General features: G+C 58.6%; 54 protein-coding genes and 7 tRNA genes (2 of these 61 running past the window's edge). 37 read left to right on the forward strand and 24 right to left on the reverse strand.

The annotated features are described in order from the left end of the window. Positions 1–3,044: the 5' portion of an ATP-dependent RNA helicase HrpA gene (hrpA, locus tag QP324_RS01615; protein WP_284814134.1), read on the reverse strand. The gene continues 844 nt to the left of window position 1, outside the view; 3,044 of the gene's 3,888 nt are visible here — the first part of the coding sequence; it begins with the start codon at positions 3,042–3,044; the stop codon falls past the left edge of the window. Positions 3,045–3,150: 106 nt separating this feature from the next. Between hrpA and QP324_RS01620 the strand changes: the two genes are divergently transcribed. Then, complete coding sequence (locus QP324_RS01620) at positions 3,151–4,059, forward strand: hypothetical protein (protein WP_239277547.1); 909 nt, start codon at positions 3,151–3,153, stop codon at positions 4,057–4,059. 86 nt (positions 4,060–4,145) lie between these two features. On the opposite strand, the gene QP324_RS01625 is transcribed toward QP324_RS01620, so the two are convergent. Continuing rightward, positions 4,146–5,090 carry a hydrogen peroxide-inducible genes activator gene (locus QP324_RS01625; RefSeq protein WP_284814136.1) on the reverse strand — a complete coding sequence of 315 codons (945 nt, stop codon included), beginning with the start codon at positions 5,088–5,090 and terminating at the stop codon, positions 4,146–4,148. 160 nt (positions 5,091–5,250) lie between these two features. On the opposite strand from QP324_RS01625, the gene QP324_RS01630 reads away from it, so the two are divergent. Together QP324_RS01630 and QP324_RS01635 are read left to right on the forward strand one after the other, a co-directional pair. Beyond that, positions 5,251–5,844, forward strand: coding sequence for a peroxiredoxin (locus QP324_RS01630; protein ID WP_023021385.1), 594 nt, complete (start codon positions 5,251–5,253; stop codon positions 5,842–5,844). 97 nt (positions 5,845–5,941) lie between these two features. Continuing rightward, a complete protein-coding gene (locus QP324_RS01635; RefSeq protein WP_284814138.1) occupies positions 5,942–6,466 on the forward strand; it encodes a carboxymuconolactone decarboxylase family protein in 525 nt (174 codons plus the stop codon). A gap of 91 nt (positions 6,467–6,557) precedes the next feature. On the opposite strand, the gene QP324_RS01640 is transcribed toward QP324_RS01635, so the two are convergent. Continuing rightward, entirely contained in the window at positions 6,558–9,101 is a 2,544-nt protein-coding gene (locus QP324_RS01640; RefSeq protein WP_284814141.1) for an RNA helicase, read from the reverse strand. Positions 9,102–9,135: 34 nt separating this feature from the next. Next, positions 9,136–10,200 carry a PAC2 family protein gene (locus tag QP324_RS01645; RefSeq protein ID WP_284814142.1) on the reverse strand — a complete coding sequence of 355 codons (1,065 nt, stop codon included), beginning with the start codon at positions 10,198–10,200 and terminating at the stop codon, positions 9,136–9,138. A gap of 224 nt (positions 10,201–10,424) precedes the next feature. Between QP324_RS01645 and QP324_RS01650 the strand changes: the two genes are divergently transcribed. Next, a complete protein-coding gene (locus tag QP324_RS01650; protein ID WP_284814144.1) occupies positions 10,425–11,528 on the forward strand; it encodes a DUF4192 domain-containing protein in 1,104 nt (367 codons plus the stop codon). Between the two features lie 12 nt (positions 11,529–11,540). Here the strand turns inward: QP324_RS01650 and galE are convergent, their stop codons facing one another. The 9 genes from galE to QP324_RS01695 all read right to left on the reverse strand — a co-directional run bounded on the left by galE (position 11,541) and on the right by QP324_RS01695 (position 21,204). Next, on the reverse strand, positions 11,541–12,527 hold the full coding sequence (galE, locus tag QP324_RS01655; RefSeq protein WP_284814145.1) for a UDP-glucose 4-epimerase GalE: 987 nt from the start codon (positions 12,525–12,527) through the stop codon (positions 11,541–11,543). A 3-nt stretch (positions 12,528–12,530) separates the two neighbouring features. Then, positions 12,531–13,208, reverse strand: coding sequence for a metal-dependent transcriptional regulator (locus tag QP324_RS01660; RefSeq protein ID WP_239277554.1), 678 nt, complete (start codon positions 13,206–13,208; stop codon positions 12,531–12,533). A gap of 222 nt (positions 13,209–13,430) precedes the next feature. Continuing rightward, positions 13,431–14,444 (reverse strand): sigma-70 family RNA polymerase sigma factor, encoded by a 1,014-nt coding sequence (locus tag QP324_RS01665; RefSeq protein ID WP_005325073.1) that lies wholly within the window; start codon positions 14,442–14,444, stop codon positions 13,431–13,433. 182 nt (positions 14,445–14,626) lie between these two features. Then, on the reverse strand, positions 14,627–15,406 hold the full coding sequence (locus QP324_RS01670) for a transcriptional regulator (protein ID WP_284814147.1): 780 nt from the start codon (positions 15,404–15,406) through the stop codon (positions 14,627–14,629). Positions 15,407–15,562: 156 nt separating this feature from the next. Then, on the reverse strand, positions 15,563–16,936 hold the full coding sequence (locus QP324_RS01675) for an L-serine ammonia-lyase (protein ID WP_239277557.1): 1,374 nt from the start codon (positions 16,934–16,936) through the stop codon (positions 15,563–15,565). A gap of 46 nt (positions 16,937–16,982) precedes the next feature. Further along, positions 16,983–18,398: an HAAAP family serine/threonine permease gene (locus QP324_RS01680; RefSeq protein ID WP_239277558.1), complete on the reverse strand. Its 1,416-nt coding sequence runs from the start codon at positions 18,396–18,398 to the stop codon at positions 16,983–16,985. 358 nt (positions 18,399–18,756) lie between these two features. Next, on the reverse strand, positions 18,757–19,200 hold the full coding sequence (gene dtd / locus QP324_RS01685; protein ID WP_284814148.1) for a D-aminoacyl-tRNA deacylase: 444 nt from the start codon (positions 19,198–19,200) through the stop codon (positions 18,757–18,759). Positions 19,201–19,242: 42 nt separating this feature from the next. Then, entirely contained in the window at positions 19,243–20,814 is a 1,572-nt protein-coding gene (locus QP324_RS01690) for a class I SAM-dependent methyltransferase (RefSeq protein ID WP_284814150.1), read from the reverse strand. A 15-nt stretch (positions 20,815–20,829) separates the two neighbouring features. Continuing rightward, a complete protein-coding gene (locus QP324_RS01695) occupies positions 20,830–21,204 on the reverse strand; it encodes a DUF3099 domain-containing protein (protein ID WP_284814152.1) in 375 nt (124 codons plus the stop codon). Between the two features lie 137 nt (positions 21,205–21,341). Here QP324_RS01695 and QP324_RS01700 point away from each other — a divergent pair, with 137 nt between their 5' ends. After that, complete coding sequence (locus QP324_RS01700) at positions 21,342–21,593, forward strand: DUF3039 domain-containing protein (protein ID WP_005325062.1); 252 nt, start codon at positions 21,342–21,344, stop codon at positions 21,591–21,593. After that, entirely contained in the window at positions 21,590–23,356 is a 1,767-nt protein-coding gene (locus QP324_RS01705; RefSeq protein ID WP_225746858.1) for a DEAD/DEAH box helicase, read from the forward strand. Before QP324_RS01700 ends, QP324_RS01705 begins: the two co-directional genes overlap by 4 nt. Positions 23,357–23,446: 90 nt before the next feature. On the opposite strand, the gene QP324_RS01710 is transcribed toward QP324_RS01705, so the two are convergent. Further along, positions 23,447–24,919: an RNA polymerase sigma factor gene (locus QP324_RS01710; protein ID WP_239277563.1), complete on the reverse strand. Its 1,473-nt coding sequence runs from the start codon at positions 24,917–24,919 to the stop codon at positions 23,447–23,449. A gap of 200 nt (positions 24,920–25,119) precedes the next feature. Then, a complete protein-coding gene (gene ppgK / locus QP324_RS01715; RefSeq protein WP_239277565.1) occupies positions 25,120–25,878 on the reverse strand; it encodes a polyphosphate--glucose phosphotransferase in 759 nt (252 codons plus the stop codon). Here ppgK and QP324_RS01720 point away from each other — a divergent pair. Further along, complete coding sequence (locus QP324_RS01720; protein ID WP_284814155.1) at positions 25,877–26,764, forward strand: inositol monophosphatase family protein; 888 nt, start codon at positions 25,877–25,879, stop codon at positions 26,762–26,764. The two genes, ppgK and QP324_RS01720, sit on opposite strands and share 2 nt — an antisense overlap. 112 nt (positions 26,765–26,876) lie before the next feature. After that, positions 26,877–27,167 (forward strand): DUF4193 domain-containing protein, encoded by a 291-nt coding sequence (locus tag QP324_RS01725; protein ID WP_005325023.1) that lies wholly within the window; start codon positions 26,877–26,879, stop codon positions 27,165–27,167. Positions 27,168–27,279: 112 nt separating this feature from the next. Here the strand turns inward: QP324_RS01725 and QP324_RS01730 are convergent, their stop codons facing one another. Beyond that, positions 27,280–27,738: a DUF3093 domain-containing protein gene (locus tag QP324_RS01730; protein WP_080970380.1), complete on the reverse strand. Its 459-nt coding sequence runs from the start codon at positions 27,736–27,738 to the stop codon at positions 27,280–27,282. Positions 27,739–27,880: 142 nt separating this feature from the next. Between QP324_RS01730 and dut the strand changes: the two genes are divergently transcribed. From dut to dxs, 5 genes are all read left to right on the forward strand, one after another. After that, the gene (gene dut, locus QP324_RS01735) at positions 27,881–28,354 is read left to right on the forward strand and encodes a dUTP diphosphatase (RefSeq protein WP_200435696.1); all 474 of its coding nucleotides are present in this window, start codon (positions 27,881–27,883) and stop codon (positions 28,352–28,354) included. Between the two features lie 48 nt (positions 28,355–28,402). Beyond that, positions 28,403–29,350, forward strand: coding sequence for a DUF3710 domain-containing protein (locus QP324_RS01740; protein ID WP_284814157.1), 948 nt, complete (start codon positions 28,403–28,405; stop codon positions 29,348–29,350). Between the two features lie 17 nt (positions 29,351–29,367). After that, positions 29,368–30,090, forward strand: a complete 723-nt coding sequence (locus QP324_RS01745; protein WP_284814158.1) for a DUF3159 domain-containing protein — start codon at positions 29,368–29,370, stop codon at positions 30,088–30,090. Further along, positions 30,083–31,306: a class I SAM-dependent RNA methyltransferase gene (locus QP324_RS01750; protein ID WP_284814160.1), complete on the forward strand. Its 1,224-nt coding sequence runs from the start codon at positions 30,083–30,085 to the stop codon at positions 31,304–31,306. The genes QP324_RS01745 and QP324_RS01750 overlap by 8 nt, the downstream gene beginning before the upstream one ends. Before the next feature lie 138 nt (positions 31,307–31,444). Next, entirely contained in the window at positions 31,445–33,370 is a 1,926-nt protein-coding gene (dxs, locus tag QP324_RS01755; RefSeq protein ID WP_284814162.1) for a 1-deoxy-D-xylulose-5-phosphate synthase, read from the forward strand. Between the two features lie 8 nt (positions 33,371–33,378). Here dxs and QP324_RS01760 read toward each other — a convergent pair whose 3' ends face one another. Together QP324_RS01760 and QP324_RS01765 are read right to left on the reverse strand one after the other, a co-directional pair. After that, positions 33,379–34,641, reverse strand: coding sequence for an HRDC domain-containing protein (locus tag QP324_RS01760; protein ID WP_284814163.1), 1,263 nt, complete (start codon positions 34,639–34,641; stop codon positions 33,379–33,381). Between the two features lies 1 nt (position 34,642). Continuing rightward, on the reverse strand, positions 34,643–35,236 hold the full coding sequence (locus tag QP324_RS01765; RefSeq protein ID WP_239277754.1) for a DUF3000 domain-containing protein: 594 nt from the start codon (positions 35,234–35,236) through the stop codon (positions 34,643–34,645). 212 nt (positions 35,237–35,448) lie between these two features. On the opposite strand from QP324_RS01765, the gene hemQ reads away from it, so the two are divergent. Beyond that, positions 35,449–36,150, forward strand: coding sequence for a hydrogen peroxide-dependent heme synthase (gene hemQ / locus QP324_RS01770; protein WP_204608795.1), 702 nt, complete (start codon positions 35,449–35,451; stop codon positions 36,148–36,150). Between the two features lie 113 nt (positions 36,151–36,263). Here the strand turns inward: hemQ and msrB are convergent, their stop codons facing one another. The 5 genes from msrB to QP324_RS01795 all read right to left on the reverse strand — a co-directional run bounded on the left by msrB (position 36,264) and on the right by QP324_RS01795 (position 39,672). Next, entirely contained in the window at positions 36,264–36,686 is a 423-nt protein-coding gene (gene msrB, locus QP324_RS01775; RefSeq protein ID WP_284814165.1) for a peptide-methionine (R)-S-oxide reductase MsrB, read from the reverse strand. A 9-nt stretch (positions 36,687–36,695) separates the two neighbouring features. Beyond that, positions 36,696–37,847, reverse strand: coding sequence for a glycosyltransferase family 87 protein (locus QP324_RS01780; RefSeq protein WP_284814167.1), 1,152 nt, complete (start codon positions 37,845–37,847; stop codon positions 36,696–36,698). 18 nt (positions 37,848–37,865) lie between these two features. Then, positions 37,866–38,552: a pyrimidine reductase family protein gene (locus QP324_RS01785; protein ID WP_284814169.1), complete on the reverse strand. Its 687-nt coding sequence runs from the start codon at positions 38,550–38,552 to the stop codon at positions 37,866–37,868. Between the two features lie 72 nt (positions 38,553–38,624). Next, positions 38,625–39,527 (reverse strand): DMT family transporter, encoded by a 903-nt coding sequence (locus QP324_RS01790; RefSeq protein WP_284814171.1) that lies wholly within the window; start codon positions 39,525–39,527, stop codon positions 38,625–38,627. A 73-nt stretch (positions 39,528–39,600) separates the two neighbouring features. Then, positions 39,601–39,672: transfer RNA gene (locus QP324_RS01795), tRNA-Val, on the reverse strand. 245 nt (positions 39,673–39,917) lie between these two features. On the opposite strand from QP324_RS01795, the gene QP324_RS01800 reads away from it, so the two are divergent. The 16 genes from QP324_RS01800 (at position 39,918) to QP324_RS01875 (ending at position 49,344) form a co-directional block, all read left to right on the forward strand. Continuing rightward, positions 39,918–39,993, forward strand: a tRNA-Gly gene (locus QP324_RS01800). 47 nt (positions 39,994–40,040) lie between these two features. Then, a tRNA-Val gene (locus QP324_RS01805) sits at positions 40,041–40,112 on the forward strand. 38 nt (positions 40,113–40,150) lie between these two features. Further along, positions 40,151–40,226 (forward strand) — tRNA-Gly (locus tag QP324_RS01810). Between the two features lie 30 nt (positions 40,227–40,256). Beyond that, positions 40,257–40,327: transfer RNA gene (locus QP324_RS01815), tRNA-Cys, on the forward strand. A gap of 27 nt (positions 40,328–40,354) precedes the next feature. Continuing rightward, positions 40,355–40,426, forward strand: a tRNA-Val gene (locus QP324_RS01820). A 44-nt stretch (positions 40,427–40,470) separates the two neighbouring features. After that, positions 40,471–40,546: transfer RNA gene (locus tag QP324_RS01825), tRNA-Gly, on the forward strand. Between the two features lie 103 nt (positions 40,547–40,649). Next, entirely contained in the window at positions 40,650–40,877 is a 228-nt protein-coding gene (locus QP324_RS01830; RefSeq protein WP_284814172.1) for a hypothetical protein, read from the forward strand. 199 nt (positions 40,878–41,076) lie between these two features. Next, the gene (locus tag QP324_RS01835; protein ID WP_284814174.1) at positions 41,077–41,640 is read left to right on the forward strand and encodes a copper resistance protein CopC; all 564 of its coding nucleotides are present in this window, start codon (positions 41,077–41,079) and stop codon (positions 41,638–41,640) included. Beyond that, positions 41,640–42,242, forward strand: a complete 603-nt coding sequence (locus tag QP324_RS01840; protein WP_284766580.1) for a copper chaperone PCu(A)C — start codon at positions 41,640–41,642, stop codon at positions 42,240–42,242. The genes QP324_RS01835 and QP324_RS01840 overlap by 1 nt, the downstream gene beginning before the upstream one ends. A gap of 2 nt (positions 42,243–42,244) precedes the next feature. Next, complete coding sequence (locus QP324_RS01845; RefSeq protein ID WP_284814176.1) at positions 42,245–43,471, forward strand: Dyp-type peroxidase; 1,227 nt, start codon at positions 42,245–42,247, stop codon at positions 43,469–43,471. Between the two features lie 77 nt (positions 43,472–43,548). Further along, the gene (gene thrS / locus QP324_RS01850; RefSeq protein ID WP_284814178.1) at positions 43,549–45,612 is read left to right on the forward strand and encodes a threonine--tRNA ligase; all 2,064 of its coding nucleotides are present in this window, start codon (positions 43,549–43,551) and stop codon (positions 45,610–45,612) included. A 49-nt stretch (positions 45,613–45,661) separates the two neighbouring features. Continuing rightward, a complete protein-coding gene (locus QP324_RS01855) occupies positions 45,662–46,198 on the forward strand; it encodes an HIT domain-containing protein (protein WP_284814218.1) in 537 nt (178 codons plus the stop codon). Then, positions 46,191–46,796 carry a phosphatidylinositol phosphate synthase gene (gene pgsA, locus QP324_RS01860; RefSeq protein WP_239277599.1) on the forward strand — a complete coding sequence of 202 codons (606 nt, stop codon included), beginning with the start codon at positions 46,191–46,193 and terminating at the stop codon, positions 46,794–46,796. The genes QP324_RS01855 and pgsA overlap by 8 nt, the downstream gene beginning before the upstream one ends. A 39-nt stretch (positions 46,797–46,835) precedes the next feature. After that, entirely contained in the window at positions 46,836–47,780 is a 945-nt protein-coding gene (locus QP324_RS01865; protein ID WP_284814179.1) for a phosphatidylinositol mannoside acyltransferase, read from the forward strand. Further along, positions 47,780–48,883, forward strand: coding sequence for a glycosyltransferase family 4 protein (locus QP324_RS01870; protein ID WP_284814182.1), 1,104 nt, complete (start codon positions 47,780–47,782; stop codon positions 48,881–48,883). Before QP324_RS01865 ends, QP324_RS01870 begins: the two co-directional genes overlap by 1 nt. Then, positions 48,883–49,344, forward strand: a complete 462-nt coding sequence (locus tag QP324_RS01875) for a hypothetical protein (RefSeq protein WP_284766574.1) — start codon at positions 48,883–48,885, stop codon at positions 49,342–49,344. The genes QP324_RS01870 and QP324_RS01875 overlap by 1 nt, the downstream gene beginning before the upstream one ends. Before the next feature lie 21 nt (positions 49,345–49,365). Here QP324_RS01875 and QP324_RS01880 read toward each other — a convergent pair whose 3' ends face one another. After that, the gene (locus tag QP324_RS01880) at positions 49,366–50,703 is read right to left on the reverse strand and encodes a DUF2029 domain-containing protein (protein WP_284814184.1); all 1,338 of its coding nucleotides are present in this window, start codon (positions 50,701–50,703) and stop codon (positions 49,366–49,368) included. A 181-nt stretch (positions 50,704–50,884) separates the two neighbouring features. On the opposite strand from QP324_RS01880, the gene QP324_RS01885 reads away from it, so the two are divergent. From QP324_RS01885 to secD, 7 genes are all read left to right on the forward strand, one after another. Then, on the forward strand, positions 50,885–51,757 hold the full coding sequence (locus tag QP324_RS01885) for an acyl-CoA thioesterase II (RefSeq protein ID WP_284814186.1): 873 nt from the start codon (positions 50,885–50,887) through the stop codon (positions 51,755–51,757). Between the two features lie 93 nt (positions 51,758–51,850). Next, complete coding sequence (locus tag QP324_RS01890) at positions 51,851–52,606, forward strand: YebC/PmpR family DNA-binding transcriptional regulator (RefSeq protein ID WP_150851185.1); 756 nt, start codon at positions 51,851–51,853, stop codon at positions 52,604–52,606. A 179-nt stretch (positions 52,607–52,785) separates the two neighbouring features. Then, positions 52,786–53,352 (forward strand): crossover junction endodeoxyribonuclease RuvC, encoded by a 567-nt coding sequence (gene ruvC / locus QP324_RS01895; protein ID WP_040425252.1) that lies wholly within the window; start codon positions 52,786–52,788, stop codon positions 53,350–53,352. Positions 53,353–53,386: 34 nt separating this feature from the next. Beyond that, entirely contained in the window at positions 53,387–54,004 is a 618-nt protein-coding gene (ruvA, locus tag QP324_RS01900) for a Holliday junction branch migration protein RuvA (protein WP_284814188.1), read from the forward strand. Between the two features lie 22 nt (positions 54,005–54,026). Further along, positions 54,027–55,106, forward strand: a complete 1,080-nt coding sequence (gene ruvB, locus QP324_RS01905) for a Holliday junction branch migration DNA helicase RuvB (protein WP_239277612.1) — start codon at positions 54,027–54,029, stop codon at positions 55,104–55,106. 75 nt (positions 55,107–55,181) lie between these two features. Then, entirely contained in the window at positions 55,182–55,541 is a 360-nt protein-coding gene (gene yajC, locus QP324_RS01910; protein WP_239277614.1) for a preprotein translocase subunit YajC, read from the forward strand. 238 nt (positions 55,542–55,779) lie between these two features. Further along, a protein-coding gene (gene secD, locus QP324_RS01915) for a protein translocase subunit SecD (RefSeq protein ID WP_239277616.1) crosses the window boundary here: on the forward strand, positions 55,780–57,671 show its 5' portion. The gene runs 1 nt beyond the window's last position; only the first 1,892 of its 1,893 coding nucleotides appear in the window; the start codon lies at positions 55,780–55,782; only part of the stop codon is in view: it crosses the right edge, with 2 bases visible at positions 57,670–57,671.

Below are 57,671 nucleotides of genomic sequence, written 5' to 3' on the forward strand. Positions count from 1 at the left end.
CTGACGGCGGTGGACTCGGAGGTGCGCGAGACGCGGGATACGGAGGACTTGATGTGTCCGGCCTGACGTCGGACGAGCGCCGCGAGGTCGCGGTCGGAGTCGACGATGTTGCCGCGCTTATCGATGGCCCCGTAGTTCATCCGCAGGTGGGCGGGTAGCTTGCTGGCCTGGAAGTCGGTGGCGTTGATTCCTTGACCGCCGAGTTCGCGGAGGACGTCGGCAAGCTGCTGCGTGATGGAGCCTTCATAAGGGATGAGGCGGTCGATGGCGCGCTCGGCAAATTCGGGCGCGGGTACGACAGTGCGGCGCAGGGCCTTGGGCAGGCTGCGGATGAGCTCGGTGACGAGCTCGAGACGCAGACCCGGAACGAGCCAATCGAAGCCTTCGGTATCCAAACCGGCGAGCATAGGAATGGGAACCATTACGGTAACGCCGTCGAGAGGATCGCCGGGCTCGAACTTGTAGGTCAGTTCGTAATCGATAGAACCCTTGCGCCAGTGGTCGGGGAAGGATTCCTCGGTGACCTCGTGGGAGTCATCGATGAGCTTAGCGGGATCGAAATCCAGCAGGTCCGGGGTGCGGCGGCGCTCCTTTTTCCACCACGAGTCAAAGTGGCGGCCGGTGGTTACCTTTGCCGGAATGCGCTGGTCATAGAAATCGAAGAGCGTGTCTTCGTCCACAATGAGGCCGCGGCGGCGGGCCTTTTCTTCGTATGCGGCGGCGTCGTCAAGCGCTTGGGCGTTGGCCTTGAAGAAGGCGTGGTGGGTGTTCCAGTCGCCGGCGATAAGGGCGTTGCGGATGAACATATCGCGGGCAGCGGCGGGATCGACGCGGTGGTAGGGCACGGTGCGGTCGGCCACGATGGGCACGCCGTAGAGCGTGGATTTTTGGTGCGCGATGGCGGCGGCGCGCTTGCGAGACCAGGTGGGCTCGGAGTAGTTGTGCTTGAGCAGGTCTGCACCGAGCTTTTCTACCCAGGCAGGATCGATGGCGGCGACATCGCGCGCCCAGAGGCGGGAAGTTTCCACCAGCTCGGCGGCCATGAGGAATTCCGGCGGCTTTTTGGCCAAAGCGGAGCCGGGGAATACCAGGAAGCGGGTGTTGCGCGCGCCTTGGAACTCCTTGGAATTGCCATCGCGGGCGCCGATATTGGATAGCAGGCCTGAAAGGAGGGACATGTGGATGTCATCGGAGCGGCGCTCGGTGCCTTCCTGGTAGGTCCAGCCCAGCTGCTTGGCGACGTCCTTGAGCTGGCGCACCAAGTCAAACCACTCCCGGATGCGCATGTAGTGCAGGAACTCCTGTTTCATGCGCTTGCGGAACTTATTGCCGGATTGTTCATTGCGGGTTTGCTTGATGTAATCCCACAGCTTGAGCATGGACAAGAAATCTGAGGTCTTGTCCTTGAAGCGGGCGTGGGCTTGGTCGGCCTGGGCTTGGAATTCGAGTGGGCGCTCGCGCACATCTTGGATGGTCATGGCGGCAACGATGACCATGACATCATCGAGGCAGCCGTTGGTATTGGCTTCAATGAGCATGCGAGCCATGCGCGGGTCCAGCGGGATGCGGGCAAGATCGCGGCCGATGGTGGTGAGCGAGGGCTTGTCCTGCTTGTCGTGGAGGGCGCCGAGCTCGTGGAGGAGTGTGAGACCATCGCGGATGGCCTTGTGCTCGGGAGGTTGGATGAAGGGGAATTTTTCGATATCACCGAGCTTGAGCGAAACCATCTGCAGGATGACACTCGCGAGGTTGGTGCGCAGGATTTCCGGATCGGTGAATTCAGGACGGCTTTCAAAATCCTGTTCGCTGTACAGGCGGATGGCGATGCCGTCGGCAACGCGGCCGCAGCGGCCGGAGCGCTGGTTGGCTGAAGCCTGCGAGATGGGCTCGATAGGCAACCGCTGGACCTTGGTGCGCGTGGAATACCGCGAGATACGGGCGGTGCCGGTATCGACGACATAGCGGATGCCGGGCACGGTAAGCGAGGTTTCGGCGATATTGGTGGCCAAGACGATGCGGCGGCCGCGGTGCTCGCTAAACACGCGGTGCTGCTCTTGGTTGGACAAGCGGCCAAAGAGGGGAGTGACCTCGACGTTTTTCCACTTCTTGCCTTCGATGGCCTCCATGGCATCGCGGATATCTCGCTCACCAGGGAAGAAGCAGAGGATATCGCCGTCGCCTTCACGCATGAGCTCTTCGATGGACTCGGTCAAGCCGTCGAGCGGATCTTGGTCCACTACTTTTCCGCCGGCCTCGAACTCGAGTGGCCGGTAGCGGATTTCTACGGGGTAGGTGCGTCCGGAGACCTCGATAATGGGGGCGGGGTTGCCGTCGGCGTCGGCAAAGTGGGCGGCAAAGCTTTCTGGGTCAATGGTTGCGGAGGTGATGATCACCTTGAGGTCTGGGCGCTTAGGTAATAGGCGCTTCAAGTAGCCCAAGAGGAAGTCGATATTGAGCGAGCGTTCGTGGGCCTCGTCGATGATGATGGTGTCGTACTTATTGAGAAAGCGGTCGCGCTGCATCTCGGCGAGCAGGATGCCGTCGGTCATCAGCTTGACGGCGGTGGTCTCAGACACGCGATCGTCAAAGCGGATGGCGTAGCCAACGGACTCCCCGATTTTCTGGTCCAATTCCGAGGCGATGCGTTCGGCCACGGTGCGCGCTGCAATACGGCGCGGCTGGGTATGGCCGATGAATCCGCGCCGGCCGCGGCCCAGCTCGAGGCAGATCTTTGGGATCTGGGTGGTCTTACCGGAACCGGTCTCACCAGCGATGATAACGACCTGGTTGTCCCGAATGGCCTCGGCGATATCGTCCTTGCGGGCGGTGACGGGGAGGGCGTCGGGGTAGGTGATGGTGGGAACGGCGGCGTCGGTAAGCGCGACGCGATCGGCCGCGGCATGGATTTCAGCGCCGATTTCTTGCAGCGCTTTAGGGGCGCGAGCCTTCTTGAGGCGGCGACGGAAGGAGCGGGCCTCGGCCAAAGAGACATTTTCGAGTGCGGCGAAGAGGTCCTCGCGAGAAGGGGATTCGTTCTTAGTCATGACTAGGCAACGAGTTTACCCGTCCACCTGAAATGAGGAAAAAGTTGTTAAAGTTAAAATACTTATCCATTTTTCTATGTGCATTCCTGAAGGAGGAGCACCGCCTATGACGAACCCGTATTCGGGTGGAAATGACGATTTTCCTCGCTATGAGCCGACCAACCATCCCGAGGATCGGCCGGACTACGGCCAGCTTCCATCGTATGGTGGCGCCCACGAAGGCAACGCCCAAGGCTATGCCGGCTACCACGCGGGCCAACCTCAGCACACCGGAAGGGTTTCGGCCATAGATGCCGTTTCTTGGGCTTTTCGGGCTATCTTTAGCAACTGGAAGCTGTGGATTTTGGGAACGTTGCTTGCAGGCTTCCTCGGCGTGGTCTTTTTCGCCATTTCTGGCGGAGTAGGCGCTGCGACGGCGAGTGCCGACGGTGATCTCACTGCTAGTTCCACGATCATGCAAATCATTTCCTGGGTGATTGGCATCGTGCTAACTCTGGCGCTTATGCGCCTGGCGCTTTTCCAGATTGATGATTCTCGCACCGGGTGGGGCTACCTGTTTAAGAATGTGCGCTGGTGGCAGCCACTAGTCATTATGGTCGTCATCGGTGTTGTGGCGGGACTGATTTCTTTCGTCGCTGTGCGCGGTTCTGCGGAGGGGCTGGCCGGCAATGCCGAGCAGCTTTCCGATGAAGAAGCGTTCGCCGCCGTCATGGGCATGCTCGGCGTCTTGGCCGTGATTTCGCTGATTAGCTTCTTTATCCAACCATTCTTCTCGCTGATGCAATGGTTCGCGGCCGATGGCGATAGCGTTGGTGAGGCCGTGAAGAAAGGCTTTCAGGCAGGTAAGAATAACTACGGCCAAATGTTGCTGCTGGCAATTTTGAACTTTTTCATCATTGTTGCCGGCTTTTTGCTTTTGGGCATCGGCCTCATCGTGGCTTATCCGGTTACGCTTCTGGCACAGGCGCATATGTTCCGCCAGTGCGCGGGGCGCAACACCTTCCCACAGGCCTAGCGCACCATAGTTAAAGGCCACCGTTCCTCTCAGGGGCGGTGGCCTTTGGCATGCTTGGCGACGCCCCGTGGGGCCGCCGGGTGAGACTACTGCCGGGAGCGCTCAATCGCCTTGTTATAGGCGGAGGTGATGAGCGTGCCGAATTCGCGGAATTCCTCGGCGCGGGCGGCAGAGGAACGGAACACGAGGCCGACCTCGCGTTCGGCGGTGACATCGGAGGCAAAGTGGGCGATCGCGACGTCCTTGCCATGGCACTCGGTGGCCAGTGCGGATTCGGGAACGAGGGTGCAGCCCAGGCTGCCCATGACCAGCTGCATGATGGTGGTCAGGGAAGAGGCGCGGGTGACGGAATTGGTGGCCTCGGCTGGGTTGATATTGGCATGGCGACAGAGGTCGACTACTTGGTCGCGCAAGCAGTGGCCGTCGTCAAGCAGTAGCAAATCTAGGTCCTTGAGTTCCGCAAGCTCGACATCCTCGCGGCCGGCGATGGGGTGATCGGGCGGGCAGACAATGGAGAATTTCTCCGTGTAGAGCGGGCTATCGACCATGCCGGTGGCCTCGGATGGAAGGGCCATGATGGCAAGATCCAAGTTGCCATTGCGCAGGCGAGTGATGAGGTGCTGGGTTTGCTCCTCGACGAAGCGTGGCTCGAGGTCCGGGTAGGCCTCTGCAAGCATGGAGAGCAGATCGGGAAGGATGTAGGGGGCAATGGTGGGGATAACGCCGATGGTCAGCGGGCCGGCAAGGGTGCCGTTGGCGCCGCGGGCATGGGCGAGGAAGGTATCGGCGGCCTCAAGAGTGGCCTTGGCATAGGGGAGGAGGGTCTCACCGGCCGAGGTGACGATGACCTTGCGGGTAGAGCGCTCGATGAGCTGCAAACCCAAGCCCTGTTCGAGAGCAACGAGGCCCTGGGAGAGGGAGGGCTGGGAAATTTCGAGTTTGGCGGCTGCGGTACCAAAGTGCTTGTTTTCCGCCACGGTGACAAAGGTACGCAGCTGAGCAAGTGTAGGGCGATACTCTTTATTATGCATGCCTATCACTCTAACACTTACCTATAGGATTTGCTATTGACGCGAACGGAAAAGATGGTATAACTGATCGTGTTGGGCCGGACACGGTCCGGCCCCGCTGCTTGTACACAAAGCGGCAGGAAACTTAGAGGAAAAGCCTTTGCTAAAGGAGTTGAAGACTATGCCTATTTTGACCGTCGGCGAAAAGTTCCCAGAGTTCAACCTCACCGCCCTGACCGGTGGCGACCTGCACGACGTCAACGCCAACCAGCCGGAGGACTACTTCGAGCAGGTATCCCTGGACAAGTACGAGGGCAAGTGGAAGGTCGTCTTCTTCTACCCGAAGGACTTCACCTTCGTCTGCCCGACCGAGATCGCTGCCTTTGGCAAGCTGGACGAGGAATTCCAGGACCGCGATACCCAGATCCTCGGCGGCTCCACCGATAACGAGTTCGCTCACTTCAACTGGCGTGCAACCCACCCAGAGCTGAAGGAAGTTCCTTTCCCGATGTTCTCCGACGTGCGCCACGACCTCATCCGTGCACTGGGCGTAGAGAACGCTGATGGTGTTGCTGACCGTGCCACCTTCATCATCGACCCGGATGGCGTTATCCAGTTCGTATCCGTCACCCCGGATGCTGTCGGCCGTAACGTAGACGAGGTTCTGCGCGTGCTCGACGCCCTGCAGTCCGAAGAGGTCTGCGCTTGTAACTGGGAGAAGAACGACCCAACCAAGAACATCAACAAGATGGACGTCGTTCAGTCCGCGCTCTAAATCTCACTGAGATGCAGGTTCACCCCGCTTTCGTGGCGGGGTTTCCTTTTAAATCCGACGCAGTAAATTCCTATCAAAACCTCAAAGGAGAAAAGCTATGTCTATTGATAATCTGAAGTCTTCCCTGCCGGAGTACGCCAAGGACCAGAAGCTCAACCTGGGCGCCCTGACTCGTTCCAAGGACCTCAATGAGGAGCAGCTTTGGGGCTGCCTGCTGGCATCGGCTGCTGCAACCCGCAATGACACCGTGCTGTCTGAGATTGCGGAAGAAGCAAAGGAGCACCTCTCCGAGGAAGCTATCGAGGCAGCCTACGGCGCAGCCACCGTTATGGCTATGAACAATGTTGCCTACCGTGCCAAGGGCTGGTTGGGCGATGACTACGCACAGGTTAAGTTCGGCCTGCGCATGAACATCATCTCCAAGCCGGGCGTGGACAAGGCCAACTTCGAGCTGTGGAATACCGCAGTTTCCGCCATCAATGGCTGCGAGCACTGCCTGGGTGCCCACGCGCACGAGCTCAACGAGGCTGGCCTGAGCAAGGAGCAGGTCTGGGAGGCCGTCAAGGTAGCGGCTGTTGTCCAGGCTGTGGCACAGGCTGTCCAGATCGAGGCCGCACGTTAAAATAGCCGGCCGATAGCCGCCCTCGCGCTTGCCGACGTCCCCCTCTTATTCCGGGGCGCGGCAACCAGGGCGGCTTTGTCGTTTTCGCTGGCTAGTACTCCACGTGCAGGTCCGACAGACGGACTTCGCCGGCTTCATCGGAGGCATCGAGATCTACCGTAGCGACGAACTGGTAGGCGTGGTCGCCGTCTGGGTCCTTGATGATCTGGCGCACGGACCACGCACGCGAGTCAGTATCGCCTAGGCGGAAAAACTCCGGGCCACGGGCCTCGGGGCCGGAATCGATGTCATCATATTCATCGAAGTAATCATCTAGGATAGCGCCGAAGTCTGGCACCTCGTCCAAGTAATCAAGCAGCTCTGCCAAGCGGTCTTCCTTTTCCAAAGCAAAGAGTTGTACCAAGCGGAACATGTAGTTGCGCACCATGATGGTAAAGGCGCGGCGGTTGGCCGTGAGCGCGGTGGGGTCCTTCACGCCAAAGGCCAGCTCGCGGTCCACCGTGTCTTGGTCGATGGGGGAGTCTTCGCCGGCCATTTGCGCCCATTCGTCGACAAGCGAGGAATCCACCTGGCGGATAAGCTCTCCCAGCCAGACAACGATGTCCTCGAGCTCCGGAGTGTTGTACTCATCGGGAATGGATTGCTTCAGGGTACGCCAGGCGTCGGTCAGGTAGCGCAAAATCACGCCCTCGGAGCGGGCCAAGCCGTAGGTTGCGACCAGGTCGGAGAAGGTCATGGCGTTCTCGAGCATGTCGCGCACCACGGACTTGGGCCGCAGCTCAAACTCCTTGACCCACGCATTGGTCTCAGCGAAAGTATCGTAGGCCTGCTCCAATAGCTCTTCGAGCGGCTTCGGCCAGGTGATGTCTTCTACGATATTCATGCGGTCGGTGTAGTCCACACCGTCCGCTTTCAGCGCGGCAATTTCTTCGCCGCGGCGCTGCTTCTGCTGGGCGATGAGCACCTGGCGCGGGTCATCCAGAATGGCCTCGAACACGGAAATGACGTCCAGGTTATAAGTCTCCGCCTCCGGATCCAGCAGCGAGAGCGCCGCCAGCGCGAATGGACCCAGTGGCTGGTTGAGCGCAAAGTCACGCGGCAGCTCTCGTACCAAATGGTAGGGACGGCCGTAGATATCCAATCCCTTGGTGGATTTTTGTACCACGCCGGAATCCACCAGCCCGCGGAAGAGATCGAGGGCGGTGAGGATGTCCTTATTCTGCTTGCTGCGGTTATCGTGATTGTCCCGCAGCAGGTGGCGCATGTGCTCATAGCCATTGCCATGGCGCGCTAAGACGTTGAGCAGCATGGAATTAGAAACGCGGAACTGAGAGGTAAGCTGTTCCGGTTCCGCCTCAGTAAGACGCGCGAAGGTCTTCTCGGACCAGGACACCTCGCCTTCGCGAGCGGACTTCTTCTTCAGCTTCTTCAAGCGCTTGGGGTCGTCGCCGATGCGGCGGCGCTCCTTAGCATTTTCAATCTCGTGCTCGGGGGCCTCGACCACCACAGTGCCCTCGGTGTCATAGCCGGCGCGGCCGGCGCGGCCGGCAATCTGGTGGAATTCGCGCGACTTGAGGATGCGTTGGCGCTGGCCGTCGAACTTGGCAAGCCCGGTCATCAGCACGGTGCGGATGGGTACGTTAATGCCCACACCCAAGGTATCGGTGCCGCAAATGACCTTAAGCAGGCCCTTTTGTGCCAAGCGCTCTACTAGACGGCGGTATTTGGGCAGCATTCCCGCGTGGTGGATGCCGATGCCCTTTCGCAAGAGCTTGGACAAATCCTTGCCAAAGGCAGTGGTGAAGCGGAAACCACCGATTTCCTGGGCAATGGCTTCCTTTTCATCCTTAGTGATGATCCCCGAAAGCGAGGTGAGCGCCTGGGCGCGCTCGGCCGCTTCACGCTGCGAGAAGTGCACCACGTAGATAGGCGCCTTCTTATCGGCCAAGAGCTCCTCGATGGTCTCGTGTACCGCGCTAAAGACATAGGAGAAATCCAGCGGGACGGGACGCGTGGTGCCGGCGACGAGGTTGGTGGCGCGGCCGGTGCGGCGGGTGAGATCCTCTTCTAGCCAGTGAGTATCGCCCAAAGTGGCGGACATGAGGAGGAACTGCGCCTTGGACAACTCCAGCAGCGGCACCTGCCAGGCCCAACCGCGGTCCGGCTCGGAGTAGTAGTGGAACTCGTCCATCACTACCTGGTCGATATTGGCCTCGGCGCCATCGCGCAGCGCAATATTGGCCACAATCTCGGCGGTGGCGGCGATGATGGGGGCATTGCCATTAACGGTGGCGTCGCCAGTCATCATGCCCACATTTTCGGCGCCGAAGATATCGCACAGGGCAAAGAACTTCTCGCTCACAAGGGCCTTAATCGGCGCGGTATAGAAACTGCGCTGGCCACGAGCTAGGGCGATGAAGTGTGCAGCATTAGCCACCATGGACTTACCCGAGCCCGTAGGGGTAGCGAGGATAACATTATCGCCGGCCAAAATGCCGAGCGAGGCTTCTTCTTGCGCTGGGTACAAATTGATACCCCGGCCGGTAGTCCACGAGGTAAAGGTATCCCAAATTGCCTCGTCTACGAGGGACTCGGGTACTTCCGTTAAATCTGGCAACAGCTGAGACAAGTTCACCCCCACCACCTTAGCGGCGATGGGGGCGGGTTAGTTAGATATCGTCGCCTAAGTCGCCCTCGCCCGAAGCAGAATCAGGGCCGTCCTTGCCATCATCGGACTGCGGGCCTTCCTCCTCGGCGGAATCTTCGCGGTCATCGATCTCTGTATTGATGATCTGCTGGCTTTCTTCTTCATCCAAGGAAGCCAAAAATGCCTGGAACTCCTCGCTGATTTCCTCACCGGTAGGCATGGGCTCCTCGCCAGGCATGATCGCCTGCGGATGCTCCTTGCGGTAGCGCTCCATATAAGCGTCATACTGCTGCTCGAGTTGTTGGACTACGCCTTCAATCTCATCCGAGCCACCAACTTGCTCCTCCAGCTGGTTTTCCACGCGAGAAATATCGGCCTCAATGCTGCCCAAAGGAATATTGAGGCGTGCCGCCCGAGCCACCGAATCTAGCAACTGGAACGTGGCCTGCGGATAAGGCGAAGCTGCCAGATAATGCGGCACGTGGACGGTATATCCAGCCACCGTGCGGTGCTTATCCGCCAGAGCCTTTTCCAGATACAGTGCGGCGGAGCCTGGCACCATCATGGTGGAATCCATCGAGAGCATGTGCTCAGTCAAGCGGGAGGAGGTGCCATGGGCCGTGACCACCGTGGGGCGGGTATGCGGCACTGGCATCGGCGCGGCATAGAGCATGATGGTGTCTTCAATATTGAACTTTTCCACCAGCTTCACTACGGCGGTAGTAAACGCCCCCCAGCGCATGTCTGGTTCAGGGCCAGACAGTAGTAGGAAGGTTTTGCCGGAATTATCGCGCAGGACCTTAATACCAAGATCCATGGATTCGATTTCCAGCGCCCGATCCTTATCAATCGTGACAGCCGGGCGGCGCGAGCGGTAATCAATCAGCTCATCAGAATTAAACGACGCCAGCTGACGGCCTTCCAAGGCGGCTTTCAGGTGGTCAGCACTTGCCTCAATGGCCTGGCCAGCGTCAGCATAGCCGTGCATGGCAACAATCATGGTGGGGCCTTGTCCGTCACCGGAATCATCCCTAATCACCGGAGCCGGATATTCCAGCTCATACATGCGGCGATCTTCTTCGTGCATGTTGTGTTACCTCCTTGCTTTCTTACCTACCCCAACGCCGCGTGCGTGCTTACTATTCCCGCGCGCACTGCGAGGTTAAATAAACAATTGTGCCCCAAACCGCTGCGCATTGCCAGCGCAATCCCGGGCGGGGTGTGGAAAGCCGCTTGCCGACGCCCCCTTCACCCCACCTATCCACAGATCCCCACCACCTAGCCCCTGGTGGCCTATGCAGAGTTGCGCGCATGGTTGAAGCTGGGGCCATGGACATCACAACACCAACTCAGCCCATCCGTACGCCCGGCGATATCCTCGCCAATATCCCAGGAATCCTCGGATTCTTTCCCACTGAATCAGTCATCCTCATCTCCATCCAGCCCAGCCCACGCGGATACAGCATTGGGCCAGTAGCCCGCCTCGATCTGTACGATGTGCCTGGTGCCCTGCACGAGGTGATGGAGGCGTTTCATTGCGGAAATCCCGAAATCATTTTCTGCTTCGTCCTCTCTCAGCGCGAGGAAGGAGAGCTCTGGGATATTCTGCAGTCTCTTTACCATTTCCACGACCGAACAGGTATGGGCATCGATGCCTGCTGGCTGGCCGAAGAACTATCCACCGGTACCTCCTATGACCTCATCTTTGGCCACGCCACAGAAAGCGGCGAGGGCCCGCTCCAGAATTGGATGGAAGGAACCATACCCGCCATCTCGACGAGCCACACGATGCGCGCCTGCGTGAATAATGGCATGCTTCCGGAACTTAGCCGTCATGACTTGGTCCAGCGCTTTAAGGACCCGAACCCATACTTTGGGGAAGAAGAGATTAGGGCCATGGAGCGATGCGCCGAAGAGATTGCCCGCCAATTGCGCGCCGGGCACGGGTACGGCACGACAGAACCAGTGCAGGTGGTCAAGCACCTCATTGCCGATGTGCGCTATGTGCTCAGCGAGGTCGAATCGCTGGAGGAAACCCTAGAAAATGAAGAATTGTTGTGTGTGGCAGCCATGTGGATGTCTACCACCTGGACCCGCGACCTAGTCATTACGGAGCTCGTCTCCGCGCCGCAGGAAGCAGGAGACCTGTTATTGGCGGTAGCGCGTACATTCCAGGGGTCTATTCGCTATAACGCCCTAGCTTTGTATGCTGCTAGCCAGGTGTCTCACGAATTCGGAATTTATGCCGGTCCGGCGCTTTCCGTAGTAGTAGAAGAGGCGCCCCATCACAATTTGGGGCGCCTCATAGCGCAGGGATATCGCAGCGGCATGGGAAAGCGGTTGGTCTCCAGCCTATGCCATGGTTGCGAGCTAGCCCGCGAAGCGGCGGGGCTCCGCGTCGACAGCCCCGCCTAACACGCGCGGCGTCTAGGACCGCTTTGCCGAATGTGCCTTATCGCCAAGCTGTCGGGTGAAGTTCCACGCGTCGGTGACGATGGTTTCCAGGTCCGTACGGGTGGGATTCCACCCGAGCTCCTGCTGAATCTTCTCAGAGGAAGCGATGAGCGTAGCTGGGTCGCCCGCGCGGCGCGGGGCCACCTCAGCCGGAATATCGTGGCCGGTGACCTTGCGACACATCTCGATGACCTGCTTGACGGAGTAACCATCGCCAGAACCCAAGTTGTAAATGCGGTGGGTGCCAGGTTCATTGGACTCGAGGGCAAGCACGTGGGCGTCGGCTAGATCGCGGATATGGATGTAGTCACGCACTGGGGTGCCGTCTGCGGTATCCCAGTCATCACCGAACATGAAAATCTTATCCCGGTGGCCCAAAGCAACCTGCAACACGATGGGGATGAGGTGGGTTTCTACCTCGCGGTTTTCGCCAATATTTCCGTAGGCGCCAGCCACATTGAAATAGCGCAGCGAGGTAGCGCCTAGGCCGTAGGCGTGGGCAAAGGACGTGATCATGTAGTCGATGGCCAGCTTGGTCGCACCATACGGATTGGTGGGCTGGGTTGGCATGTCTTCCGTAATCGGGACCTGGTCGGGCTCACCGTAGGTTGCAGCGGTGGAGGAAAAGACGAGGTTTTTGATGTCGTTATCCCGCATGGCATTAAGCAGCGTCAGGGTAGTAACGACGTTGTGCTGCCAGTACTCATCTGGTTTTTCCACGGATTCGCCCACCAAGGAGCGCGCAGCGAAGTGAATGACGCCTTCGAAGCCACCTTCGCTCAGGACATCGGCAGCCTTGTCCGCGACGTCGCCCTCGATGACGCGGGCGGCTTCCGGAACGGCCTCGCGATTGCCGGTGGAGAAATTATCAATAATGGTTACGTCATGGCCCTGTTCGACCAATACAGCAGCGCAAACGCTGCCTACATAGCCCGCGCCACCTGTGACGAGAAGCTTCATGGGTTATACCTCCACGCGCACTGCGTGCGCCAAATCGTCGGAAAGCACGACGCTTCTGCCTTCCGGTGTCGACAGTGTAATCGTGCCGCTGTTATTGACCACAGACACCTTGGCGCCCACTCGGATTCCAGCATCGGTGAGTTCTTGGAAGGTGCCATCATCAACCTGCAGGATTTCATTGACCTGGATGACGGTCGCAGAGACCTGCTCGCCATTGGGGAGATCGACCGCGCGGGTGCCCTGATCCGGCTGTGGAACATCGAAGCCAAGTGCAGATAGCGCCGGAATAGGATTGCCAAAGGGCGACCGCGTCGGATCATCGAGAACAGCGACCATGCGCTTTTCCACCTCTTCGCTCATCACATGCTCCCACCGGCAGGCCTCGTCGTGGACCTTGGCAATGTCGAGCCCCAGGACGTCGGTAAGCAAACGCTCTGCCAAACGGTGCTTGCGCATGACTGCGGTTGCTAAGTCGCGGCCCTTGTCCGTGAGATCCAAACTGCGGTCGGTGCGCACGTGCAAAAGGCCATCGCGCTCCATGCGAGCCACGGTCTGAGAAACCGTTGGCCCGGACTGCTCCAAACGCTCCGCAATGCGGGCGCGCAGGGGAGTGATGCCTTCTTCCTCTAGCTCGTAGATGGTCCGCAGATACATCTCCGTTGTATCAACTAGGTCCCTCACGTGGGCATACCTTTCTGTGTGAATACGGTTACGCGGCTATTGTCCCGCCCAAGAACGGGAAAGCGCTTTCTAGACTCTGCAGTCCAGATTAGCCTACCCGAGGCTTGGCTCGCCGCTAAGAACCAAGCCGATGCCTTATCAACGCCAAACCCCGAGCCCATGGCGGTACGTTGCCAAATGGGCCCGGGGAGAGGATGAGTTGCCGAATGCGGTAGGCGTGGATTACAAAGCGTACTCGCGCAGGCGATCGGCGCGATTGCCATCGCGCAGCTTTGCCATAACTTCGCGCTCAATCTGGCGTACACGCTCGCGCGAAAGACCGAAGCGGCGACCAATCTGATCCAAGGTGCGCGGAACACCATCATCGAGGCCATAACGCAGGCGGATGACATCCTGCTCGCGCTTTTCCAAGGTGTCAATCACGCCGCGGATATCAGAGTGGCGCATAGATGCGACGACCGCAGTTTCAGCATCGGTAGCTTCTGCATCTTCAATGAAATCGCCCAAAGGAGCTTCTTCATCGGTGCCTACCGGCATATCGAGAGAGACCGGATCGCGTGACTGGCGCAGCAGCATTTCAATCTTGTTCTCGTCAATACCGGATTCTTCCGAAAGTTCCTCGTTAGTAGCTTCGCGGCCCAAGGATTGATACATCTCGCGCTTAATGCGGGAAAGCTTGTTAACCTGCTCAACCAAGTGGACTGGGAGGCGAATGGTGCGGGACTGGTCAGCCATGCCGCGGGTAATCGCCTGACGGATCCACCAAGTGGCATAAGTGGAGAACTTGAAGCCCTTGGCGTAATCGAACTTCTCCATTGCGCGGATAAGGCCTAGGTTGCCCTCTTGGATGAGATCCAGCAGTGGCATACCGCGGCCGGTGTAGCGCTTTGCCAGCGAGACGACGAGGCGCAGGTTGGCTTCGAGCAGGTGGGAGCGTGCCTTCTTGCCTTCGCGGGCGAGGATCTTAAGGTCGCGCTTTTCTGCGCGGGTGAGCTTTTCTGCGTTATTGAGCTTGTACTCCGCGTACAGTCCAACCTCGATGGCCTGAGCGAGTTCTACCTCATCTTCCGCGCTGAGCAGTGCGGTCTTGCCGATGCCGTTGAGATAAACGCGGACGAGGTCGGCTGAAGGATTATCGTTGGTTTGGTTGCGGCGAGATCCGCGGTCTACTTCCTGTTCTTCATCAGTAGTGGCACTTGAAGTGCCCTTGGCGGTGGTGGCAGATGTCTTCGTCATAGTGAAGCCTCCTGAATTTGTCGCCGGTTTCACAAAGTACAACGGAGTCTTAAGCGATTTAGTTCCCGGTGCGGAGAGAAATATTAAAAACAGTTGTTCCCCGTGGTACAACTCCACCTTTTCGGGGGAGAGGTACCACGGGGAACGGTTACGAGCTGCGAATAGCTAGGAATGTGGAACTACTATCCACGCACCTGGACGAGGTAGCGGTAGATAGTCGGTTCAGATACGCCTAGGCGCGTCGCTGCCGCGGCGATTCCTCCTTTAAGGAGGAAAAATCCTGCATCCTCGAGGTCAGAAACCACCTCGAGGCGCTCTTCGCGCTGCATGCGAGGAACTGGCGTGCTCTGGTTGGAAATCGCAGAGTCCAGCATGGAATCCAGAAGGTGCTCCACGTTGGAGCGCAAAGATTCGCTGACTTCTTCCTTCTTTGGTTCCTCTTCTGCAGCCTCGTCTACTGGGACCGGGTCTGGTACCGCAATGGGTCGCTGCGGCTGCTCCTCCGCGCCGGGGTAGCCGCCAAAAGCCTTTGACTTATCAAATGCGGGATCATCGGCGTTGCCGATAAGTGCGGCGGCAGCATCGCGAATGTGTACCAACTCGGAGACATCAACATTGATGCACAGCATGCCGCGCATATGGCCGGAGTCGTCGCGGATGAAGTAGCTTGAAGAGCGGCAAATCTTGCTTTCCGCATTGACGGCGCGGTAGCCGGTCATCATGGGGATTGCTGCGGCATCGCCTTGTTTCATAAACCACAGTGCGAAGTCGGTCACGGGGCCGCCTAGCTGCCGGCCGGAGATGTGGCCGTTGGCGATGGCCATGATGGATTTATCGGGAACGTCGAGATCGTGGAGTACGATTTCGGTGTTTGGGCCCATTGCCTTACCGAGGAATTCGACGAGGGGAATGTACTGCTCGAGGAAATTTTCTTCGGAGGCACTGCCGCTAGGGAAGTTCATTAGCTGAAGCATGTCCTTTAATTCCTGTCAGGTTATAGAGAAGATATCACACGGAAGCGAATAGGCGGAAGGGGGAGTAGCGCCAAGAAAGCCGGATGAACACAAGCGGCTTAGCGCTGTGCTCACCCGGCTCATCGCTTCTTTACAGGGTGGTCTCTATCCACACACCGGAACTGGCGGGTGAACTGCTAGGGCCAGGCCACCTTGTGAGGTTTCCCTGTACTTGGCGTTCATATCCTTACCAGTCTTATACATGGTCCAGATGACTTCGTCCAAAGAAACGCATGGCTTGCTCTCGCGCTCCAGCGCCATGCGAGCGCTGGTGATGGAGTCAACGGCAGCGACAGCGTTGCGCTCAATGCAGGGTACCTGAACCTGTCCAAGGACTGGGTCACAGGTCAGGCCTAGCTTGTGCTCCATGCCAATCTCGGCTGCAATGCAAACCTGCTCTGGGGTAGCGCCCATGAGCTGGGCGAGACCGCCAGCAGCCATGGAGCACGCTACACCAACCTCACCCTGGCAGCCGACCTCAGCGCCAGAGATGGAAGCGTTCATCTTGTACAGGGAAGCAATCTGGTTGCAGGCGAAGATGTAATCAGCAAACATCTCGGTGGTAACGGGCTCAACGAACTTGTCGTAGTAAGCTAGTACTGCCGGGACAACGCCGCAGGCGCCGTTTGTAGGTGCGGTGACAACGCGGCCGCAGGATGCATTCTCTTCAGAGATAGCCAGTGCGAACATATTGACCCAGCTGAGGATGTTCAGACCATCGTGCGGTTCAGACTGCTCCAGGCGGCGCCTGAGGGCAGCGGCGCGGCGGGGGACAAGCAGGGAGCCTGGGAGTGGGCCATCAGTAGCGGAGCCGCGCTTGATGCCGGTGTACATGACATCGCGAACCTTGCGCAGGTGCTCGTTGACCTCTTCTTCGGAACGAAGTGCCAACTCATTGGCAAGGCCTAGCTCCGGGAGGGTCATGTTGTTCTTCTCGCATAGCTCGAGCATCTCTGCGGCGCTGGCGTACGGGAAGGGGATATCAACCTTGGCGTCTGTGCGCGTGGCAAAGTCTTCCTGCTTGACGATGAAACCGCCGCCGACCGAGTAGTAGGTCTTGTGCAGGATGTCTTCCTCGCCGGCGAAGGCGATAAGACACATGCCGTTCTCGTGCATCGGGAGGTACTCGTCGTGGAAGAAGAAGCCGCCGTCCTTAGGGAACTCCACCTCGTGGGAGCCGCCCAGCATGAGCTTCTCGCTGCTGCGGACATTCTTCATGAATTCGGAGATGCCGTCGATATCAACCGTCTCTGGCTCTTCACCAGCGAGACCGAGGAGGATGGCCTTGTCGGTGGAGTGGCCGATGCCCGTGAGGGAGAGGGAGCCGTAGACATTTGCCTGAACTCGAGTGACCTTGTCAAAGAGGTCTTTTTCCTTGAGCTCGTCCACGAAAGCTTTGCCGGCTTTCATTGGGCCAAGGGTGTGTGAGCTTGAGGGGCCGATGCCAATCTTGAACATATCGAAGATGCTGATGAACATTGTTCTTTCCTTGAATCCTCTGCGATTTTCTCGTCTGCGGCGGTGCCTAGAAGGCCTGGACGATGGAGTAGATGATGGTTGCTAGGGCGACGAGGCCCATGAAGAAGACGAAGTAGTTGGAAGCCTTGCCCTTGTAGCGCTTCAGTGCTGGAACCTTGTGGATGGCGACCATTGGGATGATGAAGAGCATGATGGCAATCGTCGGGCCACACAGGGTTTCAATCATGCCCAGGATGGATGGGTCAGCCCAGGCGACGAGCCAAGCGGTGACCAGCATGAAGATGAGGGTGATGGTATCGAGCTTGTGGGCGGACTCTGCGTCGTCCTTGCTTGCGTTCTTGCTGCCCTTGATGACGAGACCTTCGAAGCCTTCGGCTGCGCCGAGGTAGTGGCCGAGGAAGGACTTAGCAACTGCAATCATGGCGATGATTGGGGCAATCCACTGGATAAGTGGGTTATCGAAGTGGTTGGCCAGGTAGGACAGGATGGTGATGTTTTGTGCCTTAGCGTCTGCCATGTCAGCCGGGGAGAGGCTCAGAGCGCAGGAGAAGACGAAGAACATGACCACGACGACCATGAGGATTTCTGCGCGGAGCAAGGTCTTACGGGACTTGGCCTCGGCGAACTTGCCGTAGGTCTGGCGGCGGTCAACGGCGAAGGAGGAAATCATCGGGGAGTGGTTGAAGGAGAAGACCATAACCGGAACCAGCAGCATCAGGGTAACGCCCATGCTGTGGCCAGAAGCCTCGCGAGCAACGTTGAGGTCGAAGGAATCAAAGAGTGCGGTATTCCACTTCGGGATGAGGTAGAGGGAAAGTAGAACCAGGATGCCGATGAATGGGTATACCAAATAGGACATGACGTGAACTACGACGTCCTTGCCCATGCGGACAATTAGGATAAGGCCGCCTACCAGCAGTAGCGAGGTAAGCCAGCGGTCCGGCGGGGTGATTCCGAGCTGGTGCTCCAAGAAGGAGTTGACCGTGTTGGTGATGGTTACCGAGTAGACCAGCAGGATGGGGTAGACCGACAGGAAGTACAGGATGTTCATCAGAACGCCGGCCTTCATGCCAAAGTGTTCCTCGACGACGTCCGTGAGGTCACCGTCTGGCTTGGAGCTGGACAGGACCAAGCGAGTCATTCCGCGGTGGGCCCAGTAGGTCATGGGCAGTGCTACCACCGTCATGATGATCAGTGGGATGATGCCGCCGATACCGGCGTTGATGGGGAGGAAGAGGACGCCGGCGCCGATTGCGGTTCCGAACAAGGAGAGCATCCATACGGTGTCTTCCTTATTCCACTTCGGTGCACCCTTCTGGCCATCAAACGGAGTGTCAATGCCAGGGGCTGGTGCGGATTCTTTGGAGGAGGGAGCTGCCTTGGAGGTCTTGAGGTCCTCAGGCATCTCAGCCTGGTTTTCTGGGTGCTGGGCTTTGTTACGCCGCTTGATTGAGTGGGACATTTTCTTTCCTACATCTAGTTGGTCGGCCGAAGCGTTTGGGCTTCTGCAACCATGATTGAGAAAATCTTTCTCACTCAATTTTGCGTTTGTAGGACTTTGAGAAACTGTCTCTCATCCTGCATATCCAGCCCTTTTGCTTCGCTGTGCCCTCAGTATAGAACAAAATCTTGCAGGGTGATAATAAATTATTGCACTTCAGGTAGGGCATTTATCACTCTCTGAGAATTTGCATTCCGCAGGGCTTTATGGCTTGCTCTACACGGAATCCGGAAAAGTGGTGTGAGTCACGGAAAGGTTTGTAAAAGAGCCTGCTTAACACGATTTTCAGATCTCGTGGGGCGGAAATGAACGGTGCGGGCTAGATCTCTACCAAGACGGTGAAAGGTCCTTCGTTCACAGAGGAAACGCGCATTTTAGCCCCGAATTGGCCTGTTTCTACTGACACGCCGCGTTCCCTAAGGTTCGCAATAATCTCCTCGATGAACGGTTCGGCCTCGGGTCCTGGGGCAGCATCCGCCCACGAAGGGCGCCGTCCCTTGGCAGTGCGGCCGTACAAAGTAAATTGGCTCACCACAAGCACGGGCGCTCCGGCATCAATGACTGACACTTCGCCATCAAGAATGCGCAGTTCGGCAATCTTGCGTGCCATTTTCTCGGCGCGGGGCTGCCAATCATCCATATCCTCGCGCGAGACCCCAACTAGAGCGAGAAGACCACCGGTTTCGGGGCAATCGATGGCTCCTACGGTTTCTCCATCGACGGTTACTGTGGCCTCTGATACCCGAGTCAAAACTGCGCGCATGGTTTACTTCTCCTTATATAACGAGTGGGGGACAGTGTGGATCTAGCTGAGGTCCGGCGAATCGGTATCCAAGAGGAGGTCGGCTGGGATAAGCAGTCCATGTCGGACCATATCGATGACGGCAGGTAGAGCGGCTGCGGTGAGTTCTTCTTCGTCGAATCCGTGCGCCGCCGCATACAAGCCGATGGTTTCTTCCAGGTTCAAGCCCTGTGGGTTGAGTCCGGCGACAATGGCAGCGATGTGTTCATCTACTTCGTGGCTCCAGCGCGGACCGTCGGTGCGAGTAAGACGTTGAGCGGCCCGTGTAAAGCCCTGGCACAATTCCCCGTCTGGGGTGCTGATATCTTCGCGTGCCAGCCCCGGGCGTACGTGGAAATGCTTTCCCTGTAGTTCCCCGGGTACTAGGTCGCGCAACCACGCCACACGGGCAAAGTATTCTTCTACTTCAGGGCCAAGTGGGTCGCTAAAGGCCTGGGGCATTTCTTCGGCCAAGATATCGGCAGGTTCATCGTCGCCGATGCGTTGGATAGCGACAAAGCCAAAGCCAATGCCATTGACCTCATGCTGCTGGAAATGTTCCAGCCAGGCGCGAGAGCGCTCTTGGCCTTCAGGGGAGCGTACATCCAGAGACTCGTCCTCGAGCCAGGTAGACACATAGAGTGCGGGATCGGCTACGTCGCGCTGGATGATCCAGGCGGCAATTCCCTTGTCCGGCAGCCAGGAGGCAACGCGTTGCTGCCAGGTTTCGCCGCTGGTGTGTACCCAAGCGGCCAGAAGGTGAGCCGTTCCGCCAGGGGTTAGGTGATCGGTGGCCCGAGAGACAACCAGCTCGCTAGCACCGTCCAGATTTAACCCGGAATCGCGGTAGACGTGGCCAACTTCAGGAAGGCCAACAACAAAAGGTGGGTTAGCTACGAGGCGGTCAAAGCGGCGGCCGGCTACGGGGTCGAACCACGAACCTTGCAGCAATTCCACTTTCTTGCTTTCGCCAGTAGCGGCGATGGTAGCCTCGGCCAACTCCAACGCACGCTCATGCACGTCGGTGGCGGTAATCTTTTCAGCGCAATCGAGCTGCCCCAGCAATTGGACGCCCGAGCCAGTGCCTAGGTCTAAGACGCTGCCCACTGGGCTTACTGGCGTGGATTGCAGCAGCGAAAGGCTTGCCGCACCAACGCCAAGCACATGGTCTGGGCCGGGTACGTGGTCGACCAAGGAGGCGTCGACGTCGGAGAAGATGAGACGGTTGGCGCCAACGATGATGTGGGGGCGGATATCGAGGGCAATGTAGGCCTTGCCATGGGCGTCGGCAAGCGCAACATTGGCATCCAGCAACTGGGTAGCCAGGCGCGCACCTACCGCCTCGCCTAAAAGCGTCGCCGGTAGGTGTTCATGCAGGAGGAAGAAGCGGATCAATAGATCCAATTGAGATTCGCTGTGCGCGGCGAGCGCAACTGGTGCGGGTTCGCCGCGGAAGAGGGCCTCGGTAACTTCCGGACCTAGGTGCCCGGCTATGCCATCGGTAGTAAAACCGGCGGCGGTAAAGACATCGGAAAGCTCTTCGGCCAGCTTGGCTAGCGCGGTGGCATCAAAGTCGGGGCCAAAAGCGGTCGTCATGAAAGCAGGAATCCTTTACTTTTCTTCGTGATCGATGATGTCGTGGTGTGCCTCAATAGGTCGGGCGGTGCCGCCGGATACCTGTGGGGCGCGGGCTTGGTTATAAAGCTGCCGGTTCATGGCTGGCTTGTACACGTTTTTCTCGCGCTTATCCTTCTTTTCACCTCGGCCGTTGCCAATCACCACTGCTATCCAGGGGAGGGGAAACGTCACGCCCACAATGATGGCGGCTAGAAGCCACCAATGCATATAGAGGAAAAATCCGGCGATGAGCAGGGAAGGAACGCGCAAAAACTGGAAGATTCCGTACTGAATTTCGCGGCGCTTGCGGTCCTGGCCAGGCGTGAGCTTGGCATCTGTGATGAGATAGCGCTCTTTTTTGCCAAACAACCTAGACTCGGCTCCCCTCGTGCGCGTCGGCGTTCCCTCGATAAGGGGAGAGGGGCGCAGCGGCTGGCGTGCATGACGTGTACATGTTCTCCAAGGGTAGCCGCCTGACTCGCAAAGTTCGATGCCGATGCGGCAAAATGGAGTGCGTGACTACGACTACGAAGACAATTGAACGGCCAGATATTCGTGAAGACACTTCGACGACGGATAATGACACGCCGAAGTTCTTCCACTACGTCAAAAAGGATCACATCCTCGATTCCGCGGTGAACGGCAAGTATGTCGTTGCGCTGTGCGGCGAAACATTCCCGGTGACCAAGCAGGCAAAGCCGGGTTCTCCGGTGTGCCCCGATTGTGAGCGTGTGTATAAGGGTCTGCGCCGCAAGTGAGGACTTTTAAGAAGACTAACCTTCGCGCCTGGCAGCAATCCGCCCTCGATAAATTCCTCGCCACTAAGCCGCAAGACTTCATGGCGGTGGCGACCCCAGGCGCCGGTAAAACTACCTTCGCGCTGCGTATCGCGACGGAACTTATGGAAGACCGTACTGTCGAGCGCGTAATCGTGGTGGTGCCTACCGAACACCTCAAGACCCAGTGGTCTAGCGCTGCCGCACGCGTAGGTCTGGCTCTAGATCCGGCGTTTAGCAATTCCTCCGCCGTTAATCCCTCGATGGACGGCATTGTGGTGACTTACGCGCAGGTGGGTATGCACCCCTTTAAGCACCGCGCTGTGGCCTCTGCCCGGCGCACTTTGGTGATCCTTGACGAGATTCACCATGCAGGCGACGCCAAGAGCTGGGGAGATGGCGTCAAGGAAGCTTATGACGATGTCAATCACCGCCTGGCTTTGACCGGTACGCCTTTCCGCTCCGACGACTCGCCCATTCCATTCGTCCAGTACGTGGACGATGGGGAGGGGCACAAGGTATCCCGCTCGGACCATACCTATGGCTATGGCGATGCGCTTGCCGACGGCGTCGTGCGCCCCGTTGTCTTTCTTTCTTACTCTGGCGAAGCCCGCTGGCGCGATTCGGCCGGTGAGGAACATGCAGCCCGTTTGGGCGACATTATGAATGCGGAGCAAACCGCCCGAGCGTGGCGCACCGCTTTGGACCCCAAGGGCGAGTGGATTCCTGCGGTGCTGCAGGCGGCGCATACCCGCCTGATGCAAATGCGACGCAATATGCCGGATGCCGGCGGCCTCGTGCTGGCTTCGGATACGACGACCGCACGCGCGTATGCCAAGATCCTCAAACAGCTTTCTAATACGCCAGTGTCAGTGATTTTGTCTGATGATCCCGGTTCTTCGGACCGCATTCAGGAATTTTCTGAGTCCACCGATGAGTGGATGGTGGCGGTCCGCATGGTATCTGAGGGCGTCGACGTCCCGCGCCTTGCGGTGGGCGTCTATGCTACCTCGGCATCGACCCCGCTCTTTTTCGCCCAGGCCATCGGCCGCTTCGTGCGCTCGCGCATGCCGGGCGAGACGGCATCGGTTTTCCTTCCATCGGTTCCTGTCCTGCTGGGCTTGGCCGAAAATATGGAAAAGTCCCGCGACCACGTCTTGGGTGAAGAAAAGCCCGACAAGGAAGGTTGGGATGACGACCTGCTAGAGCAGGCGAATCAGAAGAAGACCGAACCAGACATGCTGGAGAAGTCATATGAGTCACTTGGTGCCGAAGCAGAGTTTTCGGGACTGCTCTACAACGGTTCTCAGTTCAATACTGGGGATATGACCACTGATGAGGAAGCGGACTTCCTTGGCATTCCCGGGCTACTTGATGCGGACCAGGTAAAAGATTTGCTGCGCAAGAAGCAATCCGAGGAAATGGATCGCCGCGAAGCGGAGGAAAAAGCGCGACGCGCGGCTGAGGCGGAGGAAGCCCACCGCCGCAAGCTCTACGGCATGGACTATGCGCCGGCCTCACGGAAGAAGTCTATGGAGTCTGAGTCCAGCGACACCGGAGTCGTCGATGAGCTAGGCCAGCTGCGCAAAGAACTCAACACGGTAGTCTCCATCGCTGCCCAGCGCTCGGGCCGCCCGCACGGTGCTATCCATACTGAGGTGCGCAAGGCCTGTGGCGGCCCGCCCACCGCGCTGTGCAATGCCGAGCAGCTGCGCGAGCGCATCGAATACCTGCGCAAGTGGTAGAACAGCCCACGGTAGCTAGAGAGTAGTTACGCAGAAAGCCCGCACCAATTTTTTTGGTGCGGGCTTTCTGCGCTCCTGCAGCTGCAGCGATTAGTCGAGGTAATCGCGCAGAACCTGCGAACGAGAGGGGTGGCGCAGCTTCGACATCGTCTTGGACTCGATCTGGCGAATGCGCTCGCGGGTAACTCCGTAGACCTGGCCAATCTCGTCTAAAGTGCGCGGCATACCGTCGGTCAAGCCAAAGCGGAGGCGAACCACGCCGGCTTCACGCTCGGACAGCGTAGTCAGCACGTCTTGGAGCTGATCCTGTAGCAAGGTGAAGGATACGGCATCGACCGCAATGACGGCCTCGGAGTCCTCGATGAAGTCACCCAACTGGGAATCGCCTTCGTCACCGATGGTCTGATCCAAGGAAATGGGCTCGCGGGCATATTGCTGGATTTCGAGCACCTTTTCCTCGGTGATATCCATCTCCTTCGCCAGCTCCTGCGGGGTAGGCTCGCGGCCCAAGTCCTGCAAGAGTTCGCGCTGGATGCGGCCCAGCTTGTTGATGACCTCCACCATGTGCACTGGGATGCGGATGGTACGAGCCTGGTCAGCCATGGCGCGGGTAATGGCCTGGCGGATCCACCAGGTGGCGTAAGTGGAGAACTTATAGCCCTTGGTGTAGTCGAACTTCTCCACCGCGCGGATAAGACCCAAGTTTCCTTCCTGAATGAGGTCCAAGAAAGCCATGCCACGGCCGGTGTAGCGTTTGGCCAAGGAAACCACCAGACGCAGGTTGGCCTCCAGTAGGTGGTTCTTGGCCTTGCGGCCATCGCGGGCGATGCTGCGCAGGTCGCGCTTTTCCATGGGGGAGAGCTTGGCGGCCTTATCGCCTTCGGCGCGGGCCTTTTCCATCTCATCCATGCGGTGCTGTGCGTACAGGCCAGCCTCGATGCGCTTAGCTAGGGAAACCTCTTGCTCGGCGTTGAGCAGGGCGACCTTACCAATCTGCTTGAGGTAGGCGCGGACGGAGTCAGCAGAGGCGGTTAACTGCGCATCCTTGCGTGCTTGGCGCAGCGCAGCGGACTCTTCCTCGTCCCAGACGGAAGAGGTGTCTTCCTCTTCTTCCTCATCGTCGTCGTCCAAGTCCTCTTCGAGGTCATCGTCCTCGAGGTCTTCGCCGGCGTCGAAGTCATCATCGTCTTCGATGTCCGCATTGGTGGGATCGAAGTCGACGTCTTCGTCGTGCTCGTCCTCCTCGAGCTCATCTTCTGCTTCCGGCTGTGCCTGCTTTTCGGACTCGGCTGGGGATTCCTGCTTCTTTGCCGCGGATTTGCGGACCGTCTTCTTAGTGGCCTTTTTGGCTGACTTCTTAGTGGTCTTCTTGGCCGACTTTTTTGCGGTCTTCTTCGCAGTCTTCTTGGCTGTTTTCTTAGCGGTCTTTTTGGCCGTCTTCTTAGCCGTCTTTTTCGCGGTTTTCTTTGCCGTCTTCTTGGCGGTCTTCTTTGCAGGAGTAGATGCCTCAGCGGCGTTTTCGCCCTCGCCGAGTGCCTGGTCTGAAGATTCAGTGGCTGCCACGTACGCCCTTTCGACTAACTTCTTGATTGAAACAGCTCAGAGCGCCCTAATCGGGCGCTCGTGCATCAGTGTGATGTTAACGCGTTGTGGCCTTATGCAGGCCAGACACGCCCTAGAGCTATTTAACTTAGGATCGACCGCCCAGTATAGAGGATCTTTCCAATCTGCCGGTGGATAGGGTCACCTGCAGTGCGTAAATACTACGGTTTCAAACCGTCTACCGCCGCCATCGCAGCTCCGACAATTCCCGCGCGATTGCGCAGTTGTGCAGGCATGACGGGGGTTTCAATATCAAGGTGTGGGCCCCACTTTTCAAACTTGCGGGAAATCCCACCCCCAATGAGGAAGGCCTGCGGGTTAAAGAGCTTTTCATATTCCGCGAGGACCTTGTTGAGTCGTTTAGTCCACTGCTTGTACTTGAGTCCCTCGCGGTCCTTTACGGCCGAGGACGCAATTTTCTCAGCCTCGTCATCGCCCACCGTGAGGTGCCCCAGTTCGGTATTCGGGAACAACTGGCCGTCTAGGAAGAAGGCCGAACCGATACCGGTGCCCAGGGTTAGGAAGATTACGGAGCCTTGCTTGGCGATGTCCTCTCCGTAGGCAACCTCGGCTAGTCCCGCCGCGTCGGCGTCGTTAAGCACGGCAAAATCCGAATCCAGGTAGTCCGCAAAGAGTTCTGTGGCGTTGACCCCAATCCAGTCCTTGGAAATATTTGCCGCAGTCTCGACTTCCTGGTTGCGAACCACGGACGGCAGGGTGATGCCAACGGGGCCGTCCCACTGCTTTTCCTGCACGATGTGAGCTACCACCTTGGCAACATCATGCGGCGTAGACGGCTGTGGGGTGGCGATCTTCATGCGTTCACCCACGAATTCGCCGGTGGCGAGGTCCACCTCAGCGCCTTTAATGCCGGAGCCTCCGATATCGATGCCAAAGGAATGGCCAGAAAGAGTAGTCATGCCCGACAGTCTAGAAGAAGGCACAATAGTTGGCATGACTGCGCAGATCGATTTTCTCCAATTGCGGGATTTTGCCGTTTCCACCGCCACGCGCGCTGCGGAATTAATTACTACGCGGCGTGCAGAACTCGTAGCCGGTGACGGCATTGCGGCGCATACCCACACCAAGTCCAGCGACGTAGATCCCGTAACGGAGGTCGATACCGCGACAGAGGAGTTCATTGCCACCACCATTCGCACCCAGCGCCCCGGGGATGGAATCTTTGGCGAAGAAGGCGCCAATGTGGAGTCAACCAGTGGCGTTACCTGGATTGTCGATCCGATTGATGGCACCGTGAATTTCCTCTACGGGGTGCCGGACTACGCCGTATCCATTGGTGCGGAATACCAAGGTCACCTCGTCGCTGGCTCGGTGGTCAACGTGGCGCGCGGGCGCACCTATGCGGCCGCAGCCGGGCAGGGCGCCACGGTCACCGGCCCAGACGGAATTGAGCACGCACTGCGGTGTGGCCAGACACAAGATCCTGCCTTGGCCTTGGTAGCCACCGGCTTTGGTTACGAAGCTGACCGGCGAGCAGCCCAAGCCGAGCTTCTCACCAAGCTCCTGCCTAATGTGCGTGATATTCGCCGTATCGGTGCTGCCGCGCTCGACCTATGCAGGGTGGCAGAGGGAACCGTTGATGCTTACTTTGAACACGGCATCAATGCGTGGGACTTCGCTGCTGGGGCAATCATTGCTCGCGAAGCAGGTGCGGTGGTGCGCCATCCAGGCTTTGATAAAGGCTCGGCTGACGGTGAACTTACCTGGGCCGCGGGGGCAGATTTGGCCCCCGCATTCGAAAAGCTTTTAGCAGCGCACGGGGCCACGGACGCGCTGCGGGGGTAATAGTTTTCCACGCCGGCGAGCGGTGAGATGACATCTAGCCATTTGTGCTTTACTATGCGCGATCGATAAATACCCATTCCTTAAAGCAACTTGACCATTAGGGGCGTGCATTATGGCCACCGATTATGACGCACCGCGCCGGCGCGCGGAAGATGAACTCGAAACTGACTCCCTAGAAGGACTCAAAGCCGCTGAGAGCGATAACAACGGCATGGACGATGACGGAGAAATCGTCGAAGCCTTCCAGCCGCCATCAGTAGACCTCACGGGCGAGGAGCTTAATGTTGAGGTAGTTCCACGTCAGGAAAATGAGTTTACCTGCGGTTCGTGTTTCCTAGTGCAGTCCAATAAGCGCTACTCCCACGAAGAGGACGGCCAGCCAATCTGCAAGGATTGCGCCTAAAAGGAATACGCACCAGAAACGAAACCCCGCACTCGGCAACTTTTCACCTGCCGAATGCGGGGTTTGCTATTGCAGCCACCAAACTTTCGGTGGTGTGCAAAGCTATTAAAGATTAGTGCTGTTCCGGAACGAAAGCGTGGAGCAAAGCCTCCGGATCCTTCGAGGCGATGAGCCAATAAGGAGTATCATCTTCTGGATCATCGAGCACCATCATGGCGTGCTCATCCACCCAAGCGTGGGAAACCAAAAACGCCGCGGGATCGAACTGCGGGCCCAGCGCATTGCGCCGCGCAGATTTGGGAACTGTGATAGACCGCGAGACGACGTCGTTAGGCAATTGGGCATCTTTGACCGTGAGCCAACGCGTTCCATCCGGGTCACGCTCTACCTTGATGACTGTATTGGACCAGGTAATAAGTACCCACACGGCGATAGCACCAAGGAGGATCGCGGGAATAATGGTCCACCACATGGAGCGGTTAAGGCCAGCGGTAGCGGAAGTAAGCCCCACGATGGCGGCTGCAAAAAGCCAAAAGTACCAAGGGACCCATTGGCGTTCGCGGTAGAGCACCTGAGGGGTCACCGTGCCCTGTGCCGAAGCGGCGCTTGACGGTGCCGGAGTTGCGGAAGTAGCAGATGTATCAGACACGTCTAGTCAGTCTAGACCACACGTGCCGCAGAATGAACCTCCCAAGACAGGTAGGATTGGCCAGGTGACTGACTCGATTCCGCACTCTCAACCAGAAAGCCCCTTTGGGGACGTTAAAGTCAAGCGCCTAGATAAGGAACTTCCGTTGCCGCACCGCGCCCACCGTGGTGACGCCGGTGCGGACCTCTATGCAGCCGAAGCTCTTACCCTGCAACCCGGCGAGCGCGCCCTCGTCGGCACCGGGATTGCCATAGCGCTGCCACTAGGAACGGTCGGTTTAATTCACCCGCGTTCCGGACTAGCCGCCAAGCAAGGGCTTTCCATTGTCAATACCCCGGGCACGGTAGATGCCGATTACCGCGGGGAGATCAAGGTCTGCCTCATCAACCACGACCGGCATACACCCATTGAGATCGAACGCGGCATGCGCATCGCTCAGCTCGTGGTCCAGCGCGTAGAGCTGGTGGGGTTTGCTGAGGTTGAAGAATTGGATGACACCGTCCGCGGAGCCGGTGGTTATGGCTCTACCGGTGTGTAGTTCAAGCAGTAGAGACTCAACGAAACTTTTAGAAAGGACGTAGCACCCATGGGAATCTGGCCCTTTGGCAAGAAGAACGACGAAGAAAAGAAGGCTCAGGACAAGCCTGCAGCCCAAAGCGAAAAGGCGGCGGACCCCACGCCCGCGGATGCGGAGGCGCAGGAGACCTATGCTCCAGTAGGCGACACCGCGGCAGATGCCGCGGCGGCTTCTGGCAATGAACCTCGCGAATTCGCTCATGATGCCATCAATGGCCAGACCGGCCCCTTTGATGGTGACTCCGTCGATATCGAGACCTTTGATTTCAGCGACTTTTCCATTGGCGTATTAGACCTGGGGTCCCTGCGCATCCCACTGCCAAAGGAATCCCAAGTACAGGTGGAAATGGGCGAACAAGGCCCACGAATGCTGCACATCGTGACCAAGGTAGGCCGAATTACTCCCGTAGCCTTTGCCGCCCCACGTAAGCCAGGCCAGTGGGCAGAATCCGTGGAGGAAATTAAGGAGGGCATGAGCCGCGATGGTCTTACCGTAACTACCGAGCCAGGGCCTTGGGGTGCCGAGGTCGTAGGCAAGAACGACAACGGTCAGGTCCGCGTCATCGGTGCAGATGGTCCGCGCTGGATGCTGCGCATGACCCTGGCCGCGCCGGCCGGTATGGAAGCCGACCTCGCTGACATGGCCCGCGAGGTTGCCGCCCGGACCTTCGTCTACCGCGGGGAAGACCCCATCCTGGCAGGAAATGCTTTGCCGGTCATCATGCCTGAGCAGCTCGTAGAGCAGGTCAAGCAGGCTATGGACCAGCGCCAGCAAGAACAGCAGGCAGCCGCTAATGCTCAAGACCACCCAGAAAACGGCGTGGGTGGCCCTGACCCTGCGGCAGAAGCAGAGGCGGAGCAACACTTGCGCGATTTGGGCGGTACCCCACACCAGGGTGAGAATGGATCGTCCCCGCAGAATCCCGATGAGGGATCTGCACCTAATTCCAAGAACTAGGCAAAGCAGTAAACCACGTGACACATTCTTCCTCGCCGCAACCTTCCCCGGACGCTAAGAACCTGGACTCTGAGGAGTCTGCTGCCGAACCCACCCTGCTGGAGCAAATGGGAGGCTTGTCAGGGCTCATCTCGGCCACCTTGCCGGTCATTGTGCTGATTCCTGTCAATAATTTCTTTGGGCTGGGGCCAGCCTTGGCGGCGGCGCTCGGCGTGGCCGTTGTTATTGCACTCTGGAGGGTAATCCGTAAAGAGACCCTGCAGCCAGCCATATCGGGTCTGCTGGGAGTGGCCCTTTGCGCAGCCATCGCCTGGTTTACCGGTGATGCCAAAGGGTATTTCTTGTACGGCATCTGGATGTCGTTGGCGCTGTGTATTGCCGCGGTACTATCAATCCTCTTTCGGTGGCCCGCTGTGGGTGTCATCTGGAAGGGGATTAATGGCGAGGAAATGCAGTGGCAAAAGGTTGCCCAGGCGCGCCGGGCCTATGCCATCGCTACTGGTGGGTGGGCGGTTATCTTCCTGGCCCGTTTTGTTATTCAGCGCGCCATTTATGATGCGGATGCAACCACGGCCTTAGGGGTGACCCGAATCTTGATGGGGTGGCCATTGACGCTTCTAGTTACGGCGCTGACCGTGTGGATGGTGCGCCGCGCGGATGCAGCCGTTGACGCAGCGGCGGGCGCAGGTGAGCACACTAACGCAGAACGAGAACCAAAGTCTGAGGCAGAAAATGACTGAATCAACGATGAGCCGCGGCGATAGTCTTGAGGTCACCATTGACCGCATGGCGCACGGCGGGGAAGGAATTGGCCAGGCGCCGGATGGGCGAGTGGTATTCGTTCCTCGCGCTTTTCCTGGTGACGTCGTAAAAGCTACGGCCGGCCGTGTAAAAAAGTCGTTCATTAAGGCAGAGCTGGAAAGTGTACTAAGTCCTGGGTCGTTGCGCGTTCCATCGTTTTGTCCTGCAGCCGCGCAAGGAGCAGGCTGCTGCGATTTTGACGAGCTGGATCCCGCGGCTGAAACCGGAATCAAGGCAGAGATCTTGTCGGAGCAGCTGCGCCGAACCGGCGTTGTCACCGGTGAGGAACTGAAAATTGAGCAGCACACCCTAGAGCCGGTTCGGGGATGGCGCACGCGGGTGAGGTGGGGCGTCGATAAGCAAGGGCGCGCCGGAACCCGTCAGCGTCGGTCCAATGAGCTTATTACGGGCGCTGCCTGTACACAGCTCGCTCCGGGATTGGCAGACGGGCTCGTTGGAGAAGGTGCGCGCCGGTTTACCCCAGGTGCTGAGGTCATCGCCGTTCTTGATGGCGAGGGCAACCGCCACGTGGTAGAAACTCGCAAGGCCCCGCGCGGGCGCCGCGTGGAGATCATCCGTGAGGTGGTAGAAGGCAGCGGCAAGGTGCACGAGCATGTCGACGGGCGGACGTTTAGCTTTCCTGCTACCGCCTTCTGGCAGGCCCACAGCCACGCACCGGCCGCGTATACCGATCTGATAGCGGAGTGGCTCGGGGGCCGCGAGTACCAAGAGCACACCGCCTGGGATCTCTACGGTGGCGTTGGCCTATTCGTTCCCGCACTGGCCCATGCCGTGCAGGGCAAAGTTATCTCCGTGGACTATTCACCGGCGGCTACGGCCGGGGAACAGGCCGCCCTTGCAGACTGCGATGTGGAAGTAAAGTCCGCGAAGGTCGAGCAAGTCGCCGCACAGCTTCCCAAGCCTGGCGCTGTAGTCCTTGATCCGCCGCGCACCGGTGCAGGGGAGGACGTGATTCGTTCCGTGGCGGCCGCTGCACCCCAGGCGGTCGTTCACGTGGGATGTGACCCCGCCACCTTCGCGCGCGACTTGGGATACTGGAACCAGCACGGATACGGAATAGAAAAGATGGCACTCATTAACGCGTTCCCCGGAACGCACCACTTTGAAACGATTGCGCTCATTACCCCTGCCTAATGAACCTTTATGGTTCCGAGGCGGGGTGTTGCACGTTGCCGCGCCGTTCTCGGAACATTGACCGATATAATATTCACCGCCCGCCGCGGGTACGGTAGAAAAGAAGAACTAAGCACAGAAGGAGTTGAAGGCCGCTCCATGACTATCTTGGATACCATTAACTCGCCGCAGGACCTCAAGGCGCTGTCTGCAGACAAGCTTGAGGAGCTGGCGGCAGAGATTAGGCAGCGCCTCATTGACAAGGTCTCCGTCACGGGCGGACATCTGGGGCCTAACTTGGGCGTGGTGGAATTGACCATTGCGTTGCACCGTGTATTTGATTCTCCGCGTGAGCCCATTATTTTTGACACTTCGCACCAGTCCTATGTGCATAAGATGCTGACTGGGCGCACGGATCAATTCGATACCTTGCGGCAAAAGGACGGCCTTTCGGGGTATACGGACCGCGGCGAGTCCGAGCATGACTGGACCGAGTCCTCCCACGCTTCGGCATCGTTGTCTACGGTCGATGGCTTGTCTAAGGCCTTCAAGATTCGCGGCGACGGTCACCGCAATGTCATCGGTGTTGTCGGCGATGGCGCCCTCACCGGCGGCATGTGCTGGGAGGCGTTAAATAATATCTCGGAGGACAAGGGCCGCAATGCGGTCATCGTGGTCAATGACAACGGCCGTAGCTATTCGCCCACTATCGGTGGCATTTCCGAAAACCTCGGCCGCATCCGCTCCCAGCACGGTTACGACGAGCTCATGGAACAGGGCAAGCGCCGCCTGAAGCAAATGGGATGGGTAGGCGAGCGTGCCTTTGATGCCTTGCACGCCATGAAGGAAGGCGTCAAGTCCACCGTCTTGCCTACCGAGATGTTCCCGGAACTGGGCATGAAGTACATCGGCCCCATCAACGGGCACAATATCGATAGCTTGGTACATGCCCTGACTTATGCCCGCGATTATGACGGGCCCATCATCGTGCACGTGGTTACCGAAAAGGGCCACGGATTTGCCCCGGCCGTCAATGAGCCGAAGGACCAGATGCACTCTACCGGTGCTATTGATCCGGTTACCGGTGTGGCTAAGGGCACCAAGCAACCTGGGTGGACGGCTGCCTTTTCAGAGGAGCTGTTAGCCGCTGCCGAAAAGCGCGATGACATCGTGGCCATTACCGCTGCCATGGCCGGTCCTACTGGGCTCGCTCCCTTCCAAGAGCGCTTCCCAGAGCGATTTTTTGATGTGGGAATTGCCGAGCAGCACGCAATGACCTCTGCCTCTGGTTTGGCGCTTGGCGGGATGCACCCCGTCGTTGCGGTATATTCCACTTTCTTAAACCGCGCCGTGGACCAAGTCATTATGGATATTGCGCTGCTAAAGCTGCCGGTAACCATCGTGCTTGACCGCTCCGGAGTTACCGGTTCCGATGGCGCTTCGCACAATGGTGTGTGGGATATGGCGCTCATGAGCATTGTGCCGGGAATGCATATTGCCGCCCCGCGCGATGGCGCGCGCCTGCGGGAGCTCTTCCGGGAGTCGCTAGAGATTGAATCTGGCCCGTCCGTAGTCCGCTTCCCTAAGGGCAATCTGCTGCCGGATATGGAAGCGGTGGATACCTTGGGCGATGGCGTAGACATCCTGCACTATGGCGAAGCCGATGCGGGCGAGGACACCCCCGAGGTACTCATCGTTTCCATCGGGGCCATGTCCGCTCGCAGCATCGAGGCTGCGAAGCAGCTGGGCGAACAGGGCGTGAACGTTACCGTTGTTGACCCGCGTTGGGTGGCGCCGGTGGCAAGCTCTGTGGTGGCTCTCGCCGCTGACCACGACTTGGTGGTTACGGCAGAAGACGGCCTTGTCCGCGGCGGTATTGGCTCCATGATTTCGGAGGCCCTCAGCGCAGCCGAGGTCGATACTCCTGTGCGCCGACTCGGCGTTCCGGGATACTTCCCTAAGCACGGCTCTCGCGGCGAGGTTTTGGAAGAGTTCGGGTTGACGCCTGAGCTTATGGCGGCGTCGATAAGCGAGTGGCTAAAAAACCTCACTGCTGATGCCAACGCGCGAGGAGAAAAGGACTAATCCTAGCCTTAGCCTGCTAAATATTCGTAGAAAAGACCGTCCACGATAATCGGGGCGGTCATTTCTATTTGCCATTCGCGCGCGCCCTCCGCGCGGAGGAAGGCAGCGACGTCGCCAGGCTGCCGGATGGCGCCGGCGACAGAATCAGGTCCGCGGTGGCGCTTATCGGCGCGCACACCTACCTTCGCCCATACCGCTGCACGCACAGCGGCAGGGCGGATAAGGATCTCGGAAGGCATACCGAGTTCAGCAGCGAGATCGGCGATATCCGCGCGGATAGTCTGGTAAATCTCCCATAGGTCTGGGTAGTCCTCGGCCCAGATGGTTTTGGAAGGAACCGGTTGTGGGGCGCGATGGACGCGAGGCCGCTGCTGCGGGGGAACGGTGCGCGCTTGGTTAAGTACAGTCATCCACTGGGCGGTGGCGCCTTTGCGCCGGCGGGGAAATCCCTTGACTCGGGCAAGATCGCCCGCGGTGGTGGGAAGGGTGCGCGCAATTTCTACCAGCGTCTTATTCGCTAATACCCGGCCGGGCGCAGTGTCCGTGCGCCGAGCGATAGCGTCGCGCTTGGCCCACAGTGCTCGAGCAGCAGCGAGCTGACTGCCGCTGCGCAAACTGGAGATGCCCTTCAGATCACGCCACGTGTGTGGCTGGGGAGCAGAGTCTCCGGAATGTTCCTGGATTATGGCGGAAAATTCTTCTAAAGCCCAGTCCATCTTGTCCTGTTCGGCCAAAATGTCGCGCAGGGCGTCGGCTAGCTCGAGGAGTAGTTCCACATCGAGCGCGGCGTAAGCCTTGAGTTCCTCGCTGAGCTGCAGGGTGGACCAGTCGGCGTCGCCGTAGCCCTTTTCCAATTCGACGTCAAAAAGCTCTGCGACCATAGTTCCCAGATTGGGCCGTTCAAATCCCGCGAGCCGTGCCGCCAGTTCCGTGTCAAAGATGGAGCCAGGGAAGAGACCGAGCCACCCGAGACAAGGCAAATCCGAATGGGCAGCGTGAATAATCCACTCCGCGCTGTTGAGCACTGGGGCAAGGGCGGCCGTGAGCTCCTCGCGGTGTCCTTCAGGGGCAAAAAGCATCGTGCCCGCGCCGCGGCGGCGAATTTGCACTAGGAAGGCGCGATCATCGTAGCGATAGCCGGAGGCGCGCTCGGTATCGATGGCAAAGGGGCCCGTACCCGCGGCGAGGCGGGCTGCGGCAGCGGTGAACTCCTCCGGGGTAGCAAGAACCGGCGGGACGCCTTCGAGCGGCCGGCTGCGCAATTCTGGCATATTAGCGGCCGAGCTCAGTGACGCCCTCAGGGGGTAGTCCGGCAACGTTGGCCAATACCTGGGCAAAGGCCTGCACGTGGGGTGCCAGATCGAGGCCTTCGGCAGTCCACGAAGCACGCATTTCAATCTGGTAGGCGCGCGGTGGCCCGCCAATCTCGCCAAAACGCACGGACGCGGTGGACGTGACGGTGCCGCCCAAATTGGTGTGGCCGGCACCCTCCTGTTCTAAGCCTTCGTTGAGCCATTGCCACGCCACATCGGGCAAGAGCGGATCGCCGGCTACGGCGTCGTCCATATCGGCCTGAATATAGGCCACAAGGCGCATGGCGCCCTCCCAAGCCTCCTCAGCGCCCGGATCGTGGAGCAGGATGAGGCGACCAAAGGCGTCGCCCTCTGCATCGGTGGGCACGATATCTGGGTTGTCTTCGTTTCCCACTTCGAGGCCGATTGCGTGGCTAAAGGGCGCAAGGCGTTGCGGTGGGCGAATGGAGCCTAGCGTTATCTCAGGGCGCAGTTCGGCCGCATGCATGGACTCCACTGCTTGGGTGAAAGCGGCGGGGGTAGCTGGCTCGTGGCTTTCCGCCTGCCCGTGCAAAGGGGTGGGGGCGGAGGCCTCGGCGCTGCGTGGGGTGGTCGATTCGGAATTGCTCACGACGTTCAAGCTATAGTTTCGCGTCCTCTAGCTGGGGGAGGCGCGCCGATGCGTGGGCGTGTCGTCCTCCTCGTGGCCGGAAAGTGACAAGGTTTCATATCCAACTTATGATGGATGTGTTCGTTAACCCAAAGGCTTCTGCAAAGGAGAACGCAATGGCGAAGCTTGATTACAAGGAACTCAACGCGGTTCAGCAATATTCCCAGCACGCAGTTTTTAAGGTGATCCCGGGCGCGCTCGGCACCGAGCGAGCGGAGATCATCGCCCAAGCGCAGGAGTTCTTTGCCGGCGTGGAAAAAGCCGGAAAGGTAACCGTGCGCGGCATTTACGACCTCACGGCTATGCGCGATTCCGCCGACTTCATGATCTGGTGGCACGCCGAGGAATTCTCTGACCTGCAAAAGGTCTTCGGGGACTTCCGCCGCGAGACCACTCTGGGCCAGGTAAGCGAAGTGACCTGGGTAGGCAATGCCTTGCACCGTCCAGCAGAGTTCAATAAGTCCCACCTACCCTCCTTCATCATGGGCGAGGAGCCCAAGGAGTGGATCTCGGTATACCCCTTCGTGCGCTCTTATGACTGGTACACCATGGACGATGAAAAGCGCCGCCGCATCCTCATGGAGCACGGTATGCAGGCGCGCGACTACCCCGATGTGCGCGCAAATACCGTCCCAGCCTTTGCCCTGGGTGACTATGAGTGGATTTTGGCCTTCGAGGCGGACGAGCTCCACCGCATCGTCGACCTGATGTACCTGATGCGCTACACCGAGGCCCGCCACCACGTGCGCGAGGAGATTCCTTTCCATACCGGCCGCCGCGTCAAGGACGTAGCAGAGCTCATCGCAGTACTGCCCTAAAAGAAACGTCGCCCAGCAGTAGCCCTGCTTGGCGACGTCCCCCCATATCCGTGCCCCGTCACTAGCCTGCAAGTTAGGCTGCCGACGGGGCGCGCTTGCTTGTGCATGCCACCTTAGGCGGTGCCATCTTCTACCGGCTTTTCCTCCAAGTCCAGGCAGATGGAGTTGATGCAATAGCGCAAGTCGGTGGGGGTATCGTAGCCCTCGCCCTCAAAGACGTGCCCCAGGTGAGATTCGCAGTTGGCGCACAGAACCTCTACGCGGCGCATGCCGAGCGAGTTGTCATCGCGCTCAATGATTTTGTCTCCTGCGAGTGGGGAGAAAAAGGAAGGCCAGCCGCAGTGGGACTCAAACTTTTCCGTAGAGCGGAAAAGCTCGGTTCCACACGCGCGGCAAGAATAGACCCCCTCGGTGGTGGTATTGGTGTACTCGCCTACGTGGGGCGGCTCGGTGCCGGCCTCGCGCAGGACGTAGTATTCCTCGGGGCTTAAGCGCTGGCGCCATTCGGTATCGGCAATGAGCTTGAAATCGGTCATGGGCCGAGTCTAAACCGTGCTGCGCGCGGCACGCCACCAGCCGGCGACCGTAGCGAAAATTGCGACGATAAGCAGCGCCCATCCCACCGTTGCCGTGAAAAAATTCATCCAGCGACCAGCATCCGGGTGCGCTGTAGACGCCCAGGAGACGGGAGCCAAATAGAGGAAGGCCGCAAACCACGCGCCCGCGGAATGGAAAACCGAACGCTTGAGCACAACGGTAAACATCAATGGGAATAGCCACATGGAGTAATACTGCTGGCCAAGGGAAGACAGGAAGAAGATACCCACCATGATCGCCCCGCTAGTCGTCAGTGCCCACAAGGTCGGGTCGGAGTTGCGCCAGCGCAAAAGTCCGAGAATCGCTGCGGCCGAAAGCGCGGCAAATATCAACCACACGGTCCAATACAGTCCCGCGCCAAAGTCAACGTAGGCGCGGAAGCCTGCCCAGGAAGAATTGGCATAGTCACGGGTTTCTGAGAGGTAGGGCAGGAGGTTATCCACAAATCCGCTAGCGCCCGGCACGAGCGGCCACGCTAGTAGGTTGAGAACTACCGGTACGCCAATGCCAGTCGCGAGACTGCGCCATTGCAGCTTGACCAAGGGCAGGAAGAGCAACGGCGCAAATTGCGGCTTAATGACGATGGCCAAGCCAATGACCACGCCGGCCACCCAGCCCAGCCATGGGGTGCGCTCGGCGCGCAAGAAAGACCACAAGAACACGGCCATGCATAGCAAGAGAATGCCGTTGATATTGGTAAATGCGAGCGTATTGGTCACCGATTCCGTGACAAAGGCCAAAGCGATAGATACTGGCCACACTGCCGAAGTAAGTGTGCGGCCCACCGTAAGGGTGAGCACCGCTAGCGCTGCCACGATTGCAGCCGCGTTGGCGACGATGAATAGTCCCCGTGCCAACGAAAAATCCATGTGCGCTAGTGGTGCGAGCAGCAACGTGGCTCCCGGGGTATACAGGTACAGCGGGTCAACGTGGTTATAAGCCTGCTCATAGACCGGCTGGCCAGTGGCCATGCGTATCACAGCGTTATACACGGTGGTGAAATCATCCGTCGGCGTGCCATTGCGCGCGATGATGAAAACGCGATGCACAACAAGCAGGATGGCCACGGGCCAGGCGGCGGCATTGATTCGGGAATTCACGGCCCCTTAGTCTACGGCCTAGCGGGCGCGGGAATACCGCAGAAACACCGTGCCATCCTGATCAGCCGCGACATTTTCTAACTGCATGCGGCGATGGGAATGCTCGCCCTTAAAGGTCGCCATGGGAGTTTCCACGCCGGTAGATAGATGTGGGTCCAGGGTCAAATACATCTGGTCGATGGCATCGATGTCTACCAGCTGCCCTATCATTCCTGGCCCGCCCTCGCACAGCACGCGCTTAAACCCGCGGTCCTGCAAGGCGGATATGTAGTCCTGCACGGTTCCTTCGCCAGCATCGCAAACCTCCGCGCCCGTGGATTCGATGGTCGCGATGCGCTTTGCGAGCTCTTGATCGTCCCTGCTGCTATGGGGGACCAGGATGATGGGAGGGGTAGTAAAATCCGTGAAGAAGTCCGAGGTGACATCAAACTCAAGGCTGCGGGAAGGCACGGCGATAGGAGCCGGCCGCGAACCATCCCCGTTAGGTTCTACTCCGGAGTAGTCCTCCGCGCGCACCGTCTGCGCACCCACCAGCACCACGTCTGCCCAGTTACGTAGAGCAGCAAAAAGCTGCCCGTCAGTGTCATTTCCCATGGCTTCGGAAACGTGGTTCATGGTTGCCGAGCCGGTTAGCGTGCTGACCATATTTGTGCGGACGGTGAATACATCACCGGAATCGGGGCCCAGAAGCGAAGAGATATCCATGTCTTCCCAGCCTAGTCAAGGCACCAGATACCCAGCACAGCAAAGTACCGGGCATAGCCACAGGAGTGGGGCTTACACCAGGCGGATGAGTATTACACCAAGCAAGATCACTGCAATGCCGGCTACCTGGCGCATTGCGACTCGCGCACCCCGCAGGCGATCAATGAGCACGGACCCCAACATGGAACCGAGAAGGGTTGCCACCACAGTAAGCCCAGTGCCAATTTGTGGTACTAAGGCCGCGTTGCCAAAGACAAACATGGCTCCCAAGGCGCCGCCTGCCCACATCCACCACGGATTAGCCTTACCCTCGGGACGCTCAATGTGAGGGCGCCAGCGCAAAACAATATTGAGCATCACGAGCGCGGAAACGCCGATGCTAAAAGAGACCAAAGCCGCACTAACGGGCGATCCGGTGATCTGCCCCAGGTGGCCGTTGATGGCGGATTGGCATGCGGTAAAGCAACCAAAGACAAAGCCTGCGAGGCGCCAAAGCCACAACGCCATAGCGCTGTCTTCTTGCTTCGTCGGCGCGCCGGGGCTAGCGACGATAGAAATCACTCCGCCGAGAACAACTAGTGCCCCTAGAGCGCGAATAAGGGACAGTGGGGAAGTGGGGGAGTCAAACAGCCCAAAGTGGTCGATGACAAGGCCCATCATGATTTGGCCCGCGATGGGAAGGACTACGGTCTGAACCGCACCCAGATGAGGAAATAGCAGGATATTTCCAGTAAGCGCAACCACGCCGAGCAGACCACCGAACCAAATCCACAGCGGTTCCCCAAAGGCACGGGAAATGCCGAACTCGCCGCCGGTCACGGCTGTAGCAATGACAAGCAAAGTCATCGTGCCCACGGCAAACGAAATGAGCGATGAGGAAAACGGCGTGCCAGTAGACGCGCGAAGGCGCGTATTAACCAGGGTCTGAACGGGCAGAACGAGTCCGGCGATAATGCCTAAGAGAATCCACAACACGTCGGGACACTTTACAGGCATATAAAGAAACCCGCCCAAGCCCCTATGGAGTGGAGCGGTGGGCGGGAAATTGTGGTCCTAACTGGGATTGAACCAGTGACCTTTCCGGTGTGAACGGAACGCTCTCCCACTGAGCTATAGGACCTTGCGGTTGCTAAATCTACACCGCACCAAATTCAAACACCTAATTGGCTGGGCAGGAGTGCACATCAGAGGGAGGTGGCCTGTGGTCCACTGCCTTCGGAGAATCACACCAATGTGTTTTGGGATGGCCCGAATGTGAAAAACGGGTGCCGGAAAGAATGCCGCTGGGCTGGGGATTTGGAAACTGGCGCGGAGCACGATAATGTTTCTTCTCGCACCGCAACGGTACAAAGTTTGCGGGGCAATGCGGATGTAGCGCAGTTGGTAGCGCATCACCTTGCCAAGGTGAGGGTCGCGAGTTCGAGTCTCGTCATCCGCTCCACGCTTTTCTAGGGGTTCGCCTGTGAAGAGTGATTCTAAATGAATAGCGCGCGATTAGCTCAGTGGGAGAGCGCTTCCCTGACACGGAAGAGGTCACTGGTTCAATCCCAGTATCGCGCACAAGGACTTTGTCCTAGAAACCGGGCCTGGTTTCGCATGCGGATGTAGCGCAGTTGGTAGCGCATCACCTTGCCAAGGTGAGGGTCGCGAGTTCGAGTCTCGTCATCCGCTCCAGCACTGTATTGTGTGAGGCGGTATCGCCACGGTGGAATGGCCGAGTGGTGAGGCAACGGTCTGCAAAACCGTGCACACGGGTTCGATTCCCGTTTCCACCTCAACTTCTTAATGCCTTCGGGCATTAAGCGCGATTAGCTCAGTGGGAGAGCGCTTCCCTGACACGGAAGAGGTCACTGGTTCAATCCCAGTATCGCGCACGAGAGTCCCTTTTGGGGCTCTGCAACAAACTCCGGTTTGTTGTGCGGATGTAGCGCAGTTGGTAGCGCATCACCTTGCCAAGGTGAGGGTCGCGAGTTCGAGTCTCGTCATCCGCTCCACATAGCCGCTCCAGAAATGGAGCGGCTTTTTCTATGTCTCCTTCTGCGCTTTGTGCGATACGCTTGCTTTTGCAAGGTCAAAACCCTCGGCGGAGGAGGAAAGATGTTACGCGCATTAGTGGTACCGCTATTGGTTGGAGCTTGCGGCTTCGCGTCTTTTGTTTCGGGGACTGTATTTTTCTTTGCGGGCCTTACTGCGGCAGATGCGGGTGACGGCAGCGGCAACGCGGCGTGGCCTTTGGTGCTTATCGGCGTAGGCGCCGCCTTGGTTATTTTTGCCCTGATGGCTTCTGGTCCGTTTTTTAATGCCCGACAAATGGAGAGGTCCTAAGGTAGGACCCGTTTGAATTGAGTCAACTTGGCTTAAATAGTGATAAATACCTCTTTTTACTTCTGAAAAGGAACTCATTCCTAGTTCGCGCCGACAAATAACTCGACGCTCTGCTTATCGCGATTGCCCCTCCGGCAAACCGCGCGGCTAGTATGTCTGACAATTCAACTTGTGCATTTTCAACACAAAGGAGCTATCTATGGGCTACCGCGTAGCTTGGCTGCGCCGCACAGCCGCAGCAGTGGGCACGGCCGCACTGGTTTTGGGCGGGTCAATGCCTGCCGCATTGGCGCACGACTCCGTTATTGGCGGTTCGGTCAAAGACGGCGACCAACTCGACGAGTTTCCTAAGGAAATAACCCTCGAGTTTTCTGGCATCCCCAAAGAAGACTTCAATACCTTTGCCGTGACCAACGCGGATACTGGTGAAAAACTCTTTAGCCAGGAACCAAAGCTCCATGAGCGAGATCTCACCATTGAAACCCCTGCGGATGTCCATCCTGGGCCGGGTAACTACCAGGTGGGCTTCCAGATCACGTCTTCGGATGGGCACGCTACCCGTGGAGGTGTGGAATTTTCTGTCAAAGGTGACGGGTCCGAAACCAAGGCCCCAGAGTCTGACACGGCAGAGCAGGAAGGGACCGAGGGTTTGTCAATGCCGTTGAAAATCATTCTGGGGGTGGGCGGCGTTCTGGCAATTGCCGCAGTAGTTGCCCTATTTATTGCCAAGTCTCGTCGCACTGATTCGGAAGGTGAAAAATAATGTCTAAGATTTCTAACATCGCCCTTGTATGCCTGACAGTGGCCGGCCTCGCCCTGGCAGGTTGCTCCCCACAGAACCAAAATGACTCCACCGAGTCGAAGGCGGATGCCACCACCAGCGCTGCAGAAAAGTCTTCCTCCGCCGCGGCCGAGGACCTGACCTTCGAAGATGCCGTCGTACGCGCCAATGAGGACAAGGACATGACTGCCATTTTTGGCGCCCTGGTGAACCACACCGATAAGGACATCGCTATCACCGGTTTTTCCACCAGCCTTAACGCCAAGGTGAACCAGATCCATGAGACTGTCGATGGCAAGATGCAGGAAATGTCGAGTCCGTTGGTGGTCAAGGCCGGCGAGTCCCACGAACTTGCACCAGGCGGTGACCACTTCATGCTCATGGAAATGGAAAACCACATTGCTCCCGGCGAATCCCTTGACCTTAAGGTGAAGCTAGAAGGCGGCGAAGAGCTCGATCTGGGCGAGATCCAAACGCGTAGCATGCCTGCCGGGGATGAGGATTACGGCGATATGAAGGGCCACGATATGTCCCACATGGAGCACGGAGATATGTCCCACAATAAGGAAGGCCACGATCACTAGCTATGTCTGGATTCAGCAGAAGGGGGTTTCTCACTGGCGCTGCGGTATCGACCAGCGCCTTCGCGTTGGCAGGCTGCAATAACCAGGGCTCTTCCCCGGATGCTGGGGCACAGGAACAGCCTGCGCTTGCCGACGCCCTCGTGGCTTTTGACGGCGAGCATCAAGCAGGCATCGCAACCGCGGAGCAAGCGCACCTGAACCTGGTGGGGTTTGACCTTAAAAGGGGCGTCGACAAGCGGGGGTTCGCCAGCCTGATGAAGCTGTGGACCGAGGACGCTCGGGCACTGTGTACGGGGGAGGCGCCGCTGGGCACGCTGGAGCCGGAAATGGTGCAACAGCCCGCCAACTTGACCATCACCTGTGGTTTAGGCAAGAAGGTTTTCTCCTTGCTCGGAGTGGAGAAACCACGTTGGCTGGGAGATGTGCGTTCCTTTAAGCGCGATGAGCTGCAACGACAATGGGGACAAAGCGATATCGTCTTGCAGATCTGCTGCGATGACCCACTGATGAATACCTACGCCCTGCGCCACATGGTGCGAGCCGGCGAACACTATGCCAGCGTGAAGTGGCTGCAGCAAGGATTTATTAATGCCTATGGCAGCCACGAGAAGGGTGCTACCGCGCGCAATATGTTCGGGCAAAAGGACGGTACCGTCAATCCACGCAGCGAGGAAGATTTTGCAGCCCAGGTATGGATCGATAAAGGGCCGAAGTGGGCGCAAGGCGGAACGGCGATGGTAGTGCGTCGCATTCGCATGAACGTGGATACGTGGGAGAAGCTCGATCGCTCCTCCCGCGAAAATGCGGTGGGCCGCAAGCTCGACACCGGTGCCCCGCTTACCGGTGAAGAAGAATTTGATGCTGCAGATTTTGATGCGGTAGATGATTACGGCCTGCCGGTGATTGATAAGAACTCGCACATGGCCGTGGCCGCCCCGCCCGCTGACCACCCAGAGCAGCGCATCCTACGCCGCCCGTATAACTATGAGTTAGCTCCCGATGGCAAGGACGGGCAGCTATCCAATATTGGGCAGGTTTTTATCTGCTACCAGCAGGATCCCACCAAACAATTTGAGCCTATCCAGGCCCGTTTGGATGAATCGGACCTGCTGAACGAGTGGTTGACTCATATAGGTTCGGCTATGTATTTCTGTCCGCCGGGCACCCTTGCTGCCGATGGGTGTGAATCATGGTGGGCAAAATCGCTCTGCGAGCATGCAGGGTTGTAGAATAGCTATCCGTAAATTTAAATAGCGGACGCGGCCAGGTATGCCGCCGACGCACGAGCGCAAAAAGGAGCGCGATTATGGCGGAACTCATCCCCGCAGTACCGGTCAATTACGATTCCTTCACCGTGCCCGCCGGCCAGGCCGTGGGCGCAGCAATGCGAGAGCTCAACCTTCCCAATAAGGGCCCGGAGGCTGTCGTAGTCGTTCGCGGTGAGGACGGCACTCTCTTTGATTTGTCGCACACCCCAGACACGGAATCCACCTTCACCCCGGTAGCCGCCTGCGAGGAAGACGGCCGCGCCGTCATCCGCCACTCCTGCGGCCACGTTATGGCCCAAGCCGTGCAGGCCGAGTTCCCTGGCACCAAGCTGGGTATCGGCCCTGCCATTGAAAATGGCTTCTACTTCGATTTTCAGACCGCCGAGCCTTTCACACCGGAAGATCTCAAGGCGATTGAAAAGCGCATGAAGAAGATCATCAAGGGCGGCCAGCGCTTCGAGCGCCACGTCTATGAATCCGCGGAGGAAGCGGAAAAGGCCCTCGCCGAGGAACCTTTCAAGCTGGAACTGGTCCAAGACAAGGGCAACGTTGACCCTGACTCCGACGAGGCCGCAGAGGTCGGTTCCGGCGATCTCACCCACTATGACAACGTCAACCCGCGCACCGGGGAAGTAGAGTGGTTCGACCTCTGCCGCGGACCGCACGTGCCAACCACAAAGTACATCCCGGCCTTCACGTTGACCCGTTCTTCTGCCGCCTACTGGCGCGGCGACCAGTCCAAGGCTGGCCTGCAGCGCATCTACGGCACCGCTTTTGAGTCCAAGGAGGCGCTGGAGGCCTACCAGACCATGGTGGAAGAGGCGGAAAAGCGCGACCACCGCCGCCTGGGTCAGGAACTAGATCTCTTCTCCTTCCCGGATGAGATTGGCTCCGGCTTCCCGGTATTCCACCCGAATGGCGCGACCGTGCGCATGGAGATGGAAAACCACTCTCGCAACCGCCACGTCCAGGCTGGGTACTCCTTTGTTAATACCCCGCATATCACCAAGGGTGACCTATTCAAGAAATCTGGCCACCTGGACTTCTATGCCGATGGCATGTTCCCGCCGATGCAGCTCGATGGCGAATATGACGAAGAGGGCAATACCGTCAAGGAGCCGCAGGACTACTATGCCAAGCCCATGAACTGCCCGATGCACAATCTTATTTTTGCATCCCGTGGCCGTTCCTACCGCGAGCTCCCGCTGCGTCTGTTTGAGTTCGGTACCGTCTACCGTTACGAAAAGTCTGGCGTGGTCCACGGCCTGACCCGTGCCCGCGGCTTTACCCAGGATGATGCTCACATCTACTGCACCGAAGAGCAGCTGGAAGAGGAGCTGACCAAGGTCCTCGACTTCATCATTTCCTTGCTGAAGGACTACGGACTGTCTGACTTCTACCTGGAGCTTTCTACCAAGGACCCGAATAAGTTCGTTGGTTCTGATGAGATCTGGGATCGCTCTACGTCTATCCTGCAGTCGGTTGCAGAAAAATCCGGCTTGGAGCTTGTTCCGGATCCCGCAGGTGCAGCCTTCTACGGCCCGAAGATTTCGGTGCAGGCTCGCGACGCCATCGGCCGTACCTGGCAGATGTCTACCGTGCAGTTGGACTTCAACCTGCCGGAGCGCTTCGAGCTGGAATACACTGCGTCGGACGGCACGAAGAAGCGCCCGATCATGATTCACCGTGCGCTCTTCGGCTCCATCGAGCGATTCTTTGGCGTCCTGCTGGAGCACTACGCCGGCGCCTTCCCAGCATGGCTGGCACCGCACCAGGTGGTGGGCATTCCGGTGGCTGATGAATTCTCCCCGCACCTCGAAGAGGTTGCCGCCCAGCTGCGTCAGAAGGGTATCCGCGCCGATGTGGATACCTCTGATGACCGCATGCAGAAGAAGATTCGCAACCACACCACCGGCAAGGTTCCGTTCATGCTGGTGGCTGGCGCACGCGACGTAGAAGCTGATGCCGTATCCTTCCGCTTCCTCGACGGTACCCAGGTCAATGGTGTGCCGGTAAAGGAAGCCGTGGAGCTCATCGCCGCATGGGTAGCAGAGCGCAACAACGAGCAGCCGACCGAAGAGCTCATCAGTGCCCGACGCTAAGGAGACACACGAAACCGACAGCTCCGCCGTCGCTGAAAACCAAGCTGCGGTGGAGACCTTCGTTGACTCAGGTGCTGGCGAGCCGGACCGCCTAGAGCGGTTATGGGCGCCTTATCGCATGGCCTATATTGCCAAGCGGTCTAAGGACCCCTTCGTAGAAGCGCCACAGGGTAGTGACGAAGACGGGCTCATCATTGCTCGAGGCAAGTCCGTCTATGCATTGCTGAACCTGTTTCCGTACAACGCCGGGCACCTCATGGTGGTGCCGTATCGCAAGGAATCGCAGCTCGAGAACCTCACGCAAGAGGAATCTCAGGAGCTGATGGCCTTCGCGCAAAAAGCAGTCCGGGTACTCAAGAGAGTTTCGCACCCAGAAGCCATCAACGTGGGCCTGAACCTGGGGCGCGCTTCGGGCGGCTCGGTGGGAGATCACCTGCACCTACATGTGGTGCCAAGGTGGCCCGGGGATAGTAACTTTATGACTGTCCTCGATGGGACTAAGGTATTACCGCAGCTTCTGCAGGATACGCGCCGCGTACTGGCAGAAGGATGGCGCGAGATGGAAGAGGAGGATTCGCGTGCTTAGCGTGCATGGGCGAAAGCCCGCTGCCGTGGTGGTGGAACCTATAGCCAAGGCCTTTTTGAAGCTAGGTCTGACCCCGAATGTGGTCACGGTTGTGGGTACCATAGTCACCATTGCGATTTCGGTGATCCTCATTCCTACCGGCCATCTTTTTTCCGCTGCCGTTTTGTCCGGCCTCTTCGCCGCTTTCGACATGCTCGATGGCACCATGGCGCGCTTGACCGGCAAGGCTACTGCCTTTGGTGCGACCTTGGATGCCTCCTGTGATCGCATCACCGATGGCGCATTGTTCAGTGCTATTGCCTGGTGGCTGATTTATTCTGCGGATTCTTCCCGCATCACGGTTATTGCCTGCTTTGTCACCTTGGTATGTTCCCAGGTCATTTCCTATATCAAGGCTAGGGGAGAAGCGTCCGGATTCACGATGGTTGGCGGCCTGATCGAGCGCCCCGAGCGGCTCATTTTGGGCTTGGGCGGCATCGGCCTCGAAGGCCTAGGCGTACCGCATGCCATTGAGGTAGCGCTGTGGATCTTGGCCGTTGGCTCCGTCTTTACCGTGTGCCAGCGTATGGTTATTGCTGCCCGCCAGGAGCAGCAGTAGCTCGTACTGCACCACCTAATACCAGGAGGTTGTGACACCATGTGGGATAGAGAAGACCTCTCCGCGGCGGGTTACCTCGCGGGATGGAAGGTGGTGCGCCGTCTGCCCGAGCCCATTGCGCGCACGCTTTTTCGCTGGGGTGCGGACTACGCAAGTGGCAACGGTCGCGGAATGGAGGGCTTGCGCCGCAACCTAGCGCGAGTGGTGGGCCCGGAAAACGTTACCCGCGCCTTGGTGCGCGATTCCGTGCGCTCCTATATGCGCTATTGGATGGAGGCGTTCCGCCTGCCAGCTATCCACGGTGATGCCGGGCTGCATGAGCGCTTGCTCAGCGGTTTGGAAGGCCTTGAGCATTTTGATGCTTCGGCTCAATCCGGCCGCGGCACCATTTTGGCTCTGCCGCATTCCGGTAATTGGGATATGGCGGGCGTCTTCCTCGTCGGCCATTATGGCCAGTTCACCACCGTTGCGGAGCGCCTTAAGCCCGCAGTGCTTTTCGACGCCTTTGTGGACTACCGCGAAACCCTCGGCTTTGAGGTTCTTCCCCTCACCGGCGGCGAAGCCTCGCCTTTCGCCCGCCTCAAAAAGGTGCTGGAAGCCGGTGGCGTGGTCTGCCTGCTGGCTGAGCGCGACCTGACCCGAAGCGGCGTTACCGTGGATTTCATGGGGGAAAAGGCCAATATGGCCGCCGGTCCCGCACAGCTGGCCCTAGAGACTGGCGCCGCCCTGCACGTGGTGCACTCGTGGTTTGCAGGCGAAGGCTGGGGACTATCGGTCTCCCCTGAGCTTGAGGTAACGGACCTGCAGGAGACAACTCAGCGCATGGCCGATGGCTTCGCCGCCAATATCCGCCGCCACCCGGAGGATTGGCATATGCTGCAGCCGCAGTGGAATGTGGACATAGAGAGGCGTCGGCAAGCGCGGGCAGCCAAAAATACCCGCAATGCCCGCCACACCGGGCCATCACAGGAAGGGGAGAGCTAGTGCGCATAGGAATCGTATGCCCCTACTCCTTCGATGAACCAGGCGGAGTTCAAGCCCATATCCTTGATCTAGCCACAGTCTTCATTGAGCAAGGGCACTATGTACAGGTCATTGGCCCCGCTGCGGAATCCACCCAGCTGCCGGATTTCGTAGTCAAGGGAGGGCCGGCTTTCCCCATCGCGTATAACGGTTCGGTGGCCCGCCTGTCCGTGGGACCCCACGTCACGCGCAAGGTTAAGCAATTCATCAAGGAGGGCGACTTCGATGTCTTGCACATCCATGAGCCTAACTCCCCGAGCTTTTCCATGACCGCGTTGGCCGTGGCCCAAGGTCCACTGGTGGCGACCTACCACGCCTCCGCATCGAGCTCCCTGGTGCTGACCCTGGCCAAACCTTTCCTCGTTCCCTTTTTGGAAAAGATCCGGGGTGGCATCGCGGTATCCGATATGGCGCGGCGGTGGCAGGTGGAGCAACTGGGCGGAGACCCGGTCCTTATTCCCAACGGCGTGGATACGTCGGTCTACGCGCAGGCTCGGCGCCGCAGCCCGGCCAAGGCCCCCGGCGATCCCCTGGAAGTTGTCTTCTTGGGACGGTTGGACGAACCTCGCAAAGGCCTCGATATCCTGCTGAGCGCGCTCCGCCAAGTACGCCATGATATTCGCGTGACCATCATGGGCGGTGGCCGCGCCCGCGAGGTCGAGGGCGTGGATTTTGTAGGCCGGGTCAGCGACGCCGAAAAGGCAGCAATCCTGGGCCGTGCCGATGTCTATGTGGCGCCAAATACCGGTGGTGAAAGCTTCGGCATCGTGCTGGTAGAAGCCATGGCGGCCGGCGCGGCAGTCGTTGCTTCCGATCTTGAAGCCTTCCGTGCGGTGTGCAATGCCGATTCCGACGAGGTTGCCGGCGCACTCTTTCGCAATGAAGACAGCGAGGATCTGGCTCGCGTCCTCAACGAGGTGCTTGATGATGCCGAGTATCGGGCCCAGTTGGTGCGCAATGGCGTCCAACGCGCCAGCACCTATGACTGGGACCATGTAGCGGCAGCCGTGATGCAGGTCTACGAGACTGTCCAAGACGGTACCAAGGTGAGGGTAAAGCGTTGATGGCCATTGAAATTGCCCTAATCCTCTTCCTACTTATCATCGTAGGTTTGTGGGCGCTTTTTACCGCCCAGCGGCTTAACTCGCTGCACATCCGCACTGATGCCTCGCTGGCCCAGCTACAGGCGGCACTAGACCGCAGGGCAGCGGTGACAGCGGTGGTCGCACCAGAGCTCGCGGCGCTAGCTCAGCGAGCAGAGTCTACCGAGCTCTATCAGGGCCATTTCGAACCGCGCACGATGGCCGAGCGGGAACTATCTGCCGCCATTGTGAGGGAGTTTCCCGCGGACCGTCGCCCTGCCGCGCTTGCCGACGCCGAGGGCCGCATCCAACTTGCCCACCGCTTCTACAACGAGGCGGTCAGCGACACTCGCGCGCTGCGCCTGCGCCCTGCGGTACGGCTCTTTCATCTGGGCGGCACCGCAAAACTGCCGGAATACTTTGACTATATGCTGGCCGAGTAGCCAGCAGTTCTACCTCAAGATTTAGGGCGCAAGTGCGTGCCGGCCGCGTCGGCGGCGGAATACCGGCTTCGCCTCGGTACTGGCGGCCGTACCTTCCTCCGGGGCGTTAGGCGCTTGCTGCTGCACCTGCGCCCGCTCGATCTTCGACGCTAGGGCCACCTCGGCTGCAAACCAGACAAGCCCGATGATGGCCATGACAACGATGAGGATATTGCGGGCTACCAATAGGTAGACGGCAAACATGTTCTCGCCCACGTGGTTCCAGATGTAGTCATAGTTGAATGGGTAGACCAAGGTGCCCAGCACGGCAGCGATAATGGTGCAGGACGCTAACAAGGCTTGGAATACCCGCAAGGGAGCGGATCCTTCCGGTAGGCGCTGGCGGATCACCACGGCAAGCAAGGGGCCCAGCCAGACGATGTATTGCGGGGAGAAAACCTTATTCGTCGCGATAAGAAGCAGGACCGTAACGGTAAAAAACGCCATGGTCGTGCGGGTGGTCCATCCGCCGGCGCACAGCCGGTACAGCGCCCATCCCACTGCGAAGACGAGCATAACAATGGTGGCAATACTGCTCCAGGTCATTGCGGTATCTACGCCAGGCCCGGAAATTTCAAAGCTCTTGGACGGCGCATAGCCCAGGTGCCAGCGCCCTGGAGTGCGATGTGCTTGCAGCAACAGGAACGTCGCCGGGATGGACTCCAACTGGAGACCGCGCACGCCCTGATAACTCAGCGGTGAAAGCAGGCGCTCGGTGCCAGAGGCAGCTATCGTGACGGTGCAGACCGCGACGATGGTGCAGAAAAACGCGAGTAGGCGCTGCCAGGTTGCGGATCTGTTGAAGCGGCCCACCAAGCCGGCAGCGAGGACTCCTGGCCATAGCTTCATCGTGGTGGCAAAGCCCAGTACCGCCGAGGCGATGAGCGGGCGGGTAGCTAGAAGGGCGGCTGCCCCGGCTACGGCTAGGGCGGGGAATATATCGAGACGCCACACAAAGGTGTGGCCAGCTGCGGTGCCGAAGAGCACCCAGAACCAGGCGGCCTGGAAACTGCGCGGTTGAGCCGAGTGGTGGCGCAGGAGGAGGGCTAAAAAGGCGGCGTCAACAAGCAGGGTCATAATGGTGAAGCCGATATAGAATGCGTTGATATTCTCGCCGGTGAGCCACCCCAAAAGCACCGTGGGCCACGTGCCCGCGTGAGGGTATTCGGTCATCATTGTCGGGTCATCGCCAAAGATCCCGGCAAAATAATATGCGACATCGCCCCTGGGATTGTGGTTAATCTTGAGTAAGTAAATAAGGACAAGGCGGGCGATGACCCACCCAATCCATACTGCTGGAACAGAAGCGATGCGTTTCACTCGAAAGACTTTATTCAATGCGCGCCTACTTCGGTAGCGGACATAGTTTCTTCTAGAAAATTCCTCCACTTTTGCGCCCAGATGTGGGGGACGGATTGGAAAAACAAACTGACGGCTCGTCCAGTGAGTAGTGTGGACGGCAATTGCTAGGAAAGTGATATAGGGCATAAGGAGCGTGCAGATGGCATCTATTCGCGAGGTCTTGGCCGTCGAGGAAACGACAATGGCCGATGTCTTTAAAGGCCCTGCTGTGGAGTCGCGAATTGAACGTACCTTCGGCGGGCAGATTGCTGCTCAAGCAGTGGCCGCAGCCCAGCGCACTGTGTCCGGCAAAGACATCCACTCCCTGCATGGCTACTTTGTAGGCCCTGGCAATGCGAGCCAGCCAATTGAGATCCGTGTCGAACGCATTCGGGAGGGGAGATCATTTGCCAACCGGCAGGTGCGTGTCTACCAGGGGGAAGTGCTCCTGTTTACTCTCATGGCTAGTTTTCACCGCGACGGCGACTATGGTCCGCAGCATCAGGACGCCGCGCCGAAGGTGCCAGGGCCCGAGGAAGTAGTTCGGATTGGCGGCGGAGCCCCGTACTCCACCAGGATTATCCTCAAGGAGTGGGAGGAATGGGATATTCGCCTCGTGCCAGAAGAAGGACGCGATCCGGTGGCTGCAGAGCGCACCGGTGCAGGCTATCGGCATATTTGGTTCCGCAATACTGGCAGACTGCCTGCGGATTCTTCCTTCCATTGTGCGGCGCTGACCTTTATGTCTGATATGACGCTGATTCGCTCGGCCCTGATTCCGCATCAGGGAGAGAAAGTGCAATTGGCCAGCCTTGATCATGCGATATGGTTTCTGCGCCCATTCCGCGTGGATGAGTGGTTGCTATATGAGCAGGTATCACCTACGGCGTCGAATGCGACGGCGGTTGCGCGTGGCAAGATTTTTACCGAGCAGGGTGAATTGGTGACGTTGGTGAATCAAGAGGGTCTTACTCGTTATTTAGATGAAAATTTGGGCAGCGGCTCTGCCCATGGCAATTGGCACAACGTATAAGAACGTCCCGCTTATAAGGGGGTCGCTTTCACGCATTCGTGCAGCACACGTATAATTGCCACCAGTTTCAGCACCCGATTAGAAAGGGACTACATGTCAGGCCACTCGAAATGGGCAACTACCAAGCATAAGAAGGCTGCCAACGATGCCAAGCGTGGCAAGGAATTTGCCAAGCTGATCAAGAACATCGAAGTGGCGGCTCGTACCGGCGGTGGTGACCCAGCGGCTAACCCAACCCTTGATGACATGATCAAGAAGGCCAAGAAGGCCTCCGTCCCCAATGACAATATTGAGCGTGCTCGCAAGCGCGGTTCCGGTGAAGAAGCCGGCGGCGCCGATTGGGAAACCATCATGTACGAAGGCTACGGCCCGAACGGTGTAGCCATGCTTATTGAGTGCCTTACGGATAACCGCAACCGTGCGGCAACCGACGTGCGTACCGCGATGTCCAAGAACGGCGGCAACCTGGGGGAGTCCGGCTCTGTAGCCTACATGTTCACCCGTACCGGCTACGTCTTGGTAGAAAAGGGCGAGCTGACGGAGGATGACGTCTTGATGGCCGTGCTGGAAGCAGGCGCGGAAGAGGTCAAGGACCAGGGCGAGAAGTTTGAGATTGTTTGCGCGCCGACGGACGTGCAGGCAGTCAAGGACGCGCTCAAGGACGCCGATATTCAGGTCGATGACTCCGACAATGACTTCCGTGCGTCTGTCGAGGTACCGCTGGAGGCCAATGACGCCAAGAAGATTTTCCGCCTTATCGATGCTTTGGAAGACTCCGATGACGTGCAAAACGTCTACACCAATATGGATCTCTCCGATGAGGTTCTAGCCGAGCTGAACGAGGACTAACCACCTCGCCGCAAGGACGGCTCTTAGCGCCGGTAGCGCTCCGTGGGTATAGCCCCTGGAGGCGTTGCCGGCGCTTTTCCATGTGCTGGCTGGATGCTACGCTTGTAGAACACCTGTGTGTAGTCCATAATAGGGCAGTAGGCGGTGCACAGTGGTGCCGACATGACAATGGGGGAGAGATGAACCTAGAAGGAATGCGCGTGATGGGAATTGACCCAGGCTTGACGCGCTGCGGACTTTCCGTGGTTCAGGCTGGTCGTGGCCGAGCAATCCTTCCTGTTTCTGTCGGTGTGGTGCGCACCCCTAGCGATAAGGACTTGACGGAGCGCCTCCTGCGCCTTTCCGTGGCGGCGAAAGAGTGGATGGATGACTATTCGCCAGATGTGGTTGCGATCGAGCGCGTCTTCGAACGCGGTCAGGTGTCCACAGTCATGCAAACGGCCCACGTCGTAGGCGTGCTGGTGCTAGCTGCCGCCGAACGCGATATTCCGGTGTACATGTACACCCCGTCCGAGGTGAAAAAGGCCATCTCTGGAAACGGGCGCGCGGATAAGAAGCAGATGACCACCATGATTACCCGTATTCTGGGGTTGACTGAACCACCCAAGCCTGCCGACGCCGCCGACGCTCTTGCGTTGGCAGTGTGCCACTGTTGGCGTGCCCCGGCCATTGTGCGGATGGACCATACCGGTCTCGGGCTTGGAGCTAAGACCAGCGGCGTGCGCGGGCAAGGCAAGAAGCGCTAGGGAATTTTACTGAGAGTGGAAGGATAAGAAGCCAATGATTGCTGCACTGCGTGGAGAGGTAATCCATATTGGACTCGACCATGGGGTTATCGACTGTGCAGGCGTGGGGTACAAGTTTTTAGCCACCCCAAAAACGCTGGGCACCTTGCGCCGCGGGGAACAAGCCACGGTTCTTACTAACTTGGTGGTCAAGGAAGATTCTCTGACTCTCTATGGTTTTAGCGCCGATGAGGATCGCGAGATGTTCCATGTGCTGCAATCCGTGTCCGGCCTAGGGCCTAAACTTGCTCTGGCGGCGCTGTCGGTCATGGGGGCAGGGGAGCTCGCTGCGGCAATTGGTGCGGAAGATGTAAAGGCGCTGCAGTCTATCCCGGGCGTCGGCAAGCGTATGGCCCAACGCTTGGCGCTGGAGCTGAAAGATAAGGTAGCGGCCTTTACGCCAAGCGGGCCCGCCGCCGCAGGCTCCGTTGATACCGCCGTCGCGCCGACCGGTGGTGCCGTGGTAGAAAGCGTGACTGAGGCACTCATTGGCCTTGGGTTTACCGATAAGGGAGCGCGCCCCGTGGTGGAATCCGCCTACGCGGACAATCCCGATGCCGATACGTCCTCTCTCTTGCGTGCGGCGCTGGCGCAGCTGGGCAAGAAGAAATAACCGGCAGGAAGGCTGAAAAATCATGTCCGATATTGAGCGCACCGAGTTCAATCTCCCTGAGGGCCTCGACGCGGCGCACGCCACCCAGCGCAATAGCGATGTGGATGCCACCGCACATTCCGAGGAGCATGATATTGAACGCTCCTTGCGTCCCAAGTCGCTCGAGGAATTTATCGGCCAACCCAAGGTGCGCGAGCAGCTCTCCCTTGTGCTTAAGGGGGCAAAGAACCGTGGGGTCACGCCCGACCACGTTTTGCTTTCGGGGCCGCCGGGCCTGGGCAAGACCACAATGGCGATGATTATTTCCCAGGAGCTGGGGACCTCGCTGCGTATGACTTCCGGGCCCGCTTTGGAGCGCGCCGGTGATTTGGCCGCAATGCTTTCCAACCTTATGGAAGGCGATGTCTTGTTCATCGATGAGATTCACCGCATTGCCCGGCCAGCAGAAGAAATGCTGTACATGGCAATGGAGGACTTCCGCATTGACGTCATCGTGGGCAAGGGACCTGGCGCTACTTCTATTCCGCTAGAGATCCCGCCATTTACCCTGGTAGGTGCGACTACGCGCGCCGGCATGCTCACCGGCCCATTGCGCGACCGCTTCGGTTTCACCGCACAGATGGAGTACTACGACACGGCCGATCTTACCCAGGTGATCAAGCGCGCCGCCCACATTTTGGACGTGGAAATTGACCACGATGCGGCAGTAGAAATTGGCTCTCGTTCGCGCGGAACACCACGTATTGCTAACCGTTTGCTGCGCCGCGTGCGTGACTATGCCGAGGTCAATGGCACCGGCCTGATTGATCTCAGTGCGGCCCAGGGAGCGCTCGAAGTCTTTGACGTGGATGACATGGGACTTGACCGCCTCGACCGGGCGGTGCTCAATGCCTTGATTAAGGGGCACGGCGGCGGACCGGTAGGCGTGAGCACGCTAGCCATCGCAGTGGGCGAGGAACCCTCGACTGTCGAGGAGGTGTGTGAGCCATACCTGGTGCGTGCCGGAATGATTGCGCGCACTGGACGCGGCCGTGTAGCTACCGCTGCTGCGTGGCGGCACCTGGGGCTTACCCCGCCGGAGGGCGCGGCCGGGCTGTTTTAATTCAGGGGCTAGCCTGCTTGGCGATGCCCCCCTTGGGGTTTCTGTGCGCACCGCCGTCTGGCACACTAGGGTGCTATGGAAATCATCATTCTCATCATTATTGGCATCCTCTTCGTCGTTCCCTCGTTTATGGCCATGCGAAAGCAGCGCCAGCGCCAAAATGAGATGCAGGCCCTCCAGAATTCCCTGCAGCCGGGCGACGCCATCGTTACGGCGGGCGGCGTGCACGGCGTAGTGCGCAGCACTGGCGACAAGGATGTGGATCTAGAAATCGCCCCTGGCGTGGTGGTTACTTTTGACAAGATGGCGGTCATTCGCACTGAGCAGGAGGCCAATGAGCTTGCGCGCCCTGCTGCTGGGGAAGAGAAGAATGATGCGGCAGATAACCTGCCTGATGAGAAGTACCCTCCGTTTGACGGCCAGGAGAAGGAATAGCCGGCTATTTCCTAAGAGTTGCCTTAACGTTTGCTAGGTGGGTGGAGCCTTCGCGGAGCGTAGACCCCATCACACTTTGAGTCTTTTCCGGACCTCGTTAAGGAAAACTCCGCCTGATGACGTACGATTGTGCGTTGTTGACGTGCCTGCGCCATGTGGCGGGGCCGTATTTAATGTTTAAACACCCTGTTATAAGCAGCACAGGAGATTATCGTTGTCCGCAAAAACCCGTGGCGCTATGAAAAATAGCAAACGCCAATGGCCGAAGCGCGCGATCGCGCTCTTCGTTCTCATTGTGGTTGTTATCTATGCGCTTATCTTTTTAACTGGTAGCCGTCAAAGCACCCCAAAGCTTGGCATCGACTTGCAGGGCGGTACCCGCGTAACACTGGCGCCGCAAGGCGAGGAACCCACCCAAGACCAACTCAAGCAAGCACGCAACATTTTGGAACAGCGTGTTAACGGCATGGGTGTTTCTGGTTCTGAGGTTGTCATCAACGGCAATACCCTGGTCATTACCGTGCCAGGTGAGGACGCCTCCCAGGCACAGGCTGTGGGCCAGACCTCGCAGCTGTTCTTCCGTCCGGTGGCTAAGCCCTCCATGCCGGATATGGAAAAGCTCAATAAGGAGCTGGAAGATATGGCCAATCGCTGGGTGAAGTACGACGTACTGAGCGCAGACGAGGCCAATAAGCAGATGGAACAGATGACCAAGGCCATCGCTCAGCAAGAAGCGCAGATGACTGGCAAGGAGCCAAAGGAGCAGAAGGCTCCTAAGGTCAGCGCCAAGCCGCTTGAGGAGCCAAGCAACTCCATTGAGCAGACTAAGCGCCGCGATGAAGTTACGGAGATGCTCCTGAAGGACCGTCAGTCCGAGGACCCGACCACCCAGGCAGCAGCCTCCGCGCTGATGACCTGCCAGGGCAGCAGCGACCCACTGGCCGGCGCCGATGATCCTGCAAAGCCATTTGTTACTTGTGACTACTCCAACGGCAATCCATACGTTCTGGAGCCCGCACCGCTTCTCAATGGCATCAAGGACGAAAACGGTACCCGCCTCACCGGTAACGAGATCGATACCAATTCTCCTATCGAAGGCGGCCTAAACGGTCAGTCCGGCCAGATGGAGATCAACTTCTCCTTCAAGACCGGCGATGGCCCGAACGGTTCTCAGACCTGGGCAGACCTGACGCAGGAACACCTCAAGGACCAGGTTGCCATCACCCTTGACTCTGGGGTTATTTCCGCACCGGTTATTCAGGGAGCAACTCCAGTTGGCTCTGCTACCTCCATTACTGGTGACTTTAGCCAGGAAGAGGCACAAAACCTGGCTAATAACCTGAAGTATGGCGCACTGCCGTTGTCCTTCGCCGGTGAAAATGGCGAGCCGGGTGGCACCGTAGAGTCCATTCCACCAACCCTGGGTAAGGCCGCACTGCAGGCCGGCCTCATTGCAGGCCTCGTTGGCCTGGTACTCGTGATGGCCTACTCGCTGTACTACTTCCGCGCGCTGGCCGGCGTATCCCTCATCTTCCTCATTGCCTCTGGCCTCCTGACCTATGGTTCCCTGGTTCTGCTGGGCCGCTGGATCGGTTATTCGCTGGACCTTTCCGGCATCGCCGGTCTGGTCATCGGTGTGGGCGCAACTGCTGACTCCTTCGTGGTCTACTACGAGCGCATCAAGGACGAGCTCCTCGAGGGACGCACTTTCCGCTCCGCTACGCAAAAGGCGTGGGAGCGCGCTCGTGCCACCATTGTGACCGGTAACGCGGTGACCCTGATTGGCTCTGTTGTGGTCTACTTCCTCGCCATCGGTGAGGTGAAGGGCTTCGCCTTTACGATGGGTCTGACCACGGTCTTCGACCTGGTCGTATCCTTCCTGGTCATGGCACCACTGATGCAGATGGTGGGCCGCCGTCCGGCTGCTGCTAAACCTTCGATGAATGGCCTCGGCGGAATCTACGCACTGGTGGAAGAGCGCCGTGAGCGCGGCTACTTTGGCTCGGGACGTCGTCAAGCAAGCACTGCTGAAGCCTCCGACGCTAAAGAGTCAGCCACCAAAGAAACGGCAGGACATTCTGCCGCAGGAACCGCACGTCCCGTAGATGCTGCGGAAGATGAGGAGAAATA

Source organism: Corynebacterium sp. UMB0012, from assembly GCF_030216265.1.
GTDB lineage: Bacteria > Actinomycetota > Actinomycetes > Mycobacteriales > Mycobacteriaceae > Corynebacterium.

Coding starts and splice junctions, on each gene's coding strand:
- QP324_RS01865 (WP_284814179.1), top strand. CDS start 46,836: ATGTGGGATAGAGAAGACCTCTCCGCGGCGGGTTACCTCGCGGGATGG.
- QP324_RS01750 (WP_284814160.1), top strand. CDS start 30,083: ATGACTGAATCAACGATGAGCCGCGGCGATAGTCTTGAGGTCACCATT.
- QP324_RS01785 (WP_284814169.1), bottom strand. CDS start 38,552: ATGGATATCTCTTCGCTTCTGGGCCCCGATTCCGGTGATGTATTCACC.
- QP324_RS01875 (WP_284766574.1), top strand. CDS start 48,883: ATGGCCATTGAAATTGCCCTAATCCTCTTCCTACTTATCATCGTAGGT.
- thrS (WP_284814178.1), top strand. CDS start 43,549: ATGGCGGAACTCATCCCCGCAGTACCGGTCAATTACGATTCCTTCACC.
- QP324_RS01635 (WP_284814138.1), top strand. CDS start 5,942: ATGTCTATTGATAATCTGAAGTCTTCCCTGCCGGAGTACGCCAAGGAC.
- QP324_RS01675 (WP_239277557.1), bottom strand. CDS start 16,936: ATGTTCATCAGCATCTTCGATATGTTCAAGATTGGCATCGGCCCCTCA.
- QP324_RS01840 (WP_284766580.1), top strand. CDS start 41,640: ATGTCTAAGATTTCTAACATCGCCCTTGTATGCCTGACAGTGGCCGGC.
- msrB (WP_284814165.1), bottom strand. CDS start 36,686: ATGACCGATTTCAAGCTCATTGCCGATACCGAATGGCGCCAGCGCTTA.
- QP324_RS01890 (WP_150851185.1), top strand. CDS start 51,851: ATGTCAGGCCACTCGAAATGGGCAACTACCAAGCATAAGAAGGCTGCC.
- ruvA (WP_284814188.1), top strand. CDS start 53,387: ATGATTGCTGCACTGCGTGGAGAGGTAATCCATATTGGACTCGACCAT.
- yajC (WP_239277614.1), top strand. CDS start 55,182: ATGGAAATCATCATTCTCATCATTATTGGCATCCTCTTCGTCGTTCCC.
- QP324_RS01665 (WP_005325073.1), bottom strand. CDS start 14,444: ATGACGAAGACATCTGCCACCACCGCCAAGGGCACTTCAAGTGCCACT.
- QP324_RS01835 (WP_284814174.1), top strand. CDS start 41,077: ATGGGCTACCGCGTAGCTTGGCTGCGCCGCACAGCCGCAGCAGTGGGC.
- QP324_RS01620 (WP_239277547.1), top strand. CDS start 3,151: ATGACGAACCCGTATTCGGGTGGAAATGACGATTTTCCTCGCTATGAG.
- QP324_RS01740 (WP_284814157.1), top strand. CDS start 28,403: ATGGGAATCTGGCCCTTTGGCAAGAAGAACGACGAAGAAAAGAAGGCT.
- QP324_RS01630 (WP_023021385.1), top strand. CDS start 5,251: ATGCCTATTTTGACCGTCGGCGAAAAGTTCCCAGAGTTCAACCTCACC.
- dxs (WP_284814162.1), top strand. CDS start 31,445: ATGACTATCTTGGATACCATTAACTCGCCGCAGGACCTCAAGGCGCTG.
- QP324_RS01830 (WP_284814172.1), top strand. CDS start 40,650: ATGTTACGCGCATTAGTGGTACCGCTATTGGTTGGAGCTTGCGGCTTC.
- ruvB (WP_239277612.1), top strand. CDS start 54,027: ATGTCCGATATTGAGCGCACCGAGTTCAATCTCCCTGAGGGCCTCGAC.
- QP324_RS01645 (WP_284814142.1), bottom strand. CDS start 10,200: ATGCACGAAGAAGATCGCCGCATGTATGAGCTGGAATATCCGGCTCCG.
- dtd (WP_284814148.1), bottom strand. CDS start 19,200: ATGCGCGCAGTTTTGACTCGGGTATCAGAGGCCACAGTAACCGTCGAT.
- QP324_RS01725 (WP_005325023.1), top strand. CDS start 26,877: ATGGCCACCGATTATGACGCACCGCGCCGGCGCGCGGAAGATGAACTC.
- QP324_RS01650 (WP_284814144.1), top strand. CDS start 10,425: ATGGTTGAAGCTGGGGCCATGGACATCACAACACCAACTCAGCCCATC.
- QP324_RS01700 (WP_005325062.1), top strand. CDS start 21,342: ATGGAGTGCGTGACTACGACTACGAAGACAATTGAACGGCCAGATATT.
- QP324_RS01690 (WP_284814150.1), bottom strand. CDS start 20,814: ATGACGACCGCTTTTGGCCCCGACTTTGATGCCACCGCGCTAGCCAAG.
- QP324_RS01720 (WP_284814155.1), top strand. CDS start 25,877: ATGCCCGACAGTCTAGAAGAAGGCACAATAGTTGGCATGACTGCGCAG.
- galE (WP_284814145.1), bottom strand. CDS start 12,527: ATGAAGCTTCTCGTCACAGGTGGCGCGGGCTATGTAGGCAGCGTTTGC.
- QP324_RS01680 (WP_239277558.1), bottom strand. CDS start 18,398: ATGTCCCACTCAATCAAGCGGCGTAACAAAGCCCAGCACCCAGAAAAC.
- QP324_RS01760 (WP_284814163.1), bottom strand. CDS start 34,641: ATGCCAGAATTGCGCAGCCGGCCGCTCGAAGGCGTCCCGCCGGTTCTT.
- QP324_RS01845 (WP_284814176.1), top strand. CDS start 42,245: ATGTCTGGATTCAGCAGAAGGGGGTTTCTCACTGGCGCTGCGGTATCG.
- ruvC (WP_040425252.1), top strand. CDS start 52,786: ATGAACCTAGAAGGAATGCGCGTGATGGGAATTGACCCAGGCTTGACG.
- QP324_RS01885 (WP_284814186.1), top strand. CDS start 50,885: ATGGCATCTATTCGCGAGGTCTTGGCCGTCGAGGAAACGACAATGGCC.
- QP324_RS01625 (WP_284814136.1), bottom strand. CDS start 5,090: ATGCATAATAAAGAGTATCGCCCTACACTTGCTCAGCTGCGTACCTTT.
- hemQ (WP_204608795.1), top strand. CDS start 35,449: ATGGCGAAGCTTGATTACAAGGAACTCAACGCGGTTCAGCAATATTCC.
- ppgK (WP_239277565.1), bottom strand. CDS start 25,878: ATGACTACTCTTTCTGGCCATTCCTTTGGCATCGATATCGGAGGCTCC.
- QP324_RS01670 (WP_284814147.1), bottom strand. CDS start 15,406: ATGAACTTCCCTAGCGGCAGTGCCTCCGAAGAAAATTTCCTCGAGCAG.